The sequence below is a fragment of the Pseudomonas sp. CM25 genome, assembly GCF_013179705.1.
Taxonomy (GTDB): domain Bacteria; phylum Pseudomonadota; class Gammaproteobacteria; order Pseudomonadales; family Pseudomonadaceae; genus Aquipseudomonas.
This window is the reverse complement of record NZ_JABMCW010000005.1, coordinates 1-48,459: the sequence shown is the minus strand read 5'-3', so window position 1 is coordinate 48,459 and position 48,459 is coordinate 1. Positions and strand designations below refer to the sequence as shown.

Annotated in this window: 31 protein-coding genes and 1 pseudogene; 25 read left to right on the top strand and 7 right to left on the bottom strand. The window is 64.0% G+C overall.

The annotated features are described in order from the left end of the window. Window positions 1-5,809: hypothetical protein (locus tag HP546_RS01230; protein WP_172218868.1), on the bottom strand; the 5,809-nt coding region annotated here is incomplete at its 3' end. A gap of 435 nt (window positions 5,810-6,244) precedes the next feature. On the opposite strand from HP546_RS01230, the gene HP546_RS01225 reads away from it, so the two are divergent. Next, the gene (locus HP546_RS01225; protein WP_172218867.1) at window positions 6,245-6,958 is read left to right on the top strand and encodes a GntR family transcriptional regulator; all 714 of its coding nucleotides are present in this window, start codon (window positions 6,245-6,247) and stop codon (window positions 6,956-6,958) included. Window positions 6,959-6,963: 5 nt separating this feature from the next. Here the strand turns inward: HP546_RS01225 and HP546_RS01220 are convergent, their stop codons facing one another. Together HP546_RS01220 and HP546_RS01215 are read right to left on the bottom strand one after the other, a co-directional pair. Beyond that, a complete protein-coding gene (locus tag HP546_RS01220) occupies window positions 6,964-7,914 on the bottom strand; it encodes a PDR/VanB family oxidoreductase (RefSeq protein WP_172218866.1) in 951 nt (316 codons plus the stop codon). Window positions 7,915-7,926: 12 nt separating this feature from the next. Continuing rightward, a complete protein-coding gene (locus tag HP546_RS01215; RefSeq protein ID WP_172218865.1) occupies window positions 7,927-8,994 on the bottom strand; it encodes an aromatic ring-hydroxylating dioxygenase subunit alpha in 1,068 nt (355 codons plus the stop codon). 242 nt (window positions 8,995-9,236) lie between these two features. Here HP546_RS01215 and HP546_RS01210 point away from each other — a divergent pair, with 242 nt between their 5' ends. From HP546_RS01210 to HP546_RS01200, 3 genes are read left to right on the top strand one after another with little or no spacing between them, the layout of a single operon-like run. Then, window positions 9,237-9,902, top strand: coding sequence for an ABC transporter ATP-binding protein (locus HP546_RS01210; protein ID WP_172218864.1), 666 nt, complete (start codon window positions 9,237-9,239; stop codon window positions 9,900-9,902). After that, entirely contained in the window at window positions 9,902-12,307 is a 2,406-nt protein-coding gene (locus tag HP546_RS01205) for an FtsX-like permease family protein (protein WP_172218862.1), read from the top strand. The genes HP546_RS01210 and HP546_RS01205 overlap by 1 nt, the downstream gene beginning before the upstream one ends. Window positions 12,308-12,353: 46 nt before the next feature. Further along, on the top strand, window positions 12,354-13,406 hold the full coding sequence (locus HP546_RS01200; protein ID WP_172218860.1) for a lipocalin-like domain-containing protein: 1,053 nt from the start codon (window positions 12,354-12,356) through the stop codon (window positions 13,404-13,406). Between the two features lie 509 nt (window positions 13,407-13,915). Here HP546_RS01200 and HP546_RS01195 read toward each other — a convergent pair. Continuing rightward, window positions 13,916-14,662, bottom strand: coding sequence for an enoyl-CoA hydratase (locus tag HP546_RS01195; protein WP_172218858.1), 747 nt, complete (start codon window positions 14,660-14,662; stop codon window positions 13,916-13,918). A gap of 127 nt (window positions 14,663-14,789) precedes the next feature. Here HP546_RS01195 and HP546_RS01190 point away from each other — a divergent pair, with 127 nt between their 5' ends. The 16 genes from HP546_RS01190 (at window position 14,790) to HP546_RS01115 (ending at window position 35,162) form a co-directional block, all read left to right on the top strand. Continuing rightward, window positions 14,790-15,434: a TetR family transcriptional regulator C-terminal domain-containing protein gene (locus HP546_RS01190; RefSeq protein WP_172218856.1), complete on the top strand. Its 645-nt coding sequence runs from the start codon at window positions 14,790-14,792 to the stop codon at window positions 15,432-15,434. Window positions 15,435-15,507: 73 nt separating this feature from the next. After that, the gene (locus tag HP546_RS01185; RefSeq protein ID WP_172218854.1) at window positions 15,508-16,224 is read left to right on the top strand and encodes a response regulator; all 717 of its coding nucleotides are present in this window, start codon (window positions 15,508-15,510) and stop codon (window positions 16,222-16,224) included. Then, window positions 16,221-17,003, top strand: coding sequence for an ABC transporter substrate-binding protein (locus HP546_RS01180; RefSeq protein WP_172218852.1), 783 nt, complete (start codon window positions 16,221-16,223; stop codon window positions 17,001-17,003). Before HP546_RS01185 ends, HP546_RS01180 begins: the two co-directional genes overlap by 4 nt. Continuing rightward, complete coding sequence (locus HP546_RS01175) at window positions 17,000-19,252, top strand: ATP-binding protein (RefSeq protein ID WP_172218850.1); 2,253 nt, start codon at window positions 17,000-17,002, stop codon at window positions 19,250-19,252. Before HP546_RS01180 ends, HP546_RS01175 begins: the two co-directional genes overlap by 4 nt. Window positions 19,253-19,469: 217 nt before the next feature. Beyond that, a complete protein-coding gene (locus HP546_RS01170; RefSeq protein WP_172218848.1) occupies window positions 19,470-20,876 on the top strand; it encodes an amino acid permease in 1,407 nt (468 codons plus the stop codon). A gap of 259 nt (window positions 20,877-21,135) precedes the next feature. Beyond that, entirely contained in the window at window positions 21,136-21,930 is a 795-nt protein-coding gene (locus HP546_RS01165) for an enoyl-CoA hydratase/isomerase family protein (protein ID WP_172218838.1), read from the top strand. Window positions 21,931-21,962: 32 nt separating this feature from the next. Beyond that, window positions 21,963-23,123, top strand: coding sequence for an acyl-CoA dehydrogenase family protein (locus HP546_RS01160; protein WP_172218836.1), 1,161 nt, complete (start codon window positions 21,963-21,965; stop codon window positions 23,121-23,123). An 18-nt stretch (window positions 23,124-23,141) separates the two neighbouring features. Further along, window positions 23,142-25,259, top strand: coding sequence for an acetate--CoA ligase family protein (locus HP546_RS01155; protein ID WP_172218834.1), 2,118 nt, complete (start codon window positions 23,142-23,144; stop codon window positions 25,257-25,259). Further along, window positions 25,252-26,859, top strand: coding sequence for a 5-guanidino-2-oxopentanoate decarboxylase (locus HP546_RS01150; protein ID WP_172218832.1), 1,608 nt, complete (start codon window positions 25,252-25,254; stop codon window positions 26,857-26,859). Before HP546_RS01155 ends, HP546_RS01150 begins: the two co-directional genes overlap by 8 nt. Window positions 26,860-26,893: 34 nt before the next feature. After that, entirely contained in the window at window positions 26,894-28,123 is a 1,230-nt protein-coding gene (gene alr / locus HP546_RS01145; protein ID WP_172218830.1) for an alanine racemase, read from the top strand. A gap of 24 nt (window positions 28,124-28,147) precedes the next feature. Further along, complete coding sequence (locus HP546_RS01140) at window positions 28,148-29,338, top strand: pyridoxal phosphate-dependent aminotransferase (RefSeq protein WP_172218828.1); 1,191 nt, start codon at window positions 28,148-28,150, stop codon at window positions 29,336-29,338. Further along, on the top strand, window positions 29,331-30,743 hold the full coding sequence (locus tag HP546_RS01135) for an aldehyde dehydrogenase family protein (protein ID WP_172218826.1): 1,413 nt from the start codon (window positions 29,331-29,333) through the stop codon (window positions 30,741-30,743). Before HP546_RS01140 ends, HP546_RS01135 begins: the two co-directional genes overlap by 8 nt. A gap of 43 nt (window positions 30,744-30,786) precedes the next feature. Further along, entirely contained in the window at window positions 30,787-31,488 is a 702-nt protein-coding gene (locus HP546_RS01130) for an NAD(P)H-dependent oxidoreductase (RefSeq protein ID WP_172218824.1), read from the top strand. A 236-nt stretch (window positions 31,489-31,724) separates the two neighbouring features. Then, window positions 31,725-32,828, top strand: coding sequence for a polyamine ABC transporter substrate-binding protein (locus HP546_RS01125; RefSeq protein ID WP_172218822.1), 1,104 nt, complete (start codon window positions 31,725-31,727; stop codon window positions 32,826-32,828). Between the two features lie 34 nt (window positions 32,829-32,862). Then, entirely contained in the window at window positions 32,863-34,275 is a 1,413-nt protein-coding gene (locus tag HP546_RS01120) for an aminotransferase (RefSeq protein WP_172218820.1), read from the top strand. Window positions 34,276-34,328: 53 nt separating this feature from the next. Then, window positions 34,329-35,162 (top strand): helix-turn-helix transcriptional regulator, encoded by an 834-nt coding sequence (locus tag HP546_RS01115; RefSeq protein WP_256678408.1) that lies wholly within the window; start codon window positions 34,329-34,331, stop codon window positions 35,160-35,162. Between the two features lie 128 nt (window positions 35,163-35,290). On the opposite strand, the gene HP546_RS01110 is transcribed toward HP546_RS01115, so the two are convergent. Then, a complete protein-coding gene (locus tag HP546_RS01110; protein ID WP_172218815.1) occupies window positions 35,291-35,989 on the bottom strand; it encodes a pirin family protein in 699 nt (232 codons plus the stop codon). Between the two features lie 220 nt (window positions 35,990-36,209). Between HP546_RS01110 and HP546_RS01105 the strand changes: the two genes are divergently transcribed. Further along, window positions 36,210-38,681, top strand: coding sequence for a UvrD-helicase domain-containing protein (locus HP546_RS01105; protein ID WP_172218813.1), 2,472 nt, complete (start codon window positions 36,210-36,212; stop codon window positions 38,679-38,681). A gap of 3 nt (window positions 38,682-38,684) precedes the next feature. On the opposite strand, the gene HP546_RS01100 is transcribed toward HP546_RS01105, so the two are convergent. Further along, window positions 38,685-43,589: an NEL-type E3 ubiquitin ligase domain-containing protein gene (locus HP546_RS01100; protein ID WP_172218811.1), complete on the bottom strand. Its 4,905-nt coding sequence runs from the start codon at window positions 43,587-43,589 to the stop codon at window positions 38,685-38,687. A gap of 184 nt (window positions 43,590-43,773) precedes the next feature. Between HP546_RS01100 and HP546_RS01095 the strand changes: the two genes are divergently transcribed. The 4 genes from HP546_RS01095 to HP546_RS01080 all read left to right on the top strand — a co-directional run bounded on the left by HP546_RS01095 (window position 43,774) and on the right by HP546_RS01080 (window position 47,859). Further along, window positions 43,774-44,700 (top strand): alpha/beta fold hydrolase, encoded by a 927-nt coding sequence (locus HP546_RS01095; protein ID WP_172218810.1) that lies wholly within the window; start codon window positions 43,774-43,776, stop codon window positions 44,698-44,700. Between the two features lie 75 nt (window positions 44,701-44,775). Beyond that, a complete protein-coding gene (locus HP546_RS01090; RefSeq protein ID WP_172218809.1) occupies window positions 44,776-45,201 on the top strand; it encodes a VOC family protein in 426 nt (141 codons plus the stop codon). Beyond that, a complete protein-coding gene (locus HP546_RS01085; protein ID WP_172218808.1) occupies window positions 45,198-45,977 on the top strand; it encodes an alpha/beta fold hydrolase in 780 nt (259 codons plus the stop codon). The genes HP546_RS01090 and HP546_RS01085 overlap by 4 nt, the downstream gene beginning before the upstream one ends. Before the next feature lie 208 nt (window positions 45,978-46,185). Beyond that, window positions 46,186-47,859 carry an MFS transporter gene (locus HP546_RS01080; protein ID WP_172218807.1) on the top strand — a complete coding sequence of 558 codons (1,674 nt, stop codon included), beginning with the start codon at window positions 46,186-46,188 and terminating at the stop codon, window positions 47,857-47,859. A gap of 239 nt (window positions 47,860-48,098) precedes the next feature. On the opposite strand, the pseudogene HP546_RS01075 reads toward HP546_RS01080, so the two are convergent. Beyond that, window positions 48,099-48,459: pseudogene (locus HP546_RS01075) on the bottom strand (hypothetical protein); the annotation flags it as partial.

The following is a 48,459-nucleotide window of genomic DNA, read 5'->3' as shown; positions in this document are numbered from 1 at the left end:
GTCCGGCAAGGTGTTGGATGTGTTTGATTAGCTCAAAGTGGTCAACTATCGTTACTTCGTGTGCTTCTGCTATAAAGATAATGTCCTCGTACGTGCCTCGTATGGTATTGACCGTAGAGTTGTGCCCTTTGAGCGGAAATATTGGACGGGTATGCAAAAGTGGATCTTTAGTGTCCATGCGTGTGAGTTTTTCAACTATACGATGAGCAAATACTTCGACGCCCGTAGAGCTCCCTTTGGTATAGTCGTACGTGGCGATAAGCGTGTCCGCTTCAACAGCAGCCGGCTCATCTGTCACCGCCCGCGTTTCCTGGGCCAGCCAGGGTTGACTACCCAGCGACCCACGTAAAGGTGTGTCTTTGCGCACAGCCTGGCCACCTGGCAGGTAATCCCACGCCCAACTGCCCAATACCGACGATTCATCCAGGTCTGAGAAGCAGTGTTCCTCCAGGGGTACATAGCTGTCAGTATCTGCTCTGCGCCACGAGGTGCGCCAGGCGCGTTGCAGGCCATCCAGGCACGAGAGGCTCTGGCTGCCATCCTTGAAGGTGCGTTGTACCGTTGTACTGCTGACTTCGCTGTCGGTGTAGACCGATTCGATGCGTTCGTCAGCCGCCTGCCTGGCTGTCTTGCCGGTGCTATCGGGTGCCAGCTGGTAGCGGGTTTCTTTGGTTACCCGGCCCAAGGCATCGCGCTCCTCCCAGTGTGTCTCGACGCCATTCTCGACCCTTTGCAGGGCGCGCCTACTGTAGCGCGAACGGACTTCCTTACTGACCTGGGCACTGCCCGCAGGCGTCGTTGCACTGACGATCACCTGGATACCGGGTTGGGTGGGGTTGTCGATAAATTTCTGCACAGTGGTCAGCGTAATACTCTGGTCGTCACGATGCGTCGTCTGCCGGCTGGTAATCGACCATTCCTGAACCTCGCTTTGCCCGCTGGGGGTTTTCTTGCTGGCGGGAACTGCAGTGCTGGTGCTGATCTGGTGCCACAGCGCTTCCTGGCCGGTCAGCTCCCAGGTGGTGTCCTTGTCGAGGGTGTCGTTGGTCAGCGTGCCGCGGATGTTATCCACCATCACCATTTCGGCCAGTTCCAGGTAGTCTCGGTCGTCGCGGGTGACTTTTCGATAGCCGTAGAGCTTCAGGCCCTGAGGGTTGCCATAGTCGTCACACTGGTACTCCGCCATCAGCGGCGCACTGGTGTATGCCGGCACGAAGGGGCACTCCAGCGTCGGTACTGCGCCAAGCGCTTGCACATTGCCAACCGTGATCTGGTTATGCGTCTGATCACCGTGGTTATAGCAGTAATGAATCGAATGCGAACCGTTGGTATACAGGCGCAGGGGGTTGCCTTGGGCGTCAGTCACGATCGTGGTGGCGTCCACTGTCTTGCCCAACTGTTCGCGCTTTGTTTTTGGCGACAGGCTGAGCATGTTCATGATCGCTCGGGACAGCTGCTTCCGCCTCTTGGTATCTTGCCGCCAGAACCTTTGCAATACGGCCAGCCGGCGGTCTGTCGCCGGGGCATTTGCGGTGACTTTTATCGAGGCCCCGTCCTGCTTGACGATTATGCTCCTGGTGATCTCGGCCAGCTCATCCCCCCAGCCTGTATAGCGGAAGGTGGTCGTGGCCTGCCCATGTTCCAGATAGAACTCAAGCCAATGGTCCTCTGAGGAGCCTGAGCCTCGCAGCAGCACTGTGCGCATGCCCTTGTGGTCCAGCCCGAAAGCGTGCAGGTCGTGCGCGATGGCGGCATGAATACCGCTTTCCACGGCTGCGATGAACACCGCGTCTTCGCTGAACTGATAGCTGCCCGTGTAGCTGTAGCGGTCTATATGATTCTGCTGCCCGCATCCTGGCAGCAGTGCGTGCAGCGCCACCCGAGGCAGGGCGTACGGTCCGTTCAACGAGGCACTTTCCTTGACGTACTGGACGCATTCGAGAGAACCGTCCTGCTCCTGCAGGCGGCACAATACCCTGTCCAAGGTCGGATCATCGTCGTAGCCGCAATCCACCTGCTGCACAACGATGCCCTTCTGCACGCGCTTGAGTGTGCTCAGCAAGTACTGCTTAAGGGTAAGTTCGACCTCGAACGCATCGCCGGTGCCATGCCACAGGTGCATGTTTACCCGGCTCTCGGCCTTGAGCTCAGGGTCGACATATTGCGCGCTGAACAGCTCGGCTTCGCCGCTCTTGATGCTCATCAGCAGGAATTGACCGTTCTGGCGCTTCCATTGTAGATCCAGCGCTTCGCCGAACTGCGAGATGATGCGTGACGGCAATAGCTGCACGAACGGCCGCTGAAACAGCGCGATACGCCTGTCCAGTTCCTTGGTGTTGGAATGCTTTCTCCAGGCATTGCGGGCTTCTCTGTAATCGATGATCCCCCCGACAAGATACCCATAGGGGGAAATCACCAGCAGCGCCCACTGCGTCCAGTGTTCAGGAATCAGCAGTGGGTCCGGCGCGCTGCCGGACTTGATCGCCTGCAAGTACTCGAGCACGGCCCGGCGAAACTCGTCGTTCGGTTCAACCGTGTCACTACCGGGCGCATCCGGTTTACTCAGGATCTCCTGGCGGCCACTGGGAAACTCAAGGGTGAACCGGCTGTAATCCTTGTTGCAGCTCACCCGGCAGGACTTGGTCTTGATGGATTCGCCTGCGCCCAGCCGGGTCCACTCGTCGTCGCTCAGCATGACCTGGGTGCTATCGGCGAGAGTGAGCCGGCGGTGGTCGTTTTTCTCGATGGCGCTGGTAATAATGCTTGAGAAGCGCCAGGCCCAGCCATCGCCCAGGCCCGCTTCGTTGCCGCGTAGCGCCGAGTAGTGCAAGGTCAGGTCGCACACCGGGCCCAGCCCACGCAGGCCTTGCATGGTCGCGATCGGGTAATGGGCATGGAACAGGCCGCTGCGCTCATCCACGCCCGTGCGGTCGTGGCCGCTGGTGTCGAACAGTTCGGAGTGACTGGTGTTGCCGAAGTCCTCGCACAGGAAGCTGATCTCGGTATACTTTTTCAGGGGCGCAGGCGGGGTGAATTTGACGGCCTGCACGTCGTGCCAGAAGCGGTTCGAGTTGAAACCGCCTATATGACCCACAGTGAGTTCTTTAGCATCGCGAGCGTCTCCCGGATAGGTGAAGTACAGGTCGTAGACGCCATTATCGATCGGCCCTGCCCAGGTGATGCTGGTGTCGGTCACACTGACCGGCCACTGCCGGTGCTCACCGGCGCGTGGTACGCAGGCGGTGACCCGATAACCGTTTTCGTATGCAACATTGTCCAGGCGGAATTCCAGCTCCCCGTTCAACGACTGCACATCGACCTGTACGCTGGCAGTACCTGCGGTCACTGTAAATCGGGCTTGTTCAGCCAGCCTGCCACTAGGCAAGTCGTCAGTCTCCAGTAAGTACTTCCCGTAGTCGTCATCGCGCCAGGCCTCGCCATCGCCGACGTTTTCCAGCAGCACCTGCAATTCGCTGAAGCGCAGCACGGAGAGCGGTTCGGCGGCTGCCCCGACCTGCACTTCCGGCCAGGCCTGTGCCTTGAGGAATTCGGCCAAGGCCTGTAACCAGCTATCCCGGTCACTGACCGTTTCGGCATCCTGAGGTTTGAACAGTGCGCGATGCAGCAACTTTCGGCTGAAAGGGTGCCGCACTGTGGCCAGCACCGCATGCCCGGTGTCGGCTCTCCAGGCCGATTGCAGAGTAGGCCCCGGCAGGTAATTGGCTGCGCCGGGCAGTGTGGTGAAAATACGCAGCGCATCACCGCGTTGCCACAGGTGCAGGTCGTTGCTCGCATCGGCCGGCCCAGCCTGTGGGTTGTGTGTGGCCGCTCGAAGGTAGGGCGATACCGGCGAGGCGTTCAGGGCCGTGGCCCAGGCGCCCAGCCATTTGCCTGCGGCGCGCTGAGCCTTGCCTGGCACCCACTCATGATGTGCGAGCAAACGATGGGAAAACGCATCGTAGACCCACGCCTGCAACGTGTGCCCTGCTTCGAGTGCATGTTCACCCTCTACAGCCTGGCTTTGCCACCAATTCACCTGGGTAAGGGTCACGGACAGCTCGGCGCACTGCGGCACCCAGAAGGCATTGTCTTTGTCGGCAGGGGTGACGGTGCTGCCATCGAGGACGCCTGCACGCAGCACGTGGCTGTCACGGTTGATCTGCTCGCACAGTGCCTTGGCCCACTGCGTGCCGGCTTGCGTCGCCGCGGGGGTGAAGAAATGGTGTTCGTACAGCGCCTGGGAGGTGAGGTCGCGCACTTGCAGGCACAGTGTTTCGTCCGCCACAGGGCTGAAGGATTCGTCACAGGCCAGAGCCTGGACGATGTTGGCGGCAAACGGCGCGTTGCTGAACGTGCGATAGCGGGTGGGGCTCCACAGCCTGAGGGTTTCGGCAGTGGTGGAAAAGCTGTTGTGAGCTTGCCAGGCTCCGGCGCAGATGGGCTCACCCGCAGCCGCCAGATGATCGGCAAAGGCTTTTGGCCATGACGTGGCAGAGAGTTGGCCCTTCTGCGCAGGATAATCGAGCCTGCGGATATCGCCATCCAGCCGATCGATGAGGAAGGCGCTCAATACCTCCCCTTCGGCCAGGGCTCGGCCTGCCTTGATGGTGCTGCTGGTGTTCCAGCCGCCGTCGATGCTGCCCACCCGCTCGAGCGAGAAGTCGGTCATGTCGGGAAGGGCGCCGTCGGGCTGGTTGGAGATCAGGTACGGGGTTGATGGCGATTGCAACTGAAGGGCTACAGGTTGCTCGGCCAGCATCTCGGATGTGGTGTAAATGGCTTTGATAGAGCTGTCGTACAAACTGGAATTTCCCAGCGGGGGAAGGTCTGGTAAAAAGTCGAACTTTTCTTTCAGGATTTTGAAGTCATTCTGAGTTTGCTCAGGGCAAGTGATGGTCAGACTGCCAAACTGGTCATTTGAGATCAGGCCGTATCCAAGGGTGTTGTTATTTCTGGAAATTGGGTTGTTGAACTCAATAATTACAAGGTCGGTGGGGATGGTTGCTGCATCTGCTATAGCGTCAATTCCCATGCGCTGGGCATTATGGTTAACCAACTTCTTCGTGATGCTGGCCAGGCTGTCGTTTTTTTCAAACGCGGCTTTTACAATGTCAAGCCCTGTGAGGTCATAAATGGTGCGAATTGCATCCTTGGATATATACCCTGAGTTTAGCTGTGACGGTTGTGTAAAATAATTCGTCCAGCAGGTGAGTTCCAAGGGGGCGCTTCGTTGGAGCTCGGTGTTCAGGTAACACAGAACTTCATCCAGCACAGTGCTCCTTGAGACCACCAGTTTGTCGGAGTGCTTCATTAGCTCAGAGCTCTCAACGGCACATATGATCCCGCAGGGGTGCTTGGGTTGACTCCCATCCCAGCTGGAATATGGACCGAAGAAGCCGCGACCATCCGTGTACTCAATCATTACCAGTGATGGTGCAAGCGGGAATGGCGGTATTTCTTCTGCGTGCAGCTCACGTGCGCCTTGGCTGATGAGTATGTCAAATGCGTTGTCGAGTGTTTCTTCGAGAGCGTCGTAATATGCCTTGTTTTGGCTGGTTAATGCAATTGTTTCCTTCTCGACCCCCTCGATGGATTCGATGAACCTAAATTCGTCACGGCTCTCATAAAATATTACAACTGACAGCGAACCGTCCTGGCGACTATAGTCAACTTCAATGTAGTTGTCGTGGATGCTTATCAGCCAGGCACTGTCATTGTTGACCTTGATTTTCTGTCCTGCTTTCAACCCGGCCTTTTCAATAATGCTTCTGTTGTAGCCTTCAACTGTTATTCCTGAGAAATGGCTCATTTTGCGCTCCAGAAATTCGCGGCTGACTCAATTGCGTGGCGTGGTTTGATTGGGCTAGTGCCAGTCTCTGGGCAGCTGGAAACTTTGTCACCTGGCAAAAATGCCAGGTCCCCAGGTAGTCCGTATTTCCCCAAACCTGCTATTCCTAAGAGGACACGCATCCCACCAAGGCCCCTCGATGCTGGTCATCGAACATCTGCACAAATCCTTCCCCACCCCCCCCCAGGCCCGCTCCCGGTGCCGAGATGTCCAGGCGCGCATCGGCAACTTCAGCAACGCCGACGAGTGCTCGTGGCAAGTGCGTACCTTCTGTAGGAGCAGCCTTGTGCTGCGAAGAGCCTGCTCCTGCAGGGCCGTCGACTTGACGCTATTTCTGCAAGGCAACCACCCCGGCTTGCGCTAAGATGCCCGCTCATGTCTCTGGAAGCTGCCTGGATGAGCAAACCCGGTCAAATGGTGCTGGTGGCACTGCGCAAAATGATCGCCTCGGGCGAGCTGGCGGCTGGCGAGCGCCTGATGGAAGTGCCCACCGCCGAACTGTTCGGCGTCTCGCGCATGCCGGTGCGCATGGCGTTTCGTACCCTCGAGCAGGAAGGCCTGCTGGTGCGCTTTGGCGGCCGGGGCTTTCAGGTGCGTTCGGTCAGCGCCGATGACATCGCCGGTGCGGTGGAGGTGCGTGGCGTACTGGAGGGTCTGGCTGCCCGCCAGGCGGCAGAACGCGGGCTGTCAGTGCAAGCGCGCGCGGCACTGCAACAGTGCCTGGTGGATGGCGACCAGCTGTTCGACAAAGGCTTTGTGACCGAAGAAGACCTGCAGGCCTACCACGACCTCAACATGCGTTTTCACCAAGTGATCGTCGCGGCCAGCCACAACCCGGCCATCGCCGATGCCCTGGCGCGCAACGACCATCTGCCGTTTGCCTCGGTCACCGCGCTGGCCGTGGACCGCCATGACCTGGCCCGCGAATACCGGCGCTTCAATTTTGCCCACATGCAGCACCATGCGGTGTTCGATGCCTTGGCCAACGGCCAGGGTGCCCGCGCCGAAGCGATCATGCGCGAGCACGCCAATGCCACCTTGCGCTATGCCGAAACCTTCGGCGGGGCAGCGGCGGACGCGGGCATGAAAGTGATCCTGCCTTCGTCCTGAGCGGTTCAGATATCCAGCACCAGCATCGGCGTTTTCGAGCGTGAGCAGCAAGGCGTGAACTGATCGTTCAGGGCCTGCTCTTCTTCGGTCAGGAACAGGTCGCGGTGCTCCGGTGTGCCTTGCAGTACCCGGGTCAGGCAAGTGCCGCAGATGCCTTGCTCGCATGACATGGCGATTTCGATGCCGTGCTGTTCCAGCACCTGTACCACTGTGCGGTCTGCCGGCACTTCAAACACCTGCCCGGTGCTGCCGATCTGCACCGAGAAGCTGCCGTCGGTGCTGGCGTCCACCGGTGCCGCGGCAAAGTACTCGCGGTGCAGGCAGGCCTCTTGCCAACCCAGCCCCTTGGCGCTGTCCAGCACATGCTGCATGAAACCGCCCGGTCCGCACACGTACAGGTGCACGTCGTCTTGCGGGTTGGCCAGCACCGTGGCGATGTCCAGGGCAGTTTCCGGTTGTTCGTCAAAATGCACGAACAGGCGCTCGGCGAAAGGCGCATTGCGAATGCGTTCTACAAATGCCGCGCGCTCGCTGGAGCGGGCGCAGTAGTGCAGCTCGAAGTCATGGCCGCGGTGACACAGCTGCTCGGCCATGCACAGGATCGGGGTAATGCCGATGCCGCCGGCAAACAGCACGCTGCGCCGCGCGCCTTCGGCCAGCTGGAACAGGTTGCGCGGCGGACTGATGCGCAGCCGTGCCCCCGCCTGCACCTGCTCGTGCAGGCTGCGTGAACCACCGCGTGACGCCGGGTCGTTGAGCACGCCGATCAGATAACGGTGGCGCTCTTCGGGGTGATTGCACAGGGAGTACTGGCGCACCAGCCCACCAGGCAGGTGCACATCGATATGCGCGCCGGCAGTGAATGCCGGCAGCAGGCTGCCATCTGCCGCCGCCAGTTCGAAGCTGCAAATGCCCAGCGCTTCATCGTTACGGGATACCACTACGGCATCGATCATGTTGGCGAATCCTCAGGCAGGGGTTGCGCTGGTGGCGATCAGTTGTGGTTGTGGCGCACCTTCCTTGGCGATGATCCGCTCCAGCACCTTGCGCGACTGCACGCCGCCGGCATCGATGTTCAGCTTCAGCAGGTTGCGCTGGGGATTGGCCAGCAGGTTCTGCTGCTGGCGCTCGAGCATTTCCAGGTCTTCGCTGAAGATCTTGCCCTGGCCCTCGCGAATGTTGTCGGTCAAAGCCTGGTCATGCGCGGCAAAGTTGCGCGCCATGCCCCAGAAGTACCAGATCGAGGTATCGCTCTCGGGGGTAATGAAGTCGACCACGATGCTCGACGCCTTGTGCTGGGCCTCGGCGTGGTAGCCCCCTTTGCCGGCGTGCGCCACGCCGACTTCGATCAGCACATGGCTGGGCGGGGTGAAGCGGCAGATCTGCCAGCGGTCCACCGGCACATCGTCGGCCAGGCCGTTGCCGCGCAGGGCCATGCGCCAGAAGGGCGGGGCCATGATGTTTTCCATATGCCGAGCAGTGACCACTTCGTCGCCGCTGACGGTGGTTACCGGCGGTGCTTCGTCGATTTCCTTCTGGCCGATGCTGGAGGCGTGCACGTAGGTTTCGTGGGTCAGGTCCATCAGGTTGTCGATCATCAGGCGATAGTCGCAGCCGATGTGGAACAGGCCGCCGCCGTAGGCCCATTCATCATTCACCGCCCATTCAAGGTGCGGAATCAGCGACGGGTCGGCCTGCGCCTGGTCGCCGGGCCAGACCCAGATGAAGCCATAACGCTCGACTGCAGCGAAGGTCTTGTTGCAAGGGAAGCCCCGGACCCGCTGGCCTGGCATCGACACGGTCTTGCCGTCGCAGCCCATGACCAGGCCGTGGTAGCCACATACCAGGTTGCCGTCCTCCACATAACCGAGCGACAACGGCGCGCCACGGTGCGGGCAGAAGTCCTCCACGGCGGCTACTCGGTTCTCGTGGCTGCGGTAGAACACGATCTTTTCGCCGCAGATCTGCCGGCCCAGCGGCTTGCTGGCGATTTCTTCGGGGGTGCAGGCGACGTACCAGGTGTTTTTGGGGTACATGGGAGGCTCTCCGGGGTTTTGTTTTTATTTAATGGATCCATTAGAGCGGTCCGCTGCACCGATGGTCAACCTATAATTCAGGGATTTAATCGCCTTTTGGGCGATTATCGAATTATCTGTGGATCCATTATAGGTTGCCTGTATTTCCACCCACGATTGTTCCGCTGCCGCTCTCACAGGGCGCCCGTGTTGCTCCAAACCTGCTATTCCTAACAAGACATGCATTCCACCAAGGCCCCTCGATGCTGGTCATCGAAAACCTCCACAAATCCTTCCCCACCCCCCAAGGCCCGCTCCCGGTGCTGCAAGGTGTCGACTTGCGCCTGGCCCGCGGCAGCAGCCTGGCGCTGATGGGCGAGTCTGGCAGTGGCAAGAGCACCTTGTTGCACCTGGTGGCCGGCCTGGACCGTGCCGACAGTGGCCGCATCCTGATCGACGACGTCCCGCTCGACAGCCGTTCCGAGGCCTCGCTTGCGCAGTGGCGACGGGAGGGGATTGGCTTGGTGTTCCAGCAGTACAACCTGATCAGTAGCCTGGATGTGGGCGCCAACCTTGCCTTTCAGGCCAGGCTGGCCGAGCGGCAGGACCCCGACTGGGTTGCGTATCTTGCCCAACGCTTGGGCTTGGCGGACCTGCTTTCGCGTTACCCGGAGCAACTCTCCGGCGGCCAGCAGCAACGGGTCGCCATCGGCCGCGCCTTGGCCGGGCGCCCGGCCTGGCTGCTGGCTGACGAACCCACCGGTAGCCTGGATGAAGCCAGCAGCGATGAGGTGCTGAACCTGCTGCTGCAACTGGTCGCGGAAGCCGGCAGCGGTGTGCTGATGGTTACCCATAGCCCGCGGCTGGCGGCGCGGTTGCAGCGGCGTTGTTACCTGCAGGCCGGGCGCGTGCGGGCCGAGCAGCGCTGATGAGGCTTTTGTCGCTGGCATTGTTGGCGTTGCTCAGCCACTGGCGGCGCCATCGGGTGCAGTTTTTCAGCATCTTTACCGGGCTGTGGCTGGCCACGGCGCTGTGGACCGGAGTGCAGGCGCTGAACAGCCAGGCACGCAGCGATTATGCCCGGGCCAGCGCAGTGTTGGCCGGGCCGTTGCAGGCGCAAGTGCTGCCGCGCAATGGCGAGCGCTTCGACCAGGCGCTGTATGTGCAGCTGCGCAGGCTGGGCTGGACGGTGTCGCCGGTGCTGGAAGGGCGCTTGCGCCTGCCGGGCGAACCGACGCGCAACGTGCAGCTGATCGGCATCGAACCACTCAGCCTGCCGCCGTCCAGCAGCATCGCTGGGGTGCAGCCGCAGGCATTCGATCTGCAAGCCTTTATCGGCTCGCCCGGGCAAGCCTGGGTCGGGCCGGACACCTTGCGTCAAATGAATGCAAAACCTGGCGATCCGGCAGTCGACAGCGAAGGGCAGCGGCTTCCACCTTTGCGCTTGCAGCCAGCGTTGGCGCCAGGGGTGATCGTGGTCGATATCGGCCACGCCCAGGCACTGCTGCACGCACCTGGGCAATTGTCCCGATTGCTGGTGGCTGATGCACCCGGGGCACTCCCTGCGAATATCGCGCCCTTGCTCGAGCTGCAACCTCGGCAGGACGACGGCGGGTTGCAGCGCCTGACCGACAGTTTTCACCTCAATCTGACCGCACTTGGCTTGCTGGCATTCATCGTCGGTCTGTTCATCACCCATGCCGCGATTGGCTTGGCCCTGGAGCAGCGGCGCGGGCTGATCCGTAACCTGCGCGCCTGTGGCGTCAGCCTGAAGGTGCTGCTGTGTGCCCTGCTGCTGGAGCTGGGCCTGTTCGCGCTGCTGGGTGGATTGGCCGGGGTTGCCAGCGGCTATGGGCTGGCCGCGTGGTTGCTGCCCGATGTGGCCGCCAGCTTGCGCGGCCTTTATGGCGCACAAGTCGCTGGCACGCTGAGCCTGCCCGCAGGCTGGTGGCTGGCCGGTGTGCTGGTGAGTGTGCTGGGCGCGTTGCTGGCGGGACTGGGCAGCGTGTTGCGGGCAGCACGCTTGCCGTTGCTGGCGCTGGCGCAACCCCAGGCGTGGCGATTGGCGCAGGGGCCCTGGTTGCAACGTCAGGCCATGCTGGCGGGCGTGTTGCTGCTGTTGGCCTTGGCTTGCGGCATGCTGGGCGACAGCCTGCCCAGCGCGTTCGGCATGTTGGCAGGTTTGCTGCTGGCGGCGGCGCTGCTGCTGCCGGCCTTGCTCGATCGGCTGCTAGGCGGGTTGTCGCGCTGTTGTCGGCGGCCATTGTCGCAATGGTTCGTCGCCGACAGCCGCCAGCAACTGCCGGCATTGAGCCTGGCACTGATGGCGCTGTTGCTGGCGCTGGCTGCCAGTGTCGGCGTGGGCAGTATGACCGAGGGCTTTCGCAAGACCTTTGTCGGCTGGCTGGACCAGCGATTGTCGGCCGACCTGTATGTGACCCCTCGCGACACTGCCCAAGGTTTGCAGATCATCGAGTGGCTGGGGCAGCAAGCGGCGGTCACTATGGTACTGCCCGGCTGGCGTGTGGAAACCAGGCTGCAAAACTGGCCGGTGCAGGTTCAGGGCATTGTCGATCACCCCGTCTATCGCAGCCGCTGGCCATTGCTGGCGCAGCACAAGCAGGCCTGGGAGCAATTGGCCAGCGGGCACGCCGTGATGCTCAGTGAACAGCTGGCCAGGCGGCTGAACGTGCAACTGGGCGATAGCCTGAGGCTGCCTGGCCGCGACTCGCCGGGCCTGGCTGTGGTGGGGATCTACGCGGATTATGGCAACCCCAAAGGCCATGTGCTGGTCAACGAAGGTTGGCTGCGAGCCCATTGGCCAGAGGCAACACTGAGTGGCGTCAGTGTCGACCTGCTTCCCCTGCAGCGGCAGGCCATGAAGGCGGCACTGCAGCAACGCTTTGCCCTGGACGACAACCGAGTGGTGGAGCAAGCGCGCCTGAAACGCTGGTCGACCGAGGTGTTCAACCGCACTTTTGCCGCCACGGCCGCCCTCAACAGCCTCACGCTTGGCGTGGCCGGCGTGGCGCTGTTCATCAACCTGCTGACCCTGGGCCAGTCCCGCCTGGGCCAGCTGGCGCCGTTATGGGCGCTGGGGGTGCGCCGCAGCCATCTGGTCTGGTTGAGCCTGGGCCAGTCGCTCATGTTGAGCAGCCTTACCGTGCTGCTGGCGATTCCGCTGGGGTTGTTGCTGGCTTGGTGCCTGGTTGCGGTAGTGAATGTGCAGGCGTTCGGCTGGCGTTTGCCGCTTTACGTGTTCCCCGCGCAACTGTTGCAACTGGCCGTGATGGGTATGCTGACCATCCTGCTGGCCAGCGCCTGGCCCGTGTGACAATTGGCGCGGCGCCAGCCCCGTGAACTGTTGAGGCCCTTTGCCGATGAAGCGTAATGCGTGGCTGGTGCTGTGCGGGTTGTTGTGCGGCTGTGATCAGCCCGCACCGCAGAGCTATGCCGGGCTTGGGCAGCAGGCGGGGGCGTTCAGCCAGGTGACGCGCGGCCGTACGCTGCAATTTCCACACGACCATGGCCCCCACGATGGCTATCGCATCGAATGGTGGTATGTCACCAGCAATCTCAAGGACGCCCAGGGGCGTGACTGGGGCGCGCAGTGGACTTTATTCCGTTCGGCCCTGCGGCCTGGCCCGGAGACCAGCGGCTGGGATAGCCCGAACCTGTGGATGGGGCACGCGGCGCTGACCGGCCCGGGTGGTCACCAGTTTGCTGAAACGCTGGCGCGGGGCGGGATTGGCCAGGCCGGCGTGCAGGCGCAACCGGTTCGGGCGTGGATCAACGATTGGTCGCTGCAGGGCACGGGGATCGAGCACCTGCAGATGGTCGCGGGTGGCACCGGTTTTCGCTATCGCTTGCAACTGCACAGCGATCTTGCGCTGGTGTTGCATGGTGACAAGGGCTATAGCGAGAAGTCCGGCAAGGGGCAGGCTTCGTACTATTACAGTCAGCCCTTTTACCGTGTGCACGGGGAGGTGGAGCGTGGTGGTCAGTGCATAGCCGTCACCGGTCAGGCGTGGCTGGACCGGGAATGGAGCAGCCAGCCGCTGGCTGCTGGGCAAACCGGCTGGGACTGGTTTTCGTTGCACCTGGACAGTGGGGCGAAGCTGATGCTGTTTCAGGTACGCGAGGCGCAGGGTGAAGCGTATCGGGCCGGGACCTGGGTTGGCCCGGACGGCGAGGTTGTGTCGCTGCAGGGGGCGCAGATACAGCTGCAGGCACTGGGTTGGGCGCGGCAGAAGAACGGCAAGAAGGTGCCGACGCAATGGCGGGTGCGGGTGCCGGGGCATGGCGTGGATATGAAGGTTGATGCAGTGGAGCCACAGGCCTGGATGGAGACACGGTTTCCGTATTGGGAGGGGCCGGTGCGTTTGAGCGGGAGTGGGGGTGGGCGGGGGTATTTGGAGATGACCGGGTATTAGGGGGGGATTCGGCGATTTTGCGGTTCGTTGTCGGTAAGGCCATAGGGATCGCATCAGGGCTGACAGGTGCACGCCACAACAACCCCATCAAGGCTGACAGGTGCTTGCCGCAAGATATGCAGCGCCCGTGAGATCGAGCGCCGCCCGCGCGGCGCTTCGCGGGTAAACCCGCTCCCACATTTGTTGCAACGTGGCCATGCCTGTGGAAGAGGGGTTGCCTGTCTTGGTGCATGGCTTGAGCCTGGTGAGGCTGCAGTGCGGCCAACCGAGAAATCCAGTCAAGCCGACAAGGCTGGCAACCATGGCCTGACAGGTTTGGTACGTTGCAACAAATGTGGGAGCGGGTTTACCCGCGAAGCGCCGCGCGGGCGGCGCTCGATCTCACGGGCGCTGCATATCTTGCGGCAAGTACCTGTCAGCCTTGATGGGGTTGTGACAAGCACCTATCAGTCCCTGACGCGCTCCCTGCGGGCTTGCCGGCGACAAACCAAAAATCAGCCCGAGTTTCTTCAATCCTTGATCAACCCCCTCAAAACCGCCCGCGCTTCTTCCGTCCGCAGGCACTCGATAAACAACTGGCTTTCCCGCGCCACCGTCGCCTCCAGCTCGGCCCGCTGGCTGTCCTTCAACAACCGCTTGCTGATCCGCAGCGCAGCTTGCGGGTAACGCTGCAGCTGCCGCGCCAGCTTGCGCGCCGCAGCCAGGCACTGTTCACCGTCCTCGTGCAGTTCATTGGCCAGCCCCCAGGCGACCGCCTGCTCGCCGTCGAGCAACTCGTTAGCCAGCAGCAGCCGCGCCGCGCGTGCCTGGCCGAGCAAGCGCGGCAGCAACAGACTGGAACCAAACTCCGGGCACACACCCAACGGCGCGAACGGCATGCGCACTTTGGCCGACCGGCTCACCAACACCTGGTCGCAATGCAGCAGCAAGGTCGCACCAATGCCGATCGCCGCGCCACTGACCGCGGCGATCAGCGGCTTGTCCACGCCCATGACCACCCGCATCAGGCGGAACACCGGGCTGTCCAGGTCGCTGGGCGGGTTGTCGAGGAAGTCGCGCAGGTCGTTGCCGGCGGTAAAGCACTGCGGGTTGCCGGTAATCAGGACGACCTCCACCTGCGGGTCTTCGCTGGCCGCCAGCAACAGGTCACCCAGTTGCTGGTACATGGTGGTGTTCAAGGCGTTGAGCTTGTCGGGGCGGTTGAAGGCCAGGGTCAGCAGGCCCTGGTCGAGGTCGCGTGTGATCAGGTCGTTCATGGCAGCCGCTTTTGTTGTTGTGGTCGGGCCCATGGGGGCAGGTGACAAGGGTTTATCATGCCGTCCGGCTTGTTGTACAGTCGTTCAGTCCCGCCTTGGGCCCCACCCCCCGACCAGAGAGCCGCCGATGAACCAGGAAGCCCGCTACCACCGCATGCTGCCGGAATTGCGCAAAGCCAACCTGGTCGAAGCGACCCTGGTGTGCCTCAAGCGCCATGGCTTCCAGGGCGCGTCGATTCGCAAGATCTCCGCCGAAGCCGGGGTATCGGTAGGGCTGATCAGCCATCACTATGCGGGCAAGGACGAGCTGGTAGCCGACGCTTACCTGGCGGTCACCGGCCGGGTGATGGGCCTGCTGCGCGAGGCCATGGCCCAGGCTGCACCCAATGCCCGCGAGCGGCTGTCGGCGTTCTTTCGCGCGTCGTTCTGCGCCGAGCTGCTTGACCCGCAATTGCTCGATGCGTGGCTGGCGTTCTGGGGCGCGGTGAAGACCGCCGATGCGATCAACCAGGTGCACGACCATTCCTACGGCGAGTACCGCAACGAACTCAGCCGGTTGCTGGCCACGCTGGCCGAGGAGGAGGGCTGGCAAGGCTTCGATGCCGACCTTGCGGCCATCAGCCTGAGTGCCTTGCTCGATGGCCTGTGGCTGGAGTCGGGGCTCAACCCCGGCACCTTCACCCCCGATCAGGGCGTGATCATCTGCGAGGCCTGGGTCGATGGCCTGCAGGCCGGTGGCCGGTTGCGCTTCAGCCTGCCCAAGGGCTGTTGATCACCCGTTCAGTAGCGAGTACGCTGCTGTCGCGAGTGTGTAGCACAACACCAATAAAAAAGAGAAACACGCAATGACGCCTCGAGTATTGATCGTCGACGACGATCCGCTTGTTCGTGACTTGCTGCAGGCCTACCTGTCCCAGGAAGGCTATGACGTGCACTGCGCCGACACGGCGGAAAAGGCCGAAGCCCTGCTTGGCAGCCAGGATGTCGACCTGGTGCTGCTGGACATCCGCCTGCCCGGCAAGGACGGCCTTACCCTGACCCGCGAGCTGCGCGTGCGCTCGGAGGTCGGCATCATCCTCATCACCGGGCGCAACGACGACATCGACCGCATCGTCGGTCTGGAATGCGGCGCCGACGACTACGTGATCAAGCCGCTCAACCCGCGTGAGCTGGTATCGCGGGCGAAAAACCTGATCCGCCGCGTGCGCCATGCCCGCGAAGTGCTGCCGACGCCGGCCTGCGCGCAGTCGCTGAAGCAGTTCGCCGACTGGGCGCTGGACACCGACCGTCGGCGCCTTATCGACGCCCGTGGCAGCCAGACCCTGCTGACCCACGGCGAGTTCCAGTTGCTCAGCGTGTTCCTGCGTAACAGTGGTCACACCCTCAGCCGTGACCAGCTGATGGACCAGATCCGCAACCGCGAATGGGTGCCCAACGACCGCTCCATCGACGTACTGGTCGGCCGCCTGCGGCGCAAGCTGCACGACGACCCGGCCGAGCCGCAGCTGATCATTACCATCCACGGCACCGGCTACCTGTTCACCGCCAGCGTGGCGGCATGAACCATCGTGCCTGGGCCCTGGCCTTGGCCATGGCGCTGCTCGCCGCGCCCGCTGGGGCCGCAGAGCCGGTGCGCTATTGCGACTACCCGGTGTACCCGCCAATTTCCTGGAGCGACGGCCACCAGGTACGTGGCCTGGCGCCGACGGTGGTGCGCGAGCTGTTCGCACGCATGGGCTACCCGGTGCAGACCGTGGTGCTGGGCAACTGGAAGCGCTGCCTGATGGACGCCGCCGCCGGGCGGGTGGACGTGGTGCTGGCCTACAACAGCGACCAGCGTGACCAGCGCATGCGTTTTTCCACAGTGCCGGTGCTGCGCGAGGAAGTGGCCGTGTTCTACAACCGCCTGCGGCCCGTGCAGTTCCGGCAACTGGAAGACCTGGCCGGCTACCGCGGTGGTTTGCTGTACGGCGAGAGCTATGGCGCCGAGTTCGACCGCTTCGTCGCCCGCCACCAGAACATCGAACGGGTGTCGTCCAGCCAGCAGAACTTCGGCAAGCTGATCCGCGGGCGCATCGACTACGTGATCCAGGAGCGGCGCACCGGCCAGCTGTTCATCGAGCACCTGCCCGGCGCGCAGGACATCCGGGTCTTGCCCACGGCCCTGAGCGTGGACTACCTGCGCGTGGCGGTCTCGCGGCAATCACCGTTGAGCCGGCACATGGATGAAATCGACATGCAACTGCGGCGCATGACCCAGGCTGGCGAGATCGAGCGTTGGCTGGAGCAGAGCGAAGTCACCTACCGCGACATGATCAAGCTGCCGGTGGATGCGCGATGATCCGCCTGCGAACCGATGGCCTGCTGCGCCGCCTGCTGCTGTTCATCCTGCTGTTCAGCTTGTGCTTCACCGTGCTGGCCAGCTCGGTGCAGCTGTACTTCGAGTACCGTCGCGAGATGCGCGACATCGAGGCGCGCATGGCGTTGATCCGCGCCGGCTACCTGGCCAGCCTGGAGCGCAGCCTGTGGGACCTGGACGAGGCGCAGCTGGATGTGCAATTGCGCGGCCTGGTGGACTTTTCCGATGTGGCGCGGGTACGCCTGGTCAGTGACGATTTCCAGCTGTTGCGCGGTGAGGCCGAGCCCAAAGGCCCGCTGCGCATCGAACGCTTTCCGCTCGACTACCAGCTGCCTTCCGGGCCGGCCAGGCACCTGGGTGAGCTGGAAGTCAGCATCGACCTCGGTGCAGTGCATCGTCGGCTGTACGCCACCGGCCTGGCCAGCCTGCTATGGATGGGGGTGTTCCTCTGTGGTCTGGCGGTGGCGCTGTCCGGGCTCTTCTACCGCTTGGTCACCCGCCATCTGCAGGTGATGGCCGAGTTCGCCCGGCGTATCGGCGCCGGCCAGTGGCAGGAGCCGCTGCGCCTGGCCCGCAGGCGCTCGGCGCGCGTCGATGAAATCGACACGGTGGCGCACGCCCTGGACGACATGCGCCGCGCTATCCTCAGCGACATCGAACGCCGCGAGCGCGATCGCCTGGTGCTGCAGGACAAACGCGACGAGCTGCAGGCCATGGTCGAACGGCGCACGGCCAGCCTGGCCCGGGCCAAGGATGAGGCCGAGGCTGCCAACCTGGCCAAGTCGCGCTTCCTGGCGACCATGAGCCATGAGTTGCGCACACCGCTGAACGGCATCCTCGGCATGGCCGAGCTGCTGCGCGGCGGCCGGCTGGAAGCCGCCGACCGCCAGCGCGTCGAGGCCCTGTACAAGGCCGGTGAGGGGCTGTTGGCGATTCTCAACGAAGTGCTGTATTTCGCCCGGCTGGAGGAGGGCGAGAGCCGCGCCGAGCTGGTCGGTTTTTCCTTGCGCCAGCTGTGCCAGGAAGTGCTGGCGCTGCTCGAACCCATGGCCATGGAAAACGCTGACACGCTGCTATTGGAAATCGATGAGCAACTGGCCGGATACCAGCACGGCGCCGAACAATACCTGCGCCAGGTGCTGAGCAACCTGCTGGCCAATGCCATCAAGTTCACCGAGCGTGGTCAGGTGCGGCTCACGCTGCAGGTGCTCGCCAGCAGCGAAACCTCCCAGCGCTTGCGCATCGCGGTCATCGACGATGGCATCGGCATCGAGCCGGCCGTGCAGGCCAGGATCTTCGACCGCTTCGTCCAGGCCAGCGAGGCGGTGACCCGGCGCTACGGCGGCACCGGCCTGGGCCTGGCAGTGTGCAAGCACCTGGTGGAAAAGCTGGGCGGCAGCATTGGCCTGGACAGCGTGCAAGGGCAGGGCAGCCGCTTCTGGTTCGAGCTCGACATGGCCCGCGGGCAGCACCTGCCGGTCAGTCCAGGCGCACCGTCGCCGCTGGCAAGCCTGGAGATCCTGGTGGTCGAGGACGTGGCGCTGAACCGCGATGTGGCTGGCGGGTTGCTGCAGCGTGACGGCCACCGGGTCAGTTTTGCCGAAGACGCCGCGCAGGCGCTGCAAAGCTGCGCGCAGCGGCGCTTCGACCTGATCCTGCTGGACGTGCACCTGCCCGGCATGAGCGGCGTGGAGCTGTGCCGGCAGATTCGCGCCAGGCCTGGCCCTAATCGCCACAGTCGCATCCTGGCGCTGACGGCCGGCGTGCAACCAGGGCAAGTGCCGGAGTACCTGGACGCTGGCATGCAGGGGGTGCTGGCGAAACCGCTGCGGCTGGAGAACCTGCGCAAGGCACTGGCCCAAGCGTCGCCTGCTGAAGTGGCCGGCGCTGATGCAAACATGGACTGGGCACTGCTGGGCACCCACCGTTCACTGTTGGGCGAACAGAAGCTGCAAGGCCTGCTGAAAGTGCTGCGCCAGTCGCTGGAGCAGCATGCCGTGGCGCTGGCCGAGGCGCTGCCGGCCCAGGACTTTACCGAAGTGCTGCACCTGGCTCATCGCCTGGCGGGCAGCTGCGATTCGCTGGGCTTTTCCGGGTTGGCGCAATTGCTGCGAGGGCTGGAAGACGCCGCCCGCCAGCATGATGCACAGGCGCTGCAAGCGCTTGGCGAGCCGCTGGCCACCCGGCTTGACCAGGCCCGCATCACCCTGGAACAGTTGATCCAGCGCTGACGTACAAAAAACTTACGACTTTTTACATCTTCGATCCGTTCGTACAACGGCACCTTACATCCGTTTTCAATAATCCATGGCAACCGTGTTGCACGCGGTCCATGAGGCTTATTGGAGACAAGAATAATGACATGCCGTAGCGCTCAGCCCCTCCTCGATACCACCCCACGCGGCACCCCCGCGTGGCGTTGCACCGGCCGCGATGGCGAGGTGCGCCATGACTGACTCCAGCGAAAAGATCCAGCTCACCCGGGCCCTGAAAAGCCGGCATATCTTCATGCTGTCGCTGGGCGGGGTGATCGGCACCGGGCTGTTCATGGGCTCGGGCGTGACCATCAACCAGGGCGGCCCGGTGGGCGCGATCCTGGCCTACCTGGTGGCGGGCCTGCTGATGTACCTGGTGATGGTGTGCCTGGGCGAGCTGTCGGTGCAGATGCCGGTGTCCGGCTCGTTCCAGGCCCACGCCACCAGGTTCATCGGCCCGGCCACGGGGTTCATGATCGGCTGGGTGTACTGGATGAGCTGGGCTACCACCGTGGGCCTGGAATTCACCGCCGCCGGCATGCTGATGACGCGCTGGTTTCCGGAGGTGCCGATCTGGTACTGGTCGGCATTGTTCGTGGTCGTGCTGTTCGGCCTCAACGCCCTGGCCACCCGCGCCTTTGGTGAGGCCGAGTACTGGTTCTCGGGCATCAAGGTGGCGACCATTCTCGGTTTCATTGTCATTGGCGTGCTGGTGATCTTCGGCGCCATCCCGCTGAATAGCGGGGCGCCGGCACCGATGCTGAACAACCTGATGGGCGAATCGCTGTTCCCCCACGGCCTGTCCGCGGTGTTCGCGGTGATGATGACCGTGGTGTACGCCTTTCAGGGCTGCGAAATCATGGGTGTGGCTGCGGGTGAGACCGAGCACCCGGAAAAGAGCATCCCGCGTGCGGTGCGCAACGTGGTGTTCCGGGTGCTGATCTTCTATGTGCTGGCGATTGCCGTGCTGTCGGCCATCGTGCCTTACGAGCAGGCCGGGTTGATGGAAAGCCCGTTCGTGCAGGTGTTCGATCTGGTCGGCATACCTTACGCCGCCGACCTGATGAACTTCGTCATTCTCACTGCCATCCTTTCGGTGGGTAACTCTGGGCTGTATGCCTCGACCCGCATCCTCTGGGCCATGTCCAAGACCGGCATGGCGCCCAAGAGTCTGGCGCCGCTGAGCAAGCGTGGCGTGCCGCTGCGGGCGTTGAGCATCACCCTGTGCTTCGCATTGATCTCGCTGATGACCAGTTTCGTGGCGGCGGACACGCTGTTCATGGTGCTCATGGCGGTTAGCGGCATGTCCGGTACCGTGACGTGGATCGTTATTGCCCTGGCGCAGTATCGCTTCCGCAAGGCTTATCTGCGTGAGGGTGGGCAATTGCACGACCTGAAATACCGGGCGCCGCTGTATCCACTGGTGCCGCTGTTGTGCATCACCCTGTGCAGCTCGCTGTTCGTGTTCCTGGCGTTGGATGAAACCCAGCGGCCTTCGTTGTATTGGGGCTTCGGATTTATTGCCTTGTGCTATGCGGCGTATTACGTCGTCAACCGGCGTCGGCAGGGGGCTTTTGCACCGAGTGCGCCGGGGGTTTGAGGTTGCGGGGTGTGGGCGGAAGTGTCCGTCGCTGGATATTTATCGCCTCTGAGATCGAGCGCCGCCCGCGCGGCGCTTGGTCTCTCTCAGGCGCTGCACTGCTGCGGCGAACACCCCCTGAACCCACCTCCCACCCCAACCCTGTAACGCCAACCCGACTTGTACGAAGTTGTAACACCCCATCCCAGCTTGTTGAACACTCGTTTAGTATCTCCCTTGCCAGCTCTCCCAAAACCATCACAACACCACCGAGGCCCCCATGACCACCCCGTCGCCCTCACTGTTGAGCAAGGTCGAAGCCGGCGTTGCCTGGATCACCCTCAACCGCCCCGAGCAGCGCAATGCGCTGGACATTCCCACCCTCAAGCAGCTGCACGCCTTGCTCGACACCTGCAACACCGACCCGGCCGTGCGGGTGGTGGTGCTGACCGGCAGCGGCCGCAGCTTCTGCGCTGGCGCCGACCTCGCCGAATGGGCGGCAGCCGAAGCCCAGGGCACCCTGGAAACCTACGGCTGGACCGAAACCGCGCACGCCGTGATGTTGCGCCTGCACAGCCTCGACAAACCCACCCTCGCCGCCATCAACGGCACCGCCGTGGGCGGGGGCATGGACCTCAGCCTGTGCTGCGACCTGCGCATAGCCGCCGCCTCGGCGCGGTTCAAGGCCGGCTACACCAGCATGGGCTACAGCCCCGACGCCGGGGCCAGCTGGCACCTGCCGCGGCTGATCGGCAGCGAGCAGGCCAAGCGCCTGCTGTTCCTCGATGAACTGTGGGGCGCTGAACGGGCCCTGGCCGCCGGGCTGGTGAGCGAAGTGTGTGCCGATGAGCAACTGCCCGCAGTGGCCGCCGAACTGGCCGGGCGCCTGGCCAACGGCCCGACCTTCGCCTTCGCCCAGACCAAACGGCTGATCCGCGACGGCGCCCGCCGCACCCTGGCCGAACAGCTGGAAGCCGAGCGCCACGCCGGCCTGCTGTGCGGCCGCAGCCAGGACGGCGCCGAGGCGCTGCAGGCTTCGGTGGAACGCCGCGCACCACGTTTCACTGGCCAGTAACCCGATACCCGACCCTATCAGGACCTTCGCAGATGAATTTCCAACTGACCCAAGAACAAGAAATGTTGGTGGAAGCGGTACGCAGTTTTGTTGCCAAAGAGCTGCTGCCCCATGAGGAAGCGGTGGACCGCGCCGATGCCGTGTCGCCCGAGCTTGCCGCGCACATCCGCGGCAAGGCCATCGCCGCCGGGTTCTATGCCTTCAACATGCCCGAGGAAGTCGGCGGTGGCGGCCTGGATTACCTGTCGCAGGCGCTGATCGAGCGCGAGCTGTCCAAGGTGTCCTGGGCTTTGCACGTGTTCGTCGCGCGGCCTTCGAAAATTCTCATGGCCTGCAAGGACGAGCAGATCAACGACTACCTGCTGCCGTGCGTGCAGGGAGAGAAAACCGACTGCTTCGCCCTCACCGAACCGGGTGCCGGCTCCGACGCCAATGCCATCAAGACCCGCGCCGTGCGCCAGGGCGATGATTTTGTCATCAATGGCAGCAAGCACTTCATCAGCCATGCCGGCCACGCCGATTTCGCCATCGTCTTCGCGGTCACCGACACCTACGAGCACAACGGCCGCAAGCGCAATGCCGTGACGGCGTTGCTGGTCGACCGCGGCACCCCGGGCATGACCATCCGCCGCGGGCCCAAGTGCGTAAGCAACCGTGGCTACCACACCTACGAGCTGTTCTTCGACGACTGCCGGGTACCGGCCAGCAAAGTGCTGGGCGAGGTCGGCAAGGGCTGGGAAGTGGCCAATGCCTGGCTCACCGCTGGCCGGGTGATGGTGGCTGCCAACTGCGTAGGGCAGGCGCAGCGTGCCCTGGACCTTTCGCTGCAATGGGCAGCCGACCGCAAGCAGTTTGGCCAACCGATCGGCAGCTACCAGGGCGTATCGTTCAAGCTCGCCGACATGGCCACGCAGATCCGCGCCGCAGAAATGCTTACCCTGCACACTGCCTGGAAGATGGACCAGGGCAGCATGACCGATGGCGAGGCCGGCATGGCCAAGCTGTTTGCCAGTGAAGTGCTGGGCAAGGTGGCCGATGAAGCCGTGCAGATATTCGGCGGCATGGGCCTGATGGATGAAGGGCCCGTGGAGCGCATCTGGCGCAATGCGCGCATCGAGCGGATCTGGGAGGGCACATCGGAAATCCAGCGGCACATCATCGCCCGCGAACTGCTGCGCCCGCTGCTGCGTTGATCGCCCTGGAGAACCCTTATGTCGCAATCGATTCGTGACAACCTCAAGCGCTTGCTGGCGCCCCGGCACCTGGCGTTCGTTGGCGGGCGCAGCATGGCGCGGGCGCTCAAGCGCTGCGCCGAAGGCGGCTTTGGCGGCGAGCTGTGGCTGGTCAACCCGCAGCATGACAGCCTGGAAGGCATCCCCTGCGTGGCGCGGGTGGCCGACTTGCCCTGCGCCCCGGACGCGGTGTTCATCGCCACCAACCGTGAGCTGACCCTGCAGTGCGTTGCCGAGCTGGCCGCACGCGGGGCCGGTGGCGCCATCTGCTATGCCTCGGGCTTTGCCGAAAGCGGTGAAGAAGGCCGCCAGCTGCAGCAGCGCCTGCTCGATGCCGCTGGCAGCATGGCCTTGCTCGGTCCCAACTGCTACGGCCTGCTTGACTACCTGCACGGCGCCGCCCTGTGGCCGGTGGCCCATGGCGGCAAGCAGGTGGAGAAGGGCGTGGCGATCCTTACCCAGAGCGGCAACTTCGCCTACAACCTGTCCATGAGCGACCGCTCGCTGCCGGTCGCCTACATGGCCTCGGTCGGCAACCAGGCGCAGCTGGGCGTGGCCGAGCTGATGGACGTGCTGCTCGATGACCCCCGTGTGACCGCCATCGGCCTGCACCTGGAAGGCCTGAAGAACGTGCCGGGTTTCGCCCGCGCCGCCCACAAGGCGTTGCTGCAGGGCACGCCGATCATCGCCCTGAAGACCGGGGTGTCGCAGATCGGCGCCGAACTGGCGCTCAGCCATACCAGCTCGCTGTCCGGCTCCGATGCCCTGTACGACAGCCTGTTCCAGCGCCTGGGGGTGATCCGCGTGAGCGGCCCGGTGAGTTTTGTCGAGACCCTCAAGGCTGCCGCCTGCGGGCGTTTGCCTGCCGACGGCGAGCTGATCGCGCTGGCCTGTTCGGGTGGTGATGCCGGCCTGATCGCCGACTATGCCGAGCGCAACCAGCTGAGCCTGCCCAAGCTGGAGCACGCCCAGGTCAGCGCACTGGCCGAGGTGCTGCCGGCCTACGCCAACCTGGTCAACCCGCTGGACTTCACCACTGCCATCTGGGGCGATGCAGCGGCCCTGCAACGCATGCTCGACAGCACCCTCAGCGGGGCGGCCGACGCGGCCATGCTGGTGCTGGACTACCCGGCGGCGTTTACCGGCGAACGCAAGGAATGCGACCTGCTGCTGGCGCTGTACTGCGATGCGCTGGGACGCCACGGCAAGGTCGGTTTCGTCACCTCGGCGTTCCCCGAGCTGTTGCCCGCCTGCGCCCGCGAGCGCCTGCATGCACGGGGTATCGCCGCATTGCAGGGTGTCGAGGATGGCTTGGCGGCCTGGGGCCGCATTGTCGCCTACCAGCGCAACCGCCAGCGCTTGCTGGAGCAGGGCGAGGCCGTACGGCTGCCGCTGTGCCCGCAAGCGCTTGCGGGCGAAAGTCAGCTGCTGGATGAATGGCAATCCAAGCAAGCCTTGCGCGCGTTCGGCCTGCCGGTACCAGCCGGGGTGCTGAGCACCCCCGAGCGCGCTGTGGCAGACGCGGCTCGCGTGGGTTACCCGCTGGTACTGAAGGCAGTCAGCGCCCAGTTGCCGCACAAGACCGAAGCCGGTGCCGTGGCCCTGAACCTGCGCGATGCCGCCGCCCTCGACGCCGCGCTGGTGCAAATGCGCCAGCGTATCGCCGCCTACGCCCCGCAGGTGGCGTTCGACCGGGTATTACTGGAACCCATGGCCGCACCGCCGCTGGCCGAGTTGATCGTCGGCATCAAGCGCGAGCCGGACTTTGCCCTGGCCCTGGTGATCGGTGCCGGCGGCGTGCTGGTGGAACTGCTCAAGGACAGTGTCAACCTGTTGCTGCCCACCACCGACAGCGCCATTCGTGCGGCGCTGCTGAGCCTGCGCAGCGCCAGCCTGCTGCAAGGCTTTCGGGGCCGCCCGGCCGCCGACCTCGATGGGCTGGTGGCGGCCATCCGTGCGGTGGCCGACTACGCCTGCGAAAACGCCGGGCAGCTGCTGGAACTGGATGTGAACCCATTGATGGTGGGTGCCCACGGCACCACCGCGGTCGATGCGCTGATCCGCCTCGGCCAGGCGCAAGGAGAACGACATGAGTGACAACAACCTCACCGCCGGCCAGGCGCTGGTGCGCCTGTTGGCCAACTACGGCGTCGAAACGGTGTTCGGCATCCCCGGGGTGCACACCCTGGAGCTGTACCGCGGCCTGCCCGGCAGTGGCATCCGCCATGTACTGACCCGCCACGAGCAGGGTGCCGGTTTCATGGCCGACGGTTATGCCCGCGTCAGTGGCAAGCCGGGGGTGTGTTTTGTCATCACCGGCCCTGGCGTGACCAACGCCGCCACCGCTATCGGCCAGGCTTATGCCGACTCGATCCCGATGCTGGTGGTTTCCAGCGTCAACCACACCGCCAGCCTGGGCAAGGGCTGGGGCTGCCTGCACGAAACCCAGGACCAGCGCGCCATGACTGCGCCGATCACGGCGTTTTCTGCCGTGGCGCTGCGCGGCGACGACCTGCCCGAGCTGATCGCCCGTGCCTGGGCGGTTTTCGACAGCGAGCGGCCACGCCCGGTGCATATTTCGGTGCCGCTGGACGTGCTGGCGGCGCCGGTCAGCCGCGACTGGAGCGCCGAGGTCGTGCGCCGCCCTGGGCGGGGTCAGCCATGCCGCGAGCTGCTTGACCAGGCCGCGCGCAAGCTGGCAGCCGCCAAGCGGCCGATGATCATCGCCGGCGGTGGTGCATTGCAAGCCGCCGAGCAGTTGCAGCAACTCAGTACCCGGCTGGCGGCGCCGCTGTTCACCAGCGTCGCCGGCAAGGGCCTGCTGCCAGTGGATGCGCCGCTGAATGCCGGGTCGAGCCTGTGCGTGGAGCCCGGTTGGCAGCTGATCAGCCAGGCCGACGTGGTGCTGGCCGTGGGCACCGAAATGGCCGACACCGACTTCTGGCGCGAACGCCTGCCGCTCACTGGCGAACTGCTGCGCGTGGATATCGACCCGCGCAAGTTCAACGACTTCTACCCCTGTGCCATGGCCCTGCACGGCGATGCCCGGCAAACCCTGGCCGGCTTGCTCGAGCAGCTGCCAGACCTCGACCGTGACCCGGCCCAGGCCAGCGCAGCAGTGGCCAACTTGCGCCAGGCCATCCGCAATGGGCATGCGCCGTTGCAGGCCACGCACCAGGCGATTCTCGACCGCATTGCTGCCGTGCTACCCGACAACGCGTTCATCAGCAGCGACATGACGCAGCTGGCCTACACCGGCAACTATGCCTTCGCCAGCCGGGCGCCGCGCAGTTGGCTGCACCCCACCGGCTACGGCACCCTCGGCTACGGCTTGCCGGCCGGCATTGGTGGCATGTTCGCCACAGATCACCGCCCAGGCCTGGTGCTGGTGGGCGACGGTGGTTTCCTCTACACCGCTCAGGAACTCGCTACTGCCGTGGAAGAGCTGGATCGCCCGCTGGTCGTGCTGCTGTGGAACAACGACGCCCTCGGCCAGATCCGCGACGACATGCTCGGCCTGGACATCGAGCCGGTCGGCGTGCTGCCGCGCAACCCGGACTTCATCGGCCTGGCCCGCGCCTTCGGCTGTGCGGTGCGCCAGCCACGCGACCTGGATGCCCTGCAGGCTGACCTCGCCAGTGGCTTTGCCACCCCCGGGGTGACCTTTATCGAACTCAAACATACCTGCGTCTGCTAAGCCGCACACAACGACAATAACAAGAGAACACACCATGCCATTTCGCCGTACCCTTCTGGCCGCCTCCCTGGCCCTGCTGATCACTGGTCAGGCGCCGCTGTACGCTGCACCGCCGCTATCAATGGACAATGGCACCAGCGCCATGACCGTGCAGAACAGCAACGCCTGGGTCGAAGTCAGTGCCAGCGCCTTGCAACACAACATCCGCACCCTGCAGGCCGAGCTGGGCGGCAAGTCCAGATTATGTGCCGTGCTCAAGGCCGATGCTTATGGCCACGGTATCGGCCTGGTGATGCCGTCGATCATCGCCCAGGGAGTACCTTGCGTGGCCGTGGCCAGCAACGAGGAGGCCCGCGTGGTCCGCGCCAGCGGCTTCACCGGGCAACTGGTGCGGGTGCGCCTGGCCAGCCTCGGCGAGCTGGAAGAAGCCTTGCAGTACGACATGGAAGAGCTGGTCGGCAGTGCCGAGTTCGCCCGCCAGGCCGATGCGATCGCCGCGCGGCATGGCAAGATCCTGCGTATCCACATGGCGCTCAACTCCAGCGGCATGAGCCGCAACGGGGTAGAGATGGCGACCTGGTCCGGGCGTGGCGAGGCGCTGCAGATCACCGACCAGAAGCACCTCAAACTGGTCGCGCTGATGACCCACTTTGCCGTCGAAGACAAGGAAGATGTGCGCAAGGGCCTGGCGGCGTTCAACCAACAGACCGACTGGCTGATCAAGCATGCCAGGCTCGACCGCAGCCAGCTGACCCTGCACGCGGCCAACTCGTTCGCTACCCTGGAGGTGCCGCAAGCACGCCTGGACATGGTCCGCACCGGCGGTGCCCTGTTCGGCGATACCGTGCCGGCGCATACCGAGTACAAGCGCGCGATGCAGTTCAAATCGCACGTGGCCGCCGTGCACAGCTATCCGGCCGGCAACACCGTCGGCTACGACCGCACCCTGACCCTGGCGCGCGATTCGCGCCTGGCCAACATTACCGTCGGCTACTCGGATGGCTACCGCCGTTCATTCACCAACAAAGGCCATGTGCTGATCAACGGCCACCGGGTGCCGGTGGTGGGCAAGGTGTCGATGAACACGTTGATGGTCGATGTCACCGACTTCCCCGACGTTAAAGATGGCAACGAAGCCGTGCTGTTCGGCAAGCAGGCCGGGGGTGAAATTACCCAGGCCGAGATGGAAGAAATCAACGGCGCACTGCTGGCCGACCTGTACACCGTATGGGGCAGTTCCAACCCGAAGATCCTCGTCGACTGAAACCGCCATTTAAGGGAGATTGCCATGCACTACGCCAAGCTTACCCAACGCATTGCCGGCGACGGGGCTGCCGCCTGGGACATCCACTACCGCGCCCTGGCCATGCAGGCCGAGGGCAAGGACATCTTGCTGCTGTCGGTGGGGGACCCGGACTTCGACACCCCGGCGCCGATCGTCGAGGCGGCCGTCGACAGCCTGCGCGCGGGCCATACCCACTACGCCGATGTACGCGGCAAGCTGGCGCTGCGCCAGGCCATCGCCAACCGCCACCGGCAGCGCAGCGGCCAGGCCGTCGATGCCGACCAGGTGACGGTGCTGGCGGGGGCGCAGTGCGCGTTGTACTGCGTGGCCCAATGTGTGCTGGAAGCCGGCGACGAAGTGATCGTCGCCGAACCGATGTACGTGACCTACGAGGCGGTGTTCGGCGCTTGCGGCGCCACGGTGGTGCCGGTGCCGGTCAAGCCGGAGAACGGCTTTCGTGTGTGCCCGCGCGATGTGGCCGAGCGCATTACCCCGCGTACCCGCGCCCTGGCCCTGAACAGCCCGCACAACCCCTCAGGCGCGAGCCTGCCCCGGGCGACCTGGGAGGCTTTGGCCGAATTGTGTATTGCCCATGACCTGTGGTTGATTTCCGACGAGGTCTACAGCGAGCTGCTGTATCAAGGCGAGCACATCAGCCCCGGCAGCTTGCCAGGCATGGCCGAGCGTACCGCCACGCTCAACAGCTTGTCGAAGTCGCATGCCATGACCGGCTGGCGGGTGGGCTGGGTGGTGGGTTCTGCCGAACTGGCCACGCACCTGGAAAACCTCGCCCTGTGCATGCTGTACGGCTCGCCGGACTTTATCCAGGACGCCGCCGTGGTGGCGCTGGAACAGCAACTGCCTGAGCTGGACGCCATGCGCGAGGCCTATCGGCAGCGCCGTGATCTGGTCTGCGAGCAGTTGGCTGGCTGCCCGGGAATCAAAGCCCTGAAACCCGATGGCGGCATGTTCGTGATGGTCGATATCCGCGAAACCGGGCTCAGCGCGCAGGCCTTCGCCGACCGCCTGCTGGGCAGCCAGGGGGTGTCGGTACTCGCTGGCGAGGCCTTCGGCCCGAGCGCCGCCGGGCATATACGCCTGGGCCTGGTACTGGGCACCGAGGCCCTGACCGACGCCTGCCAGCGCATCGCCCGCTGTGCCCGCGAACTGATGCAGGAGCAGGCCCATGCGTGACTACGCGCGGCTGTACATCGATGGCGCCTGGCAAATACCGGCCGGGCAGGGCATGGCCGAGGTGATCGACCCGGCCACTGAACAAGCCATCGGCCGGGTACCGTTGGGCACCGAGGCGGATGTCGAGCGGGCAGTGGCGGCAGCGCGGCGGGCTTTTGATGGCTGGTCGCGCACGCCTTCCGGTGTGCGTGCCGGTTACATCCGAGCGCTGGTCGCGCAGCTGAAAAGCCGCGCGGCGGAAATGGCTGCGGTCATCACCGACGAACTGGGCATGCCGGTGCAGTGGTGCCAGGCGGTGCAGGTGGAGGGGCCGATCGCCGGCCTGGAACAATACGCCGAGCTGGCCGGGCTGATGGATGAAGTGCGCGAAGTCGGCAACTCGCTGGTGTACCGCGAGGCGGTTGGCGTGTGCGCGTTCATCAACCCGTGGAACTACCCGCTGCACCAGCTGATCGGCAAGCTGGCGCCGGCCTTGGCTGCCGGTTGCACGGTGGTGGTCAAGCCCAGCCAGGAGACACCGCTGCATGCGTTTGTGCTGGCCGAGATGGTCGAGGCCATCGGCCTGCCGGCCGGGGTGTTCAACCTGGTCAGCGGCCCGGGGGCCAAGGTCGGCGAGGCGCTGGCCCGGCACCCGCAGGTGGACATGGTGTCGTTCACCGGGTCCACCGGCGCCGGGGTGCGGGTGGCCCAGGCGGCCGCGCCGTCGGTTAAACGGGTGTGCCTGGAGCTGGGCGGCAAGTCGCCGTTTCTGATTACCGCCGATGCGGACCTGCACGCTGCGGTGCGCCATGGGGTGCAGGACGTGATGATCAACTCGGGGCAGACCTGCACCGCCCTGACGCGCATGCTGCTGCCGGTCAGCCGCTATGCAGAAGCGCTGGAAATCGCCGAGGCCGAGACTCGCGCGCTGCTGATGGGCGACCCGCGTGACCCGGCCAGCTTCCTCGGGCCGATGTGCTCCGCCGGCCAGCGGCGCACGGTGCTCGACTATATCCGCCTGGGCCAGGAGGAGGGCGCACGCTTGCTGTGCGGTGGTGCCAGCGCCGGGTTCGAGCGCGGGTTCTACGTGGCACCGACGTTGTTCGCCGATGTCGACAACCGTATGCGCATCGCCCAGGAGGAAATCTTCGGCCCGGTGCTGTGCCTCATTCCCTATGCCGACGAGCGCCAGGCGCTGGCCTTGGCCAATGACTCGCCGTTCGGCTTGTCCAGCGCCGTGTGGGCCGGCAGCCGCGAGCACGGCCTGGCTCTGGCCCGGCAGATCCGGGCCGGGCAGTGCTTCATCAACGGTGGCGGGTTCAACTACCAGGCGCCGTTCGGTGGCTACAAGCAATCGGGCAACGGCCGTGAGTGGGGCGAGGAAGGCCTGGCGGAGTTTGTCGAGGTCAAGGCGGTGCAGTGCTGAACCGCAGCTGCAAGACACCCTGTTTCGTGTAAGGAGAATATTTGTGAATGTACTGATCGTCCACGCTCACCCTGAGCCGCAATCGTTCACCGCTGCCCTGCGTGACCAGGCCGTGGATACCTTCCGCGCCCAGGGCCATCAGGTGCAGGTCAGCGACCTGTACGCCATGGGCTGGAACCCGGTGGCCAGCGCTGATGACTTTACCCAGCGCGAGAACCCCGAATACCTGGTGTATGCGCTGGAGCAGCGCCAGGGCGTGAAGCGCGGCGCCATTGCCGCGGATATCCAGCAGGAGCTGGACAAGCTGTTGTGGGCGGATCTGCTGGTGCTGAATTTCCCGATTTTCTGGTTCTCGGCACCGGCCATGCTCAAGGGCTGGATCGACCGGGTGCTGGTGTCGGGGGTGTGTTACGGCGGCAAGCGCTTCTACGACCAGGGCGGCCTGGCGGGCAAGAAGGCGCTGGTGAGCGTGACCCTGGGCGGCCGTGAGCACATGTTTGGCGAAGGGGCGATCCACGGGCCGTTGGAAGACATGCTGCGGCCGATATTGCGCGGCACGCTGGCCTATGTCGGCTTCGATGTGCTGCCGCCGTTCGTGGCCTGGCATGTGCCGTACATCAGCGAGCAAGCGCGGCAGGGCTTTTTGCAGCAGTACCGGCAGCGTCTGGAGCAGCTGTCGGACGACCAGCCGCTGGTGTTTCCGCGGCTGGCGCAGTTCGACGAGGCGCTTTACCCACTGGGGTGATTTCCTGCACTGGCCCTATCGCCGGCAAGCCAGCTCCCACAGGGACTGCATAGACCTCAAGCCTCTATGCAGTCCTGTGGGAGCTGGCTTGCCGGCGATAGGGCCAGTGGCCTTGACCCAAAATTCACCTGCCAGAAAAACGACCACCCACACATTCGGGGTATGTCCCGCTGGGGCAAATCCCTCGATAGTGCATCCATCGGCTCGATCCGGAGCACTCACACGATGGAGTTGCCATGCGCAAGGTACTGAAGGTGATTGGCGGTCTGCTGCTGGTGTCTGGCGCCAGCCTGGCCCAGGCGGCAGAGGTGGACAACGGTAATACGCTGCGGCTGTACAACTGGACCGACTACATCGGCGAAACCACCCTGGCCGACTTCGAGAAGGCCACCGGCATCAAGGTTATCTACGACACCTTCGACGGCTACGAAACGGTGCAGACCAAACTGCTTACCGGCCGCTCCGGCTATGATCTGGTCATGCTCAACGCCTCGCTGGTGCCACCGCTGATCAGCGCTGGCGTATTCCAGGCACTGGACAAGCAGCAACTGCCCAGCTGGCACAACCTGGATGAGCAGGTGATAAGCAACCTGCAAGGCTACGACCCTGGCCTGAAATACTCGGCGCCCTACACCTGGGGCAGTTCGGGGGTGACCTACAACGTCGACAAGATCACCGCACGCATGCCCGATGCCCCCATCGGCTCGCTGGCCATGCTGTTCGATCCCAAGATCGTTTCACGCTTTGCCGACTGCGGCGTCACCTTGATGGATGCGCCCACCGAAGTCATCCCGCTGGCCCTGCAATACCTCGGCAAGGATCCGCGCAGCGCCTCGCCGGCAGACCTCAAGGCAGCCGAAAAGCTGCTGCTGGGCATCCGCCCATACATTCGCAAGTTCGACTCGGTCAACTACCTCACCAGCCTGCCCAATGGCGACGTCTGCCTGGCGCTGACCTGGTCCGGCGACTATGCCACCGCCCAGGCCCGCGCCGTGGAAGCGAAGAAGGATATCAAGCTGTCGTTCTTCATCCCCCAGGAAGGCTCGCTGATCTGGTTCGACAACCTGTACATCCCCAAGGATGCACCCCACGCGGCCAACGCCCACCGTTTCATCGAATTCCTGCTGCAACCGCAGACCATGGCCAAGGTCACCGACTACATCCACTACGCCAACAGCAACGCCGCCGCCACCGCGCTGGTGCGTGACGAGATCCGCCAGGACCCGGCCATCTACCCCGACGCACCCACTCGCGAGCGGCTGTTCACACAGAAAACCCAGAGCCCCAAGGACATGCGTGCCATCACCCGGGTCTGGAGCACGGTCAAGACCGGTTTCTGAACACTGCCCAACGATTCCCGCCAAGGAGCTGCCCATGGCCACCCCAAGCAAAGCATTGAACATTGCCCACGACCCGCTGGTGGAAGCCGACAAGGCCCACTACATGCACGGCTACCACGTGTTCGACGAGCACCGCGAACAAGGCGCGCTGAACATCGTTGCTGGCGAGGGCGCCTACATCCGCGACGCCCACGGCAACCGCTTCCTTGATGCCGTGGGCGGCATGTGGTGCACCAACATCGGCCTGGGTCGCGAGGAAATGGCCCTGGCCATCGCCGACCAGGTGCGTCAGCTGGCCTATGCCAACCCGTTCTCGGACATGGCCAACGACGTCGCCATCGAGCTGTGCCAGAAACTTGCCCAGCTGGCCCCCGGTGACCTTGACCATGTGTTCCTCACCACCGGCGGCTCGACCGCGGTCGACACCGCCTACCGGCTGATCCAGTACTACCAGAACTGCCGCGGCAAACCGCACAAAAAGCACATCATCGCCCGCTACAACGCCTACCACGGCTCCACCACCCTGACCATGTCGATCGGCAACAAGGCCGCCGACCGGGTGGCGGAATTCGACTATCATCACGACCTGATCCACCACGTCTCCAACCCCAACCCGTACCGCGCCCCGCACGACATGGACGAGGCCGAGTTTCTCGACTTTCTGGTGGCCGAGTTCGAGGACAAGATCCTGTCGCTGGGCGCCGATAACGTGGCAGCGTTCTTCGCCGAACCGATCATGGGCTCGGGCGGGGTGATCATTCCGCCCCAGGGCTACTTCCTGCGCATGTGGCAGCTGTGCCAGACCTACGACATCCTGTTTGTCGCCGACGAGGTGGTGACCTCGTTCGGGCGCCTGGGCACGTTTTTCGCCAGCGAGGAACTGTTCGGCGTCACCCCCGACATCATCACCACCGCCAAGGGCCTGACCTCCGCTTACCTGCCGCTGGGCGCGTGCATTTTCTCTGCGCGGATCTGGCAGGTGATCGCCGAACCGGGCAAGGGTCGCTGCTTCACCCATGGTTTCACCTACAGTGGCCACCCGGTGTGCTGCACGGCGGCGCTGAAAAACATCGAGATCATCGAGCGCGAGCAATTGCTCGATCACGTCAAGGATGTTGGCGGATACCTCGAACAACGCCTGCAGAGCCTGCGCGAGCTGCCGCTGGTGGGCGATGTGCGCTGCATGAAGCTGATGGCCTGCGTCGAATTCGTCGCCGACAAGGCCAGCAAGGCGCTGTTCGCCGATGATGTGAACATCGGCGAACGCATTCACAGCAAGGCCCAGGCCAGAGGACTGCTGGTGCGCCCGATCATGCACCTGAACGTGATGTCGCCGCCGTTGATCATCACCCATGCGCAGGTGGACGAGATCGTCGACACCCTGCGCCAGTGCATCATCGAAACCGCGCGCGAACTCACCGCGCTTGGCCTGTACAAGGGCCGATGAACCTGGCGCACAGGGCTGTGCGCGGGCGTGCCTGGCAGGCTAGACTGCCGGGCATGACCCAGGCCACCCCCGACACCCCGCTTACCCTCACCCTGGGCGCGCTGCAGCAATGGCATGCGGCATTGCAGCGCGCGCTGGCACACAGCGAAACGCCCGATGCGCTGGCGCATGTGGCTGCGGCCATCGGCCAGCTGGTGCAGGTCGAGTCGATGATGATCAGCCTGGAATGCCAGGGGCGGGCGCCGCAGTTGCTGTACCAGCAAGGCATCCCCGAACTGCACCGCGCCGCCGTGCTGGAGCGCTACTTCAGCGCCGGTTACCTGCTCGACCCGTTCTGCCTGGCGGTGCAAAGCGGCCTGGCCGAGGGTTTCTACCACCTGCAGGAAATCGCCCCCGACAACTTTTTCGACAGCGACTACTACAAGGCCTATTACCTGGGCACCGGCTGCAGCGAAGACAGTTACTACATTGTCGACGTCAGTGCCGGGCGCAAATTATCGCTGAGCCTGTTCCAGGGGTGCAGCGGCACACCCCTCGGTGCAGCGCAGATCGACCTGCTGCGAGCGGTTGAGCCGATGGTACGCGAGCTGCTGGGGCGCTATGCCCGGCATAACCTGGCAGCCGGCAACCCATCGGTCGAGCGCGGCACCCTGCAGGCCGCGTTCGACAGCTTCGGCTGCCAGGTGCTGACCGACCGCGAGCGCGAGGTGGCGCACATGATCTTGCGCGGGCACTCGGTGAAGTCCACGGCGCTGCAACTGGGTATCTCGCCGGAGACGGTGCGCATGCACCGCAAGAACCTGTACCTGAAGCTGGAGATCAACTCGCAGTCGGAGTTGTTTGCGCGGTTTATCGACTGGTTGCGCGGCGATCACCTCGCAACCTAGAGGCTGATACGTTCATTTCAGGTACAACTCAGGCCCTGTAGGAGCGCGTTCACCCGTGAGCAGACCGTTACGGGCGGCACAGCATGCGCGGGCAAACCCGCGCCTGCATCGAGTGCGTGGAGCAGACCTCAAGCCACATCCACCAGCACTATCTCGCTATCCTCGATGGCGGTTACCCGCAGTACCTGCTCCTGCTCGATCGCCACACCATCGCGTGCCTTGGCCCGCAGCCCGTTTATTTCCACCAGCCCCTTGGCTGGCACCAGGTAACCCCGGCGTGCAGCATCGAAGCGATACTCGGCGGTTTCACCGGCACGCAAGGTGGCGGCCACCAGGCGCGCATCGGTGCGAATCTGCAGGCTGTCCTCGTCACCGGCACGGCCGCTGGCCAGGGTGACGAAGCCTTCGCCTCGCTCGCCTTTGGGGAACGGCCGGCTACCCCAGATCGGTGCATCACCGGTGCGCTCCGGCACGATCCAGATCTGGAAAATGCGGGTGTCGATGTCTTCCAGGTTGTACTCGCTGTGCACGATGCCGCTACCGGCGCTCATTACCTGCACGTCACCGGCTTCGGTACGGCCTTTGTTGCCCAGGCTGTCCTGGTGAGTGATCGCGCCTTCACGCACATAGGTGATGATTTCCATGTCGCGGTGCGGGTGCGGCGGGAAACCGCTGCCGGCGGCAATCAGGTCGTCGTTCCACACCCGCAGGTTGCCCCAGTGCATGCGCGCCGGGTCGTAGTACTCGGCAAACGAGAAATGGTGGTGGGCATCGAGCCAGCCGTGGTTGGCGTGGCCGAGGCTTTCGAACGGTCGCAGTTGCAGCATGGTCGTGCTCCTTGAATCAGTGGAATGACGCCATGATGCGTGAAATAAACATCGAAAATAAGCGTAAATATCGGCTGAAAATGATCAGATCTATCGATTGTTTTTGCCGCGCGTTTTATCCGCTTCATCGCCTAATCCACTGATCTGCAAGCATTCGCTGGCGATTTTTGACCGATGCGGCGAACATGCCCGCTGATTTTGTTTTTTCAACGGAGTGACCGTGGCCCACGAGCAACCCCTGGCTCCCGCCGACCTTGCCCCTCCCGCCCAATTGCCCTGGCTTCGCCGCCTGGCCGCGCGCTTGTTGGGACGTGGACTGACCCGCCTGCAGGCGCAGCACCGCGACTCCTGGTTCCTGGGCCATGCCACCGGTCAGCGCAGTGGCCACGCCGATGGCGTGCACGAAGGCTTCGAGCGCGGGCGCCTGGAGGGTTATGAAGCCGGGCGCCAGGTGCTGGTGATCCGCGATACCCGCCCCGATGTCGCCGCGGTACCCGGCCAGGACGACAACCTCTTCGACGACTGGCGCCTGCCGTTGACTGCCGAACTGAAGAAGCGCTTCAAGGCTGATGTCGCCCAGCGCCTGCCGGCCGAGGCGCAACCCAGTGCGGCGCAATGGAAGCTGATTTTCAGCGACACGCCGTCCACCTGCGTGGTGGCCGGCGCCGGGGCCGGCAAGTCGACTTCGCTGGTATTGCGCATCCTGCTGTTACGCCATTACCTGGGCTACGAGCTGGATGCGATGACCGTGGTCACCTTCACCCGCGAGTCGCGCAAGGACTTCATCAAGCGCCTGTTGCAGGTGTTCGCCCTGTGGCAGATCAACGTACAGCCGGTACAGGCCCGCGAGCTGGTGCGCACCTTCCATTCGCGCATCCTGCCGCTGGTGCGCAGCCTGCCTGGCTTTGGCCAGGTGCGGGCGTTCGAGACGCTGGGCAACGAGATGCCTGCCGGACGCGAAGCCGAGGCCGACAGCAACCCGTTCGACCTGCGCCTGAACGATGCCCAGCGCCAGCAGCTCAACCAGTGCTACAGCAGCCTGCTGGGCGAAAGCCCGCGCTTCGCCGAGCTGGTCGGCCTGTTGCGCGGCGAGGCATTGCAGCTCAAGCCGCTGGACCCCAACAACCCCGACGTGCAGAAGCGCGCGCAGGTGACCCAGTTGGCTGCCCAGCGCGACGAAGAACTGTGCGACGTCATCGAAGACCTGTGGTTTGCCGCTGGCGCCTGGCCGATCAAGGGCATCGAGCCCAGCCGCGAAACGGTCGAGATCCGTGGCAGCCGCTTCCATGTGCATGGCCGGCTGGCCGGGGACGGGCCCCTGGTGGTGCTGGGCTTCGACCCGGCGCAGAGCGCGCAGTACCAGCGCCCTGGCGCCAAGCTTGCGGTGCGCGCCGAATGGGCCGTCAAGCGCACCTTGCTGCAGGCGTTCTGCGACCGGCCGCTGATCTGGCTCGACAACTACGCCATGGCCCGGCGCCTGGCAGCTTCCCTGGCTGGCGATGCCGTGGCAGGCCCTGGCTTCGAGTACAAGGTCAAGGGCGAGCTGGCCCCTGCGCCACTGCTCGATGCATTTGTCGGCGCGGCCAACTTCATCGAAAACCTCGGCCTGGACGTGAACACAGCCGTGGCGGCAATGAGCTTTCCGTCCGGCGACAGCGATGCGCTGTTCTTCGAAGCCCTGGCCTTGTACTGGAAAGCGCTGGAAGGGCACCTGCTGGACCAGTCGCCGCCGGTGATGAGCTACAACCGCATGTTCGCCCTGTTCGGCGAGAACAACCCGGAAAACCTGCACCTGCTTCCCGACCCGTTGCTGCGCCCGCTCGCGCACCTGATGATCGACGAGTTTCAGGACGTCTCGCCGCAGATCGTCAGCTGGCTGCGCGCCAGCCTCGCCGAAATCCGTCGGCGTGGCCCGGCGATGCACACCGGTCGACATGCCCAGCATTCGTCGCTGCTGTGCGTGGGCGACGACTGGCAGTCGATCTATGGCTGGCGCGGCAGTTCGCCCAAGTACTTCATGGAGTTCACCAAGGCGTTCCCGTCACCGGCCAACACGCGGGTGATGATGGTCGAGAACTACCGTTGCCAGCAGCAAGTGATTGATGCGGCCGAGCACCTGGTCAAGGGCACGCCGGCGATCACCGGCAAGAAAGCCCGGGCCAGTGGCCCGGCGGCAGAACTGCCAGGCTCGCCGGTGAAGGTGTTCGACCGTGACGAGGCCGCCCTGGGTGAAACACTGCTGGAGCATTACCAGCGTGGCGAGACAGTGATGATGCTGTACCGCAAGGGCAGCGACAGGGCGCTGATGAACGATCACCTGCAAGGAGTGTTGAATGCCGAGGCGGCATTGCCGGTCGAACAGCGCCGACTGCGTCAACTGACTTACCACAGCGCCAAGGGGTTGCAGGCCGATGCGGTGTTCATGCTGGGCGACTGCCAGTACCTGACCAGCTCGCCCTACAAGAACCAGGTGTACCGCCAGGCCGGGCTGGGCAAGCCTGGAGATGCGCAGCCGTTCGACACGGCGCAGAAGGACGAGGTGCAGCGCCTGGCCTATGTGGCGGTGACGCGGGCGGTCAGGCAGTGCTACTGGCACGTCGAGGCTGGCAACGGCGAGGCGGCCGCCGCACCTCGTGCGTCGAGCCAGGTGGATGGCCGGCAGGCCTTCTTCGAAGACTTGCGCGGCCAGTGAGGCTCAGTCCCGGTCGTTAGGGTCCTGCTGGGCCGTCAGGCGCTGGTACAGAGCGTCTTCCTCCGCCTGGCGGCCGTCGACCAGCTTGTCGAGCGCAGCCTTGTATCGACGGCTGTCAAGGTCCACGCGTGGCAGGCTGCCGGTTTCGTCCGGCATGGCCTCGGGGAGCACGCTGTTGAGCACCGCGAGTACCGGCTCATCCAACGTCGTTACCGCTTCGCTTTCAGGATCGAGGCAGTACTGCAGATAGTCCATGCCCCGGTACCACGGCTCATCCAGCGAGGCGAAGCGTTGGCTGAAGCGCTGCCTGATGAAGCGTCGCCAGCCTGGCTGCGCGCCTATCCAGGTTCGGCGTGCGGCTGCGTCGTCGTCCAGCGCTTCCACTGCCGCTTCGACATTGTCGACTGTGGCGTCGGAGATTTGTGCGTGCGTGAAGTACAGCATGTCCTGGCTGGGCTCTGGAAACTCGAGGCGTTGCGCGAGTGCCTGGCGCAACGCCAGGCGGATCTCGATGTCGTCCAGGCCGCCCTGCTGCAGTTGATCATGGGTGAAGTCGTCCAGCGGGTCCGGAATGAACTCGGGACGAACTGCTGGCCTTGTTGCCACAGGTGCGCTTTCCCACTGGGAAATTGCGTTGGCCTGCTCCAGGCGCGCAAGGTAGATACGTGCTGCCAGGGCATTGACTTGATCGCGACGGAATAGCTGGCGATAGAACTGGAACAGGCGTGGCCCCTGGATCTCTGTTTGCTGAATTTCCTCGTGGACCAGCACCTCGACCTGCAAGGCGCTGAACCCGTCAGCGCCGGCGTCGCCACAGGTGGCAGGAAAGTCCCCGGCACGCTCGTTCAAGCGTTCGAGTAGCGCGTGATCCTCGCCGGCCGCTTGCAGCAGCTGCCATACCTGAGCTGTCAGCACTTGCGGGTTGTGCTGGGCTTGGGCAGAGATCCCGACACGTGCGATCACCTCACGTAGCGACGGGTTGGCACCGTTTTCGAACAGGCCATCCCACAATGCCTGTTGCGCCGCGGATGCACCGGCAAGCCAGTTCACAGCATCGTCGGGCGCAGCGAAAGCACTGTGCTCCAGCACCGCTACACCGCTGGTTTGCAACGGGTGCGCTGTTTCAGGTACCAGGTCGTTGAAGTGGAAACCCCATTCGTGATCCAGGTGGGTCAGCAGGTTTTGGGTGTAGGCGCTGTCGAGGATCTGGGGCAGCTCAGGCAGGTCATGGATATTGTTGTTGCTGAGTTCAAGGGCGCGCAAGGCGTAGTCGTCACGGTTCATGAGTGCAGTGAGGTCAGCGGGCCAGGCACTCAGGTTGCACTCGGTCAGCGTGAGGGTGCGCAGACGATGCAGGTTGCTCAGCCGCGGGGGAATCGTGAGCGGGTTGTAGGAAAGGTCCAGCCCGAGCAGATGCTGCATCTGGTCGAAACGGGCCGACATTGTAGCGTCCAATGTAATGTTGTTGTCGCTGAGGTTCAGTTCTTGAAGGGGCAGGCGCGTCAATACCTGCAAGTCGGCGTCGGTGATCGCCAGTTGGGTGCCCCTGAAGGAAAGTGAGCTCAGCAGCGTCAGCCTGCCCAGTGCCTGATGTGCGGTCGCGCCCAGTTCGCCCAGCGGGCTGCCGGTCACCAGCAGCCGCCGTAACCGTGGCGCGCCCAGCAACGCGGTGAACACTGCATCGCCCGGCAGGTTGGGGTTGCCTGCCACATGCAGGCTTTCCAATCGTGGAAATGCCGCGAAAAAGCCGGAGGGGAGTGAACGTAACCCAAGGTCCTCGATAACCAGGGTGTGGATGTGGTCGAACGTTGCCACCGGCTGGGGCAGGTCTTGCAGTGCAAGGCCGCCCAGTATCAGCATGTTGCCGCCTTCGCGCCGGGATGCATGGCGCATGACCGTGCCGAAGGCTTCGCGGTTCTCACGCTCCACGCCGTGGGCTGCTGCAGCCCACTCCTGAAGGTTCTGCTCCTGGCTTTGCCGTTGGCGTTGCAGCTGGCCAAGTTGTTCGCTGACATTGCCACGCTGGCGTAACTCGCCGAGCAACGCGCGGCGCTGTTCGCCGGTCAGCGCGGGATAGAATTCTTGCAGGCGGCGCTCTTCGCTGCTCCTGCCGCCACGTCTGATCCATTCGCGCCAGTTGCCCCGCCCGCTAAGGGGATACCCCAAGCGGCCATCGGCAAGGCGCAAGGGCGAACGATAGCCCGGGCGTACCGGTTGCTGGCCAATCAGTCGCCCGGCATGGGAACGGTCGGCGAGTGCAGCTTCCAGCAATGACATTGGGCTGGCGCCAGGGTTCTCTGCCTGCAGCGCTGCAGTCAAGCGCTCGCTGTCGGCATTGGCCAGGCCTTCGCGGTACATGCCCAGCATGGCGCGGTCCAGGCGCAGGTGGGCCTGGTGCCTGCGTGCTTCTTCGGCGATACGTAACGGCACGCGGCCACCCAGCATACGCGTCCGTTCTGCTGCGCTTGCCCGGCTGACGATAGCGTTCAACATCTGGTTCGGCAGGCTGGAAAACTGACGGTGCAATGCCTGTGCAGCTTCCTGCAGCGCGGGCTGCCTGCTTTGATACAGTGCCTGGAACAAAGCACCACGCCTTGCCTCGAGGTGTTCGGCGAGTTGCGCATCAAGGGCACCGGCGCGGGAGAATGGCAGATAGTTGCCGCGCAGTAGCGTGCCGGCGGCCTGATCGTCCATCTGTTGCAGCACGGTCTGGCTCAGCCTGCCGAGCTCGAGGTCGCTTCGGGTCACCTCTATCACCACGGTCGAGGCCTGACTGGCTTTGCCGTAGGTTACCGATTTACCCCAGGGTTCCGGCCCATCGAACACTTTCAGCACATGGTCGGCGGGCCATCCCTGGAGTTCGACCAGGCTGTTCAGCGCATACTGTTTGTTTGTTGGCACTGATAATCCGTGGCGTATGCGGGTGATCAGATTACCCGCCTCCTGGTCGATGACTAGCCGCTCGATGGCGTCGACCAACAGCGGTGGCACGCCGTCTTCATTGATATGGGCATGACGCAGCTGCGCTTCATCGAAACCAGTGCAACGTAGCGCCTTATCCAGTTCGAGGTCACTCAGGGCTTCTGCGTTGGGGCCGATACGCCGAAGCAGCTCCGCCCGATCCCAATCCAGAGGGTGCTCACCGATAGTGCGCCAGGCACCCTGAGCCACATGCCGCACGGTTGGGCGATAGGCCTCGAGGTCTGTCGGGTGGCTGATTCGCCATTGCCCTGAAGCGTCCTGTACCTGCTCGAACAATTTGCCATTCAGACGGATGAAGTGACGCTGCTGGTGAACGTACTGGCCCTGCTCATTGGCCTCCAATGTGTCAGGCAGTTGTACGTCGCTGGCATAGGCATCCAGGGCTGGCTGCCACAAGCGTTCACTGCCTTCATGTTCGATGCGCACCAGCGAGTCGACGAAACGGGACTGTGCAAGCAGTCCAGCGCCTGCACCGGTGGCCGCTATGAGTGCGAGGTTCAGCAGCACCGACTCGAGCTGCGCCGCGGCCTGCACCTTGTCATCGGCCTCCCATGCCTCGATACCTGCAAACACGCTGTGCATCAGCTGCGCGGCGCCAACGGCCAGCATCACGGTATTGAGCCCTGGTATGAACAGTGCCGCCACATTGGCCAGATCCAGCCCTGCCGACAGCCAATGCTCGAACTGTTCCAGGCGGGCGTTGGCATCCACCAGGGCAGTGGGTACCACGAGCGTTGCGGCGTCGGCTTTGAGCCTGTTTGCATGAGTGAGGTACAAATAGGCCCAGGGCGCAGGTGGCAGTTCGGTGGCCTTGTACAGCACGCGCGCAGACGGTTTGGGAAGCGTGGCTGGCAGGTTGGGGGGAAGCAGCTCATCGAAAAGGCTTTCGTGCAGGCGCTTGGCCAGTTGCCCTTGCAGCGACTGAGGTGCGAAACGGATGATCGTCTGCAGTAGCCGCCGATCCTGCATTCGCCGTGTCAGCGCCTTGGCGGCCTCCCCGGTGGAAGGGTACTCGGCGACGGGGCTGTCGTGCGCGCCGGGGATGTAGACGATGCGCGAGGACTCGGTGCTGCCGATCACCAGCACCTCGTGCAAAGGCACCTGGAACAGGTCCAGCCGCCAGCATCTCACTGGTACTTGACCCTCGGCAATTATGGTATCGGCCACGCACAGGCGGTTCACTGCCTGCAGACCATCGCTGCTCAGCTTGCCACGCAATACCGCGATTTGTGCCTGAACCATCAGTTCGTCACGGCTTGCCTGAATGTGCTGTTGCTCGATTTCGGCCTTCTGGCTGCCGTCATGGATAGAGGCCAGATGGTCCTGGTATCGCTTGCCCAAGTCCAGCTCACGGCATGCTTGAATGAAGGTGGCGGGTGTCCAGCCTGTCAGCGGATTGGTGCTGGTTTTACTGTGAAGGAGCAGGCTGTAGGGGCCCGCTTCATCATCAGCGGTGAAGTTGTGCATGGCCGCTTCCAGCAACGACACCTTGCGAGGCTTGCCATCGGGGTCGTACGCGTAGCGTGTCTGCTCGGCTGGTGCGGCAAACCCGGGCTCGCTCTCTGTAGGGAGGAACGGCCTGCGTTTGAACGGCTGGAAGAAATACACGGCCTTATCGACCGGTACTGCGATGCCCAGCCGTTGTTCCAGCAATGGCTTGCAGAAGTCAGGGATGCTTTTCAGCGCCTTGAGCGTCTTGTGCAAGCTTTTGCGGCTGTTGTCACGTTGTGCGATAGCGCTGCGCAGCGCCTGACGTTGGGCTTCTGTTGCGGTCTCATACCAGGGGTAAGGTTCGCCGTTGGCTTGTTGGTAATCCGCGCGAAGGGTGTTCAGCATTGCGCTGACCTGCGGGCTTGGCGTGTGCCGCGACCAGTAAGGCAATGTGCGTTCGATCTGGCGCAGGTGGTAGGGCGTTGCGGCTGTCATGGTGTGGCTCCTGTCAGGGTGAGGGGCCATTGCATGCCAGGCAAGGCGTGAAGCGGCGGTAGTTAGTTAGCCCACGATGTGTCGGTCTCGCCTATGCCAGCGTCGGGCAGGCATCAACGCCGCCGCAGACATCGCGCGAAGGTTGGTTGTCACCGTCTGCCAGGTCTTAGACAGGAAGCCAGCCATGCGCTCATCATCGACACCCAGGGACCACTTGCTGGACAACAACGGCATTGAAATCGCCGTGCGCTGTTGGGGCCCGGAGGACGGCATACCGGTCCTGGCCCTGCATGGCTGGCTGGACAATGCCGCCTCGTTCGACCGGCTGGCACCGCTGCTGGAACACTGTTTCGTGGTCGCCCCGGACCTGGTCGGCCACGGTCGTTCGGACCACCGCCGCCACGACAGTGGCTACTACCTGTGGGAGCATGCCGAAGACATGCTGGCGGTGACCGACAGCCTGGGGCTGCGGCAATTTCATGTGCTGGCCCACGGCATGGGCACCGGGGTGGCGTCGCTGCTGGCGGCGATGACCAGCGGCATCGCCAGCATGACCTTCCTGGATGGCATGGGCGCGCCGTTCACGGTGGCCGAGGATGATCGTGTGCAGCACATTGCCCGCGCCTACCGGCTCAAACGGATGGTGCAGCGCAGCCAGCTGGAGGGCTTTGCCGAGCCGGGCAGCGGCCGCTTCGACGACCTCGACACGGCCCTGGCGCAGCGTCGTGAGCGCCTGGACACCGAGCTGTCGGAAGGCGCCGCGCGCCTGCTGGCCCGGCGCGACCTGCTGCAGCTGGGCGATGGTTATTGCTGGCGGCATGACCCGCGCCTGGTACTGCCCGAGCCCATGCCGCTGACCGAGCGCGAAGCCTGTGACCTGCTTGGCCAGATCAGCTGCCCGCTGTACTTGCTGTTCGGCCGCCAGGGGGCCTTTACCGGCGAGGCCTTTACCCGGCGCCAGGCGGCCTTGCCCGGCCAGGCGAAGATATCCTGGCACCCGGGCGGGCACCACTTTCACCTCGATGCACCGGACCGGGCGCTGGTCGATCAACTGCTGCGTATCCTGACCCGCCACGAAGGGGGAGTGCTGCAACGGTTGGTCAACGAGTAGCTGTTTGTGGTCACGCTGCGTGGACCTGGGCTATGGTGGCGGATGCATGATTACAACCGCCACAAGGAGCCCGGCATGCGACCGTTCGCCGTCAAGCACATCGATCACCTCGTGTTGCGGGTCAGTGACCTGCAACGCAGCGTTGCCTTCTACACCGAGCTGCTCGGCTGCACGGTCAGCCGCGTGCGCGACGACCTGGGCATGGTCCACCTGGCCACGGGCACCGCGATGATCGACCTGGTGACCCTGGACGGCCCGCTGGGCCAGCCTGGCGGTGCGGCACCTGGGGCCGAGGGGCGCAACCTGCATCATTTCTGCCTGCGCATCGAGCCGTTCGATGAGCCGGCGTTGACGGCATACCTGGAGGCAGCGGGGGTGAAGGTGGAGCCTGCCGAGCAGCGCTACGGCGCCGAAGGCGAGGGGTTGTCGCTGTACTGCTACGACCCGGATGGCAATCAGGTCGAGCTGAAGGGGCCCATACCCGCCGCCAAGGCAACATGAGCAACCTGCACCGCGCCGAGCACTGGGTCGATACCGCCGAGGGCAAGCTGTTCGCCCGGGAATGGCTGCCGCCGCAGGCACCGGTGGTGCCCATTGTCCTGTTGCATGACTCGCTCGGTTGCGTGGCGCTGTGGCGCGATTTTCCAGCCCAGCTGGCACATGCCACCGGGCGCCGGGTGATCGCCTACGACCGCCTGGGCTTTGGCCGCTCCGACACTCACCCGGGCAGGCTGCGGCTGGGCTTTATCGAGGACGAGGCCCAGCAGGGGTTCGCGGCGCTGCGCGAATATTTGGCCATTGGCGACTTCATTGCCTTTGGCCACAGCGTGGGGGGTGGTATGGCGGTTGCCTGCGCGGCGGCGTTTACCGGCCAGTGCGTGGGGCTGATCACCGAGTCGGCGCAGGCTTTTGTCGAAGCACGCACCCTTGCAGGCATACGTGCAGCCGCCTTGCAGTTTGCCCAGCCCGGGCAGATGCAACGGCTTGAGCGCTACCACGGCGGCAAGGCCGAGTGGGTGTTGCGCGCCTGGGTGGACAACTGGCTGGGCGAGGATTTTGCCGGGTGGAGCCTGAATGCCGTGTTGCCGCAGGTGCGCTGCCCGTTGTTGAGCCTGCATGGCGATAACGACGAGTTTGGCTCGCAGGCGCATCCCGAGCGCTTGCTGGCATTGACTGGCGGGCCGGGAGTGATGCGGCGGCTGCCCGGGTGCGGGCATGTGCCGCACCGCGAGCAAGCCGAGACGGTGCTGGCCCAGGTCGTGCAGTTTTTGCGCTGATTGCGTCTGTACGAGCGGCGGCATGGCTATCGCTCATGGCCAGTGGATATCCCGCCAAAGCCGATTATGCTTCAGTTACCTTGCCGCGATCCGAGGCGGCCCGCCTCGTCGTGCTTCGCGCAACCAAAGCAAGCCCTGGGGCCTGGGTGCGACGGTGAAATGGGTATGAGGTACTCCGGCCTGCATGATGACACGACGGAGGCAACCCATGGCGGTTCTCGACAGCGCATCCACGGGCAGTAGCGCGCCCCAACGCGGTATCACCAAGGAGGAGCGCAAGGTCATCTTCGCCTCGTCCCTGGGCACGGTGTTCGAGTGGTACGACTTCTATCTGTACGGCTCACTGGCCGCCATCATCGCCAAGCACTTCTTCGCCGGCGTCAATGAAACCACCTCGTTCATCTTCGCCTTGCTGGCGTTTGCTGCCGGCTTTGCCGTGCGACCGTTCGGGGCCATCGTGTTCGGGCGGCTGGGCGACATGGTCGGGCGCAAGCACACCTTCCTCATCACCATCATCATCATGGGCTTGTCCACCGCGCTGGTGGGCCTGCTGCCCAGCTACGCCTCGATCGGGGTGGCGGCGCCGATCATCCTGATCAGCCTGCGCCTGCTGCAGGGCCTGGCCCTGGGTGGCGAGTATGGCGGCGCCGCCACCTATGTCGCCGAACACGCGCCCAAGGGCCGGCGCGGCTTTTTCACGGCCTGGATCCAGACCACTGCGACCTTGGGGCTGTTCCTTTCACTGCTGGTGATCATGGCCTGCCGCACGGCCATGGGCACCGAAGTGTTCGAGGACTGGGGCTGGCGGGTGCCGTTCCTGCTGTCGATCCTGCTGCTGGCGATTTCGGTGTATATCCGCATGCAGCTCAACGAGTCGCCGGTGTTCCTGAAGATGAAGGCCGAGGGTAACGCGTGCAAAGCGCCGCTGACGGAGTCGTTCGCCCGCTGGGACAACCTCAAGGTGGTGATCATGTCGCTGCTTGGCGGCACTGCTGGCCAGGCCGTGGTGTGGTACACCGGCCAGTTCTACGCGTTGTTCTTCCTGTTGCAGACGCTCAAGATCGAACCGCAGACGGCCAACCTGCTGATTGCCGGTTCGCTGCTGATCGGCACGCCGTTCTTTATCTTCTTCGGCAGCTTGTCCGACCGGATTGGCCGCAAGAAGATCATCATGGCCGGCTGCATCATCGCCGCGCTGACCTACTTCCCGATCTTCAAGGCGCTGACCGAGTATGGCAACCCGGACGTGTTCGTCGCCCAGGAGCAGAACCCGGTGGTGGTAGTGGCTGATCCGGGCCAGTGCGCGTTCCAGTTCGACCCGGTGGGCAAGGCCAAATTCACCAGCTCGTGCGACATCGCCAAGAGCCTGCTGGCCAAGCGTGCCATTCCCTACACCAACCAGGCAGCCGAGCCGGGCAGTGTGACCCAGATTCGCATTGGCGAGCGGGTACTGCAGAGTTTTGATGGCCGCAGCCTGGCGGCGGCGGACTTCAAGGCGCAGAACGACGCCTTTACCGCGACCCTGGGCGGCGCTTTGAGAGAAGCAGGCTACCCGGAAAAAGCCGACCCGGCGAAGATCCATTACCCGATGGTGCTGTTGCTGCTGACCATCCTGGTGATCTACGTGACCATGGTCTACGGGCCGATAGCCGCGTGGTTGGTGGAGCTGTTCCCGGCGCGCATCCGCTATACCTCGATGTCACTGCCTTATCACATCGGCAACGGCTGGTTCGGCGGCTTCCTGCCGACCGTGGCGTTTGCCATGGTGGCAGCCACCGGGGATATCTATTACGGCTTGTGGTACCCGATCGTGATCGCGGTGATGACGGCGGTGCTGGGCATCTTGTTCCTGCCGGAAACCAAGGACCGGGATATTACTTGAGGTGGATACAGGTGGTATCGGTCGCCTACACAGGGAACGCATCAGGGCTGAGAGGTGCTTGCCACAAGATATGCAGCGCCTGTGAGATCGAGCGCCGCCCGCGCGGCGCTCCATCTCACAGGCGCTGAAAATACCGTGGCAAGCACCTGTTAGCCCTGACGCAGCTAGCCAAAGACCACAGGATCTCCTACCCGATGCAGAAGCGGACTTGCCCGCGAAACGGCCACTACAGGCATCCGTCAATCAAAATACCCACGCAGCCCGAACGCATACCCGGTATCCACCCCCGCAGCTTCACCCCGGTTCCAGCGCTTGTTCAACACGAATTCGAACGCCGGCTCGTACACCCCGTCCCGCACCAGCGCACCGGCCAGCACCTCTACGTCATACCAGCCATTGTCCAGCTCGATCATCGGCCGCCCCGGCACCTGATAGCGCGCCAGCAGGTCACCCAAGGTCTTCGGCGTGAAGTGCTGCAGGATGCGCCAGGTGTACAGCATCAGCGCTCCGTGCTCGACCCGCAGCACATAGCCATTGCGCCGGTGCTTTAGCCGGCTGCCAGCTTCACGCAAGGCCGGCGTATGGCCATCGAGGGTGAAC

What these genes read in the sequence shown, in the direction of transcription:
- HP546_RS01080 (WP_172218807.1), top strand. Translation starts at nt 46,186, where the DNA reads ATGGCGGTTCTCGACAGCGCATCCACGGGCAGTAGCGCGCCCCAACGC.
- HP546_RS01205 (WP_172218862.1), top strand. Translation starts at nt 9,902, where the DNA reads ATGAGGCTTTTGTCGCTGGCATTGTTGGCGTTGCTCAGCCACTGGCGG.
- alr (WP_172218830.1), top strand. Translation starts at nt 26,894, where the DNA reads ATGCCATTTCGCCGTACCCTTCTGGCCGCCTCCCTGGCCCTGCTGATC.
- HP546_RS01195 (WP_172218858.1), bottom strand. Translation starts at nt 14,662, where the DNA reads ATGAACGACCTGATCACACGCGACCTCGACCAGGGCCTGCTGACCCTG.
- HP546_RS01125 (WP_172218822.1), top strand. Translation starts at nt 31,725, where the DNA reads ATGCGCAAGGTACTGAAGGTGATTGGCGGTCTGCTGCTGGTGTCTGGC.
- HP546_RS01095 (WP_172218810.1), top strand. Translation starts at nt 43,774, where the DNA reads ATGCGCTCATCATCGACACCCAGGGACCACTTGCTGGACAACAACGGC.
- HP546_RS01150 (WP_172218832.1), top strand. Translation starts at nt 25,252, where the DNA reads ATGAGTGACAACAACCTCACCGCCGGCCAGGCGCTGGTGCGCCTGTTG.
- HP546_RS01220 (WP_172218866.1), bottom strand. Translation starts at nt 7,914, where the DNA reads ATGATCGATGCCGTAGTGGTATCCCGTAACGATGAAGCGCTGGGCATT.
- HP546_RS01085 (WP_172218808.1), top strand. Translation starts at nt 45,198, where the DNA reads ATGAGCAACCTGCACCGCGCCGAGCACTGGGTCGATACCGCCGAGGGC.
- HP546_RS01190 (WP_172218856.1), top strand. Translation starts at nt 14,790, where the DNA reads ATGAACCAGGAAGCCCGCTACCACCGCATGCTGCCGGAATTGCGCAAA.
- HP546_RS01155 (WP_172218834.1), top strand. Translation starts at nt 23,142, where the DNA reads ATGTCGCAATCGATTCGTGACAACCTCAAGCGCTTGCTGGCGCCCCGG.
- HP546_RS01135 (WP_172218826.1), top strand. Translation starts at nt 29,331, where the DNA reads ATGCGTGACTACGCGCGGCTGTACATCGATGGCGCCTGGCAAATACCG.
- HP546_RS01200 (WP_172218860.1), top strand. Translation starts at nt 12,354, where the DNA reads ATGAAGCGTAATGCGTGGCTGGTGCTGTGCGGGTTGTTGTGCGGCTGT.
- HP546_RS01170 (WP_172218848.1), top strand. Translation starts at nt 19,470, where the DNA reads ATGACTGACTCCAGCGAAAAGATCCAGCTCACCCGGGCCCTGAAAAGC.
- HP546_RS01175 (WP_172218850.1), top strand. Translation starts at nt 17,000, where the DNA reads ATGATCCGCCTGCGAACCGATGGCCTGCTGCGCCGCCTGCTGCTGTTC.
- HP546_RS01165 (WP_172218838.1), top strand. Translation starts at nt 21,136, where the DNA reads ATGACCACCCCGTCGCCCTCACTGTTGAGCAAGGTCGAAGCCGGCGTT.
- HP546_RS01180 (WP_172218852.1), top strand. Translation starts at nt 16,221, where the DNA reads ATGAACCATCGTGCCTGGGCCCTGGCCTTGGCCATGGCGCTGCTCGCC.
- HP546_RS01160 (WP_172218836.1), top strand. Translation starts at nt 21,963, where the DNA reads ATGAATTTCCAACTGACCCAAGAACAAGAAATGTTGGTGGAAGCGGTA.
- HP546_RS01185 (WP_172218854.1), top strand. Translation starts at nt 15,508, where the DNA reads ATGACGCCTCGAGTATTGATCGTCGACGACGATCCGCTTGTTCGTGAC.
- HP546_RS01120 (WP_172218820.1), top strand. Translation starts at nt 32,863, where the DNA reads ATGGCCACCCCAAGCAAAGCATTGAACATTGCCCACGACCCGCTGGTG.
- HP546_RS01140 (WP_172218828.1), top strand. Translation starts at nt 28,148, where the DNA reads ATGCACTACGCCAAGCTTACCCAACGCATTGCCGGCGACGGGGCTGCC.
- HP546_RS01115 (WP_256678408.1), top strand. Translation starts at nt 34,329, where the DNA reads ATGACCCAGGCCACCCCCGACACCCCGCTTACCCTCACCCTGGGCGCG.
- HP546_RS01090 (WP_172218809.1), top strand. Translation starts at nt 44,776, where the DNA reads ATGCGACCGTTCGCCGTCAAGCACATCGATCACCTCGTGTTGCGGGTC.
- HP546_RS01100 (WP_172218811.1), bottom strand. Translation starts at nt 43,589, where the DNA reads ATGACAGCCGCAACGCCCTACCACCTGCGCCAGATCGAACGCACATTG.
- HP546_RS01215 (WP_172218865.1), bottom strand. Translation starts at nt 8,994, where the DNA reads ATGTACCCCAAAAACACCTGGTACGTCGCCTGCACCCCCGAAGAAATC.
- HP546_RS01210 (WP_172218864.1), top strand. Translation starts at nt 9,237, where the DNA reads ATGCTGGTCATCGAAAACCTCCACAAATCCTTCCCCACCCCCCAAGGC.
- HP546_RS01110 (WP_172218815.1), bottom strand. Translation starts at nt 35,989, where the DNA reads ATGCTGCAACTGCGACCGTTCGAAAGCCTCGGCCACGCCAACCACGGC.
- HP546_RS01225 (WP_172218867.1), top strand. Translation starts at nt 6,245, where the DNA reads ATGAGCAAACCCGGTCAAATGGTGCTGGTGGCACTGCGCAAAATGATC.